We start from the raw sequence: 55,228 nt of genomic DNA, 5'->3' as shown, positions 1-55,228 counted from the left end.
CATTTATCGCCAGCGCGTAGAACAGAACCAGGCGCAACTTGCAGCTCGGCAGGCGGATCTTGCTAATTCCATACAAACCCTGGCGTCTAACCAGGCGACGCTGGCTTCACGCCGGGCAGAGCTGCTGTCGGCACAGGCTGAACTGGACCGGGCTCGTGCTGATGAGCGCCGTGTTAATGAGTTGGCTTCGCGGGGTTCGGTTTCGCTGCGAGAGCGTGACCAGACACGTGCCTCGGCACGCGCTGCTGCTGCTCAAGTCAAGCAGGCACAGGCTGCCATCAACATCGCAGAGGAAAATGTAAAGGCAACGCGTGTGTCGCGTGGCGGTCTTGAGGCTCAGGTTCAAATGGCAGAGGCAGCGCTGCATTTGGCCCAGATTGATCTCGACAATACGCTGATCAAGGCCCCGCAAGCAGGACAGCTCAGCGAGGTGTCCGTACGCCTTGGGCAGTACGTCACGGCGGGCTCACAATTGCTGTATCTGGTGCCAAATCTGGTCTGGGTTGTAGCCAACTACAAGGAAACGCAAACGCATAATATGGCTATAGGCCAACCGGTTCGCTTCAATGTAGATGCACTCGATGGTGCAGAGCTTACAGGGCATGTTGAGCGTATGGCGCCAGCAACCGGATCGGAGTTCAGCATTCTTCGCCCAGACAATGCGACCGGCAACTTTACCAAGGTGGTACAGCGCATTCCCGTACGGATCGCCATTGATCCTGATCAGCCGCTGATAGAGCGGCTACGACCGGGCATGTCTGTCATTACACACATTGATACCGATGTAGCGCCACGGAGCGCTGCGCCATGAGGAATGCTCGACGTTACCCGATGCTCTTGGCTATAGCCATAAGCCTTGCAGCGTGTATTCCCCAGAAAAAACCGTTGCCGCCCGAGGTCACCCTGCAGCCGCCTGAGCAATGGCGTGCCACGAGCGAGCCGGCCAGTTCTGTTCGGAGCGACTGGTGGCGCAACTTTAATGACCCACAGCTAACTCGCCTGGTAGAGACGGCACTTCAGCACAACACTGACGTGTTAGCCGCAATCTCACGTGTTGACGCAGCCCGTGAACAGATTGCCTTGGCGCGCTCGGCGCTCTTTCCCTCAGCAAATGCCTCGGTTGGAACACAGACCAGCCGAAGCCTCGGCACGCTGGGTATCGCCCACACCCGCTCGGTACAACCTGAGCTACAGGTTGCGTATGAGCTGGACGTCTGGGGACGTCTGCAAACACTTGAACAGGCTGCACGACTCCAGTATCAGGCCAGCCGGACTGACCGGGATGCGGTGCTGCTTACTGTTGCCAGTACCACGGCGCAGGCGTACATCACCCTTCTCTCACTGGATGCTCAGCTACAGGTCACGCGGGAAACAGCCGAGTCGCGACTCGGTGCGCTCAGGGTGGCAGAAGATCGCGCTGGTGAAGGTTACACCTCTGAATTGGAACTGACACAAGCGCAGTCCGAATATGAGGCCGCCATGCAAATGATCCCACAGCTTCAGCAGGCCATTCGCCGACAGGAAAATGCGATTCAGGTACTGACGGGTGCGTTGCCTGCCCAAGTGACACGCGGGCTGCAGTTTCAACAGCTACAACCTCCTCGCGTTCCTGGTGTGTTGCCATCAGAATTGCTGCGCAGGCGACCGGACGTTGCACGCGCTGAACAGCAGTTGGCTGCCAGCGACCTCACCCTGGACGCTCGGCGTGACGAGTTCCTGCCTCAGGTACAGTTATCGGGCAGTATCGGACGGCTCTACGTCAACTCGCTGAACTATGATCCAGTCAAGATCTGGAGTCTGGGCAGCAGCATTCTCGCTCCGATTTTTACAGCAGGTCGATTAGAGGCTCAGGTCAATATCGCCACAGCCCAGCGCGACCAAGCCGCTTATGCTTACCGAGCCGCAGCGCTAAATGCGTTTGCAGACGTAGAAAATGCATTATCGGGTGTCACACTATATGCAGAGCAGATTGAGCGTATCCGGGCGCGTCGACAGACCCTGGCACGCTCACTCGAGATTGCACGGGATCGCTACCGTAGTGGGTACTCATCCTACCTTGATGAGCTTGATGCTCAGCGCAACCTTTTCAATTTGGATCTGGCTGCCGTACAAGTACGCGAGAGTCAGCTGAACAACGTCATTTCGCTTTATCAGGCACTCGGCGGGGGCTGGGTACCTAAAGCAGAATGATCGTAGACAACACACAATTGATCATTTAACTCTTCTCAAGCCCGCGGCATGGACTAGAATTTGCGCCTTTACCCTCTTGAAGAGACAACTATGGGCGCCCAGTGGAAAGCCAAACATAAAGAAGCCGCAGCCAATGCCAAAGGCAAGATCTTTGGCAAACTGTCGAAAGAGATCATGATCGCTGCGCGCTCAGGCCCGGACCCGGACATGAATCCTCGTTTGCGTCTGGTCGTTGAGCAGGCCAAAAAAGCCTCTATGCCTCGCGAAACACTAGAGCGAGCGATCAAGAAAGGTGCAGGTCTACTAGGCGAGACAGTCAACTACGAGCGCACCACCTATGAAGGCTTTACCCCTCATCGTGTGCCGGTCATCGTGGAATGCCTGACAGACAACGTGAACCGTACCGTGGCCGAGATCCGTGTCCTGTTCCGCAAGGGCCAGCTTGGTGCGTCCGGCTCGGTGACCTGGGATTTCGATTACGTAGGCATGATTGAGGCAACGCCTGACACACCGGACGCCGATCCCGAGCTTGCCGCCATTGAGGCAGGTGCTCAGGATTTCGAAGCAGGTGAAGACAACGCCACCTTGTTCCTGAGTGACGCCACCGATATGGACGCGGTGTGCAAGGCACTGCCGCCTCTTGGCTTTACAGTGCAGTCAGCCAACCTGGGCTATCGCCCAAAGAATCCGGTCACAGGCCTGAGCGACGCTGAAATGGAAGAAGTCGAGGCTTTTCTGGAGGCCCTGGATGCCCATGATGACGTGCAGAATGTTTATGTAGGTCTGGCGGGCTAGGGCTTACGAAAAGGGCAAAAGACAGCCTCTGCCTTTTGCCCTTGAAAGAAGCGGACGTCAGGCCGCTTTCGGATGATCAAAACGTCTCTCTTTAACGGATAGATAACCGGCGGCAAGCCTACTTTTATTGCCTGTACGTCCTGCCTGGACGCCAAGCAGACTCAGTCGCTATTCAGCGAGGGGCCTACCAGGCCAGCAAGCTGCTCGTAGACACCGGGTGCCGCAACCAGAAGCGGATTACCACCCAGCAGACCCTCACCGCGAAAGAAGTCGCTCGCGTGGCCACCAGCCTCCTTGACCATAACCAGGCCTGCCAGACAATCCCAGCTGTTGATAAGCGTCTCGTAATAGCCAATCAACCGACCAGCTGCGACATAGGCCGTCATCAGGGCACCAGAGCCGTTACGAATAAACATGCCGCCCTCATCCAATAGCCCCATCAGGAAAGGTATGAAGTTTTCCTTACCACGACGGTGCGTTGTACCCACCCCTACGACTCCTTCACGCACATGCTGGGCAGCATGAGCCTTGAGCGGCGTGTCGTTGACGAATGCACCCCGGCCCAGGCATGCATGAAAGAGTTCATCGTGATTTGGATCAGCAATGGCGCCCAGGTAAGGCTCCCCGTCGATCATAAGACCGATGGATACACACCAGCTGTGCAAGCCATTTACAAAACAGCTCGTCCCGTCGATGGGGTCAATGATCCAGATGCAGCGAGCATCGAGTGCTGCTGTGCCGTTCTCCTCGCCGATAAAACCATCTTCCGGAAATCTTTCCGAAAGCTGTGCTCGGATGAAGTCCTCCAGGGTCTTGTCGGCCACACTAACGACATCCTGTAGGTTTCCACCTTTGTGCATTACCGTCAGGCTGGAACGACGCGCATAAAAATCCATGCCCAACTGCGCCGCTTCCTGCGCAATGGACTTGGCAGCCTCATAGCGCGAATGGATGTCGAGGTTATCTAGCACGGTAGTGCTGGTAACGATCGTGGTCATGACAAATCCTTCTTAAAACATAATGCAAGGCAGGAGCACATATCTAAACGCTCCTGTATGACAAATGCCGTACTGTACGGATAAAGCGATGAGCATAGAGGGTACAGCGGCAGTAGTTGCTTTGAATCTTTCCTAGCGAAAGCGGGCCTTTTCAGGCCCGTTTGTTTGAGACTTAACGCTTAGCCCTCACTATCGCCTTTCAGGCCACGGTTTATAAGCATCGGCTCGATATCCGGCTCATGACCGCGCCAATCCCGGTAGACTTTTTCCAGATCGGTACTGTTGCCGCGAGAAAGAACCATGTCGCGGAAACGCTGGCCGTTTTCGGGCGTAAGGCCGCCATGTTCCCTGAACCACTTGAAGCCGTCGTCAGCTAACATCTGTGTCCAGATATAGGCGTAATAGCCTGCCGCATAGCCATTACCCCAGATGTGCATGAAGTAACTGGAGCGGTACCGAGGGGGTACGTAGCTTAAGTTCACCCGGTCCTCCTCCAGCGCAGCTTTTTCAAACGCATCAACATCTTGTTCAGGCTCGTCAGCCTTGATCATGTGCCAGTGCATGTCGAGGAGCGCAGCAGCCAGCAGCTCGGTCATGTCGTAGCCCTTGTTGAAGCGAGAAGCCGTCTTGATTTTCTCGACCAGCTCGGCGGGCATAGGCTTGCCAGTGGCATAGTGCTTGGCGTAGTTGGCAAATACCTCAGGATCTTCCGCCCAATGCTCGTTGATCTGGGAGGGAAACTCGACGAAATCGCTCGGTGTATTGGCGCCTGAAATACTGCCGTACATCTGGTCGGCAAACATGCCATGAAGCGCATGGCCGAACTCATGGAACAAGGTTATGACATCGTCCCATGAAAGCAGCGCTGGTTGTCCAGAGGCGGGCCTGGTGAAATTGCAGACGTTGTAGACCACCGGTTTGGTACCCATCAGCCTGGACTGATCGACAAAGTTGCCCATCCAGGCACCGCCGCTCTTGTTATCCCGGGCGAAGAAATCGGTGTAGAACAGCGCCATTGAGGAGCCATCCTTGTCGAACACCTCATATACCTTTACGTCCGACTGGTAGACGGGAATGTCTGTGCGCTCCTTGAATGTAATGCCGTAGAGCGCTTGTGCCGCATAAAAAACGCCATTGTGGAGCACGTTGTTAAGTTCGAAATAAGGACGAATCTGCGACTCATCCAAGTCGTAACGTGCCTTGCGGACCTGCTCTGCGTAATAGGGCCAATCCCAGGCCTGCAACTTGAAGCCGCCACCCTGCTTGTCGATGACGGCCTGGATATCTGCGGCCTCACGCTTGGCTCGCGCTGTAGCCGCCGGCACGATATCGCGCATAAAGCCAAGCGCGGCCTCCGGCTTCTTGGCCATTTGGTCTTGTAGCTTCCAGGTAGCATAGTCTGGAAAGCCCAGCAGCCTGGCCTGCTCCGCCCTCACCTTTGCCAGGCGCGTAATAAGCTGACGGGTATCATTAGCATCGCCCTTCTCAGCCCGACTCCACGAGGCATCAAATAAAGCCTTTCGTGTATCACGATTGGAAAGAGACGCCAGCCAGGGTTGCTGCGTGGTGTTTTGAAGGGTGAGCAACCATTGCTGATCAAGATTACGGTCACGGGCAGCCTGCTCGGCCGCCTTGAGCTCAGGTTCGGAAAGCCCTGCAAGCTGCTCCTTACTGTTTATTTGCACGGCGCCATTCTTGGCAGCAGCCAATAGCCGGTTTACAAACTGCGTACCAAGCGTTGCGGCTTCCTGATTGAGTGATTTGAGCTGGGCCTTATCGGCATCAGACAACCGGGCGCCCGCCAATACGAAATGCTGGTGGGTGACCTCAATAAGGCGCTTATCTTCAGGCGTCAGGTCAAGCGTGTCGCGCTGGTCGTAAAGGGTTTGCAGCCGCTCGAACAGCTTGCTGTTCAACGTGATTGCATCACCTAGCGCAGCCAACTTGGGCGATTGCTCCTCGCTGATCCGCTGAAGCGTATCGGACGTATTGGCGCCTGTAAGCGCACCGAACACGCTCATCACGCGATCCAGCAAGGCCCCGGCTTTCTCCAGCGCTATATAAGTATTTTCAAAGGTAGGCGGCTCAGGGTTATTAGCAATCTGCTCGACCTCTGCAAGCTTTTGCCGGATACCTTCAGCAATAGCTGGCTCGAAATCAGACTCCTGGATCAGGTCGAACCGTGGCGCCTGAAATGGCAGTGTGCTCACCTGGAAGAAGGGATTCTCCTGAACGACCGACGTGTTCTTGTCTGCCATGTTTACCTCCTGGGTAGATGTTTCGGCTCTAGCAGCAGACTGGTTTTCGTTTGCGAGGGCATAGCTGCCAAGGGACGCACTGATAGCCAGAAACAGCAAAGATAGACGCATTAATGCTTACTCTCCCTATTGACTCTTGTTCCATACAACCGCGACGTATCCATTAGAAGGATTGCGTTATACCGAAGACAGCGTAGTTTCAAAATGGCAGGCGAGCATTGAAGATTCAGCTTGAGAAGATTAGCGCGGGCCATGCGGCCATTCAGTTATAAGTGTAAGAAAACCCGTCTGGATCGGGCCTTGCGATACTATAACCTGGCCAAAAAATGCACTAGGCTTGAATGAGGAAAAGGTACTGGCCCTGCTACAGGAGAGCCTGATGAACGTACGAGCAGCTACGCCGGGAGATGCCGCAGCGATTGCTACGATCCATGTCGAATCGTGGCGCACCGCTTACCGAGGCATCGTTCCGCAAGCGCTACTAGATAGCCTTCAACACGAACCCAGACGCGCTTACTGGCAGTCAAAATTAGAGGCAGATAACGCAGAGGTTTGGGTTGCTGAGCGCAATGGAGCAGCACTGGGCTGGATCGCCTGTGGTGAAGATCGTGATGTGCCTGAAAACGCCTCCAGGCGAGAGATCCACGCCATTTATGTAGCGCCCCAGCACTACCGTACCGGCGTTGGCACAGCATTGCTCAACCACTACTTTTCTACTTTGAGTCACCCCCCGGTGGCTCAAGTCTTCCTCTGGGTATTGCAGGACAATGTTGCTGCCCTGGCTTTTTATCAACAGCATGGTTTCGATGTAACAGATACCAAGAAAACGATTTCAAGAGCCGGAGCTGACTTGGTTGAAATCAAGCTGAGCAAACCGCTCGCCTGATTCTGTATCCAGAAACATCTGCTTTCATTTAAATCCTGCCGGTAATCCTGAGCCACGGTAGCGTACTCGTTTCGCTGAACCTCACGCTTTAAGGAAACGGCTCATGTTCAAAACGCTTTTTACAGCGTTGGTCACGGCTGGTTGCGTGTTCAACGTTTTATCCGCTCAGGCTGCAAGTAACCTGGTTTATTGTTCGGAAGGCAGTCCGGCAGGGTTCGACCCTGGCCTTTATACGGCAGGAACCGACCATGATGCGACGGCCAGTACGATCTTCAACAGGCTTGCCGAGTTCGAGCGAGGCGGCACCAAAGCCATTCCTGCGCTTGCAGAGCGTTGGGATATCAGCGAAGACGGCAAGACTTACACCTTCTTTCTACGGCAAGGTGTGAAATTCCATACGACGGACTATTTCAAGCCAACCCGTAACTTCAATGCCGACGATGTGGTATTCACCTTCCAGCGTATGTTGGACAAGGAGCACCCGTTCCGTAAGGCGTACCCCAGTGAATTCCCCTATTTTACGGGCATGAGCCTGGACAAGAATATTGCTCGGGTCGAAAAGGTGGACGAGCATACGGTTCGCTTCACACTGAACGAACGTGACGCTGCCTTCGTACAAAACTTGGCAATGCGTTTTGCGGGTATTCATTCGGCAGAATATGCCGACCAGTTGCTCAAGGCGGGCAAGGCTGAACAGATCAACCAAAAGCCCATTGGCACTGGCCCCTTTGTTTTTAGCCGTTACCAGAAAGACGCCATGATCCGCTTCAAGGGCAACAAGGACTATTGGCAACCGGGGCAGGTTAAACTCGACAACCTGATTTTCTCCATCAATACCGACTCGGCCGTACGCGCTCAAAAATTGCGAGCCGGTGAGTGCCATGTCAGTGTTTACCCTAACCCCGCAGATATTGCCTCGCTTGAGAAAGATAATAATCTGAGGGTCATGAGCAGCCCTGGTTATAACATCGGCTACCTCGGTTACAACGTTCAGCATCCGCCGCTGGACAAGCTGGAAGTGCGTCAGGCGCTCGACATGGCAATCAACAAGCAAAACATTATTGATGCTGTCTTTCAGGGTGCAGGGCAACTTGCAGTCAATGGAATGCCACCAAGTCAATGGTCCTATAACGAAACGATCAAGGATCTGCCGCGAGACCCGGTTAAGGCAAAGGAGCTTCTCAAGCAGGCTGGCGTTAAAGAAGGCACCAAAATCACCCTCTGGGCGATGCCGGTACAACGTCCCTATAACCCCAACGCCCGCTTGATGGCCCAAATGATCCAGAACGACTGGGCCAAGATCGGTATCAACGCCGAAATCGTGACATACGAATGGGGCGAGTACCTGAAGCGCGCGAAAAGCGGCGAACAGGACACCATCCTGGTCGGTTGGACAGGCGATAACGGTGACCCGGACAACTGGCTAGGCACGCTCTATGGCTGCGATGCCATTGGCAGCAACAACTACTCCATGTGGTGCGACAAAACTTACGATGATCTCGTAAAAGCTGGCAAGCGTATTTCTGAGCAAGCCGAGCGGACCGAGTTCTACCGTCAGGCGCAGGTACGCATGAAGGAGCAGGTGCCCAATACTCCGATCGCCCACTCCACGGCTTTTATGCCAATGCGCAAGAATGTGCAGGGCTATGTGATGAGCCCGCTAGGCCATAATGCGTTCCTTGGGGTAAGCATTGATTGATTGCTACACCGCCAGGGATTGATCGCGTCTAATCCGGTTAAGGTAGGCACCCAGTCGGTTCGGTTTTATCATGGTAGCTCTTTGCAAGAGGCCTCCCATGAGCCGAGCCGACTTTCATCAAGAACATGCCGCGCGTGCAACAGCTGAAGCACAGCGCCTGTATGCCAGACGAAATGAAATGGGTACACGCTGGCTACCCTGGGTAGCTACCGAGCTGTATAGCCTAAGCCCGACCGAATATGCAGCAATGGTAAGGCGTGCATTAGAGCAGTTGGCCAGCGAGTCACCTGAAACCTGAATGCGTCCTACCACTGAATAGCCATGAGCGAACTGCAGTACAAACTACTCTCTCCTGAACGTCGTCCACTTATCGATAAGTTTTACCGTGCTCACGGCAGCGCCATGCGCACCGCCAAGGGAGATGGCGTGCACTACTGGGTAGCCAGACGGCAGGAAATCCTGGGCGCCTTGAACCTTAGCCCTGTAGAGCACGGTTACTGGCTAACGGGACTCTTCGTAGCTCACCCGGAGCGCGGTCAGGGCATTGCAGGAAGACTGCTCAATCTTGCCGTTCACCATACGCAGTCTCCGGTGTGGCTATTCTGCCATCCCGAACTGATGCCCTTATACCAGGCCAGCGGCTTTCAAGCAGATCCTGCCCTACCGGAATCGCTCATCGATAAATTCCAGCGCTACCGGCAGAACAAGCCCCTAATTGCCTTGGAATACGTCCCGCTGTAATGACCGACCGATTCATGCTTCAGTCATATGATGCGGTTATGTTGAATATGCACAGTTCGGCTAGAGCAGCCGTCCTGCTATCCGTTTCGCGCCGCTGGAAATTTCTTTACTGGCCTTGAAGCAAAACGGTCCGTTTCAGGTCTTAAGACCATATAGTCCAGACGCGCGCCAGGAGGCCCCCATGACATCGCACCCTCAGCTCCACGGTACCGGTTTTCTCCTCTTGCTAAAGCGTCTGGTCTCCAAGCGCACCTTCGAAGACATCGATCGCCAGCTTGAACAATTGGGCACCGAATTTCCTTTGTTTGATCACCCGCCTCTCAACATTGATCAGGAAGGAGCAGAAAGTCTTGAAGCGCTTGGGATCCGGGCCTATCAGCTACAGGTCATGAGTTGCCACCAAGGCAAAATGGGGCTGGGGGCTTCGCTGATGAAACTGGGCTTTACGCCTGTGTCGAGCACGCCCGAGCAGACGCTTTACCGCAACGATGCAGGCGAGAAATTGATACTGCGCATGCAATGCGAGTTTGGCGGTGTACTGCTCAATCTGGTTACAGATTCGCCTGCCCTCCTAGCCTCGATCCATGCTCAGAAAATAGCACCTCCCGCCCCTTGGCAGGCGTTTCCATCGGTAGATGTAAGCTGCATGGAGACACTGCAAGGTGAGTTGGCATTTTGGTGGAGTCAGCACTGGACGCCGTATTGGAGCCGCTTGGATGAAAGCGAGCGCCTTCAGTATCTGCAACTCAATAATGTTCCTTCTGCCTGGAAAGACTTTCTCTCGCTACACGCTTAAATATCCCGCCTCGCTGCTTGTTGGGAGGTCTAGCCCTCGAGCAGCGCATACCCTTTCTCCAAGCAACCACACGGCAGATTGACGCCTTCTCTTGAAACGTCTACAAACAACCAAGTTGTATGACGACTCACGAATCAATAATTTTTCCGTAGCCGCCTGTGCAACTGTCTTGACCCCGCATCGCTTACAACAACAAGGAAATGCTCATGCGAAAAACCAAACTGATCGCTGGCGTGCTGTGCCTTTTCACTGGCTATGCTATGGCCGCTACGTCCTCAGATGAAAATGCTGTAGCCGAGGCCGTAGACAAGCTTACTCAAGCCATGTGGCACAAAGATATTGCCAGCTTGAACGCTCTGACGGCAGAGAACCTCACATACGGTCACTCCAGTGGCAATATCCAGGACAAGAAGGCTTTCATTTCAGATATTGAGACAGGGAAAAGCGCTTTCAAAGAGCTGAAGATGCTTAACCAGAAGATCACCCTGTCTGGAGACGTGGCATTGGTGCGTAATCATTTTTCTGCGCAAGCCATCAATAGCGGCAAGCTCACCCCGACCGAAATTGAAAACTTCCAGATCTGGCAAAAACAGGACGAGAAATGGCTGCTGATTGGTCGTCAGGCCTTTCGCTTCTAATAGGTATTGCCGCTCTGCTTCATGCAGAGCGGCAGGATCGATCAACTGATTCACCAGTCAAATACAGATCAGACACTACAGGTTGATGCTGTTCTTGAATGCATTTTCGTATATTGGCTGTGCCGGCTGGAGCCTGCCACGTTCTCAGTGGCCCGAATTTCCTGTAGATGGAACACATTTACAGCGTTATGCAGGTCGCTTTAACGCCGTCGAAATCAATTCGTCGTTTTATCGCTCTCACCAACCTGCTACCTACGCAAAATGGGCCGAATCGACCCCAGAAGATTTTCGCTTCGCCGTTAAAATACCCAGGCAGATCACTCATATTCAACGCCTCGCTCAATGCGGCGGGCTCTTGAACGGCTTCTTGTCAGAATGTGGGCACCTTGGCGAAAAGCTAGGCTGTCTGCTGATTCAGCTTCCTCCTTCCCTGGCCTTTAACGCCGAAGTTGCCGATGCGTTTCTAGACGACTTCAGAGCGCGTTATAACGGGCCAGCCGTCCTAGAACCACGTCATCCCAGCTGGCTGCAAGACGAAGCGCAAGCCATATTGATCACACATCAAATCGGCCAGGTAGCGGCTGATCCCTCACCGCTGGCAGGCGGCGATAAGCCAAGTGCCTGGCCTGGCATTGCCTACTATCGTCTGCATGGCTCGCCAACGATCTATCACTCCTCGTATGCCCATGACGCACTTGAGACAATGGCCCAAGCCCTCACTAACCATCAGCAAAAAGGCGTCTCCACGTGGTGTATTTTCGACAATACAGCCAGTGGCGCAGCCGTACCGAACGCACTTGCCCTGCAACACCTGATTGAAAAGTGACTAGTTGGCCGCCCTCTGCCGACCACCGGCCCTTGCCAATGCGAACCCACAGCAAGGAATTTCCCTCTAAATCACAGGAATAGTGAACTGCCCAAGGGAATCGTCATGCCGTTGCAGGTCTGCCATGAAAATTCGATTCATTTCCAGCAATACACGCAAGATTGAGGAGGTCTCCAGCCTGCTCGCCAGCACACGCATCGAAATTATTCCCTATCAGATCAAAATCGATGAGCTACAAACCGAAGACGTGTGCCAACTGGTTAGTGACAAACTGCTCAAAGCTTTTCGGCTGGTCGGCAAACCGGTTTTCGTGGAACATACCGGGCTCTACATCAAAAGCCTGAATAATTTTCCAGCGGGCCTTACACAGCTCTTCTGGGACAAACTACTGGCGGAGCGTTTCTCCTCCATCATAGGCCATCTCGACGATCCTTCAGCCGTGGCCAAGACGCTGATTGGCTACTGCGATGGTCGTAAGAAGTACTTTTTTGAAGGTGCGGTCCCTGGGCGAATTACTGAGCAGCCAGCAGGCGATAGCAGTTTTGAATGGGATTGCGTATTTATGCCCAATGGGCTTGATCAAACCTTTGCCCAACTAGGTCCGCGTAAGCATGAGTATTCCATGCGAAGACAGGCACTAGAGAAGTTTGTCAGCTTTATCGAGGGGCATTGAAATGGAAACCCTTAGGGATGCCTATCGTAACAACCGGCTGATCCTGTTCGTGGGCGCTGGCGTATCGGCCAATCTCGGGTTACCGCCCTGGAAACAGTTGATTGACGAGATTGCTGTTCAGCTCGACTATGACCCTGACGTCTTTGACACCTACGGCAACTTTCTTGCTCTGGCTGAGTATTACCGCATCAAGAAAGGCAATATCGGTGCGCTCAGAAGCTGGATGGATCGAGAGTGGCACCAGAACATTGATATCACTACCTCGCAAATACACCGCCTGATCGTACAAGGTAAATTTTCTGCAATTTACACCACTAACTACGACCGCTGGCTGGAGTATGCCCATGACGCCTACCAGAGAGAGTACGTCAAGATTGCCAATGCCAGTGATTTAGCAAAGGCACAGGACAATATCCGACAGATCATCAAATTCCACGGTGACTTTGACGACGACTCCTCAATCGTCCTGGCTGAAACCAGTTACTACGAACGGCTCCAGTTCGAGACGCCGCTGGACATCAAGTTAAGAGCCGACACCTTGAGCAAGGCCGTCCTGTTCATCGGCTACAGCCTTTCGGATACCAATATCCGATTGCTCTTCCACAAGCTTTCAAAAATGTGGAGCAAGTATGAGCCCTCCGGCGTTAGACCCATCTCCTATGTGTTCTCCCATATGCCCAACCCGGTACAGGAAGAAATTCTAAGCCAATGGGGCATTCGTATGATTTCGTCAGACCATGACGATCCAGGCCATGCATTGACCTGTTTTCTAAAAGAGCTGGTAGATTCCTGAATCAGGCGTCCATGCCTTCTCTATGTGTTACAGCGCCCGAGCATATTGGCCACGACCGAACATGCGATCGTAGTCATCTGGTGTAGCCTCTGAGCGGGATGCAGCCCCTTCCGCTTGGATCTCTTTAGTCATTTCGACCAGACGAATCGCGGCGGGTCGCTTTGAAATATCGCCTAACCAGCGCGTCAAATGGGTATAGCGCTCGTGAGGCAAGCCCAGAAATTCCAGGATTGCCATCCAGGGATACGTTGCGATATCAGCAATTGAATATGTGTCCCCTCCTAGATAAGCATGAGTAGCCAGGCGCTGGTCGACCAATTCAACCAGACGCAATACTTCGGTGGTGTACCGCGAGCGGGCGTAGGCGGAGACCTCAGGCTCGAAGCGCGTAAAGTGGACATACTGACCAAACATGGGTCCGATTCCGGTCAACTGGATCATCAGCCACTGCATGACGTCGTAACGTTCCGTGCCATTTGCAGGAAGGAACTTGCCACTCTTCTCGGCCAGGTACTGCAGAATCGCACCTGACTCGAATACACGATAAGGCTCCCCGCTTGGCCCATCAGGATCGATCAACACAGGGACTTTGCTGTTCGGATTAAGGGCCTTGAAGGAATCCGTAAACTGTTCGCCCTTCCAGACGTGTATATGCTTGAAGCGGTAAGCCAGTTGCAGCTCTTCCAGCATCAACACAACTTTCAGGACATTGGGGCTGCCCATACCATATAACTCGATCATCACCTTTGCTCCTTAACAGGTTTAGCCAATGCAGCCTTAAACACGGCTGCCTGTCAGTCAGAGAGCGATTGCCATAGGGTAGTTCTCCTACTCCATCAGAAGAGCACAAAACGCCTCTTGTCGCTCAACCAGAACGTTAGCCATTTAACAAACCTCTGAATAAGCGGCTGGATCTTAAGCACACAACTTACAGAATCCTTTTGTTCTATCTGCTGGAGAAGTCTCGATGGTTGATGTCGAAAAAATCCCTGTTCAAGCCGATGTCCTAGGCTCCGATGGTGAGCATGTTGGCAAGGTCTACGACATTGTAGATCGCAACAAGCTTAAGCTGGAACGAAGTGATCCAGATGCTCAAGGGCAATATCACCTGATTCCACTGGAATGGGTAGAAAGCGTGGAAGGCGCTACTGTCCGTTTGGCCAGAACTTGCGAGGAAGCACAGCGGGACTGGCAAACTGGATGAGTTAAGGCCTACACAGCAAAGCGGTGGGTTTAAACCCACCGCTTAATGGCTTTGCTGCACGTCAAATAGCCTAAGAGGCCTTGTTCTGGTGTAACAGCACGTTGAGCTCGTCGACAATCGGCTCCCACTCAGCATCATTCATGATTTCCTCTTTTAGGAAGGCCGCCTGGCTGGGTGTCCAGAAAGGAGCTTCGGAAATCTTGACGTCATCGGGAAGCGGATAGTGCTTTGCAACGAAGGCATCAATACTAGCCTGATCTGAATCCAGACCCAGCTGATCGAATAAGGTTGTGAGGTCTTTTACAGGGAGTTCCATAGTCATCTCTCCAGGCTTTAGAACCGATCTGTAGTGAGGCAGGAAAGTGACACATCGTGGTCACGCTGCTACACAGACAGAGCATTTATCAATAGAGAGGCACCTACCGGTATCGGTTCAATCACAAGCCGTCCGCAAATGTATTTGACCTAGAAGTCAGCAAGTGAGTGAGCAAGATCACAAAAAAGCAGTCATACCCTTATAGGAATTCAGATAGGGGCCTGCATATGCGCTATCAAAAACAAGCCGTTGCGCTCGTGGTGGCTTGGTTCATGGTCGGAGGCTTCGCCCATCTATTCATGGCCAGCTTTTTCGTGAAACTTGTCCCTATCGACGTACCCTATCGCTTTGCCGTTGTCTGCTTTGGCGGCATTCTGGAAATGATGGTAGCCGTGGCGGTACTGTTCAAGGAATTGCGCCGCTATGCAGGTAGCGTTCTTTTCGTATGTACCCTTCTTATGCTACCTGTCCACTTCTACACATGGCAGCATGCAGGCCTGTTCCCAGCCTTACCCGAATGGGCTCTGGCAGCCCGCCTAGTGCTACATGCCCTCTTTCCAGTCGTCATCTGGTACGGCTGTATCCATTACACGCCTCTTGCCCAGGTGATTGACAGACAAGAAAGCTCTAACCGCAACCTTCGTGATCAGGTTCAGTCGGGCATGACTTCACAAACAGGCCAGCCCATTATGAGTACTGTAGGCGTAACGCCAGCCTCCAATACTACTCATTGGAGCGAGCAGAAGCGTTCCCCGACTCCCTGAGCATGGACGCAAGATTTTTCTCGATGTTCGCGCAGAGGTCAGTCATCTGTATCTGGTGCTGGCTTTCAGAAAATGGGCTTTGAAGATCAGTCCCGATTTTCTCGAGGGCTAGCAGCATAAAGCCAACCACGCTTGAGGCCAAAGGCGTGAACCAGCCTAATGACTCAACGAGCCCTATCGGTACGATAAGGCAGAACAGCGTTATGAACAGCCTCGGGAAATACACGTAGGGATATGGCAACGGCGTATTGGCAATGCGCTCCATACCACCTTGCCAGTTGGAAATATCCACCATCGTCGACTCAAGGCGCGCCAAGCGTATGCTGTCCAGACGCCCCGCCTTATATTCCTGGGCAATCAGCGCCGCCGAGCCACTCAAAATATCATTAGGAAAATTATTGGTATCGCTGCTTCGAGCAACTTCTTCATCAGGCAGCAGCTCCTGGAGACGATCTGAAACCGGCGTCTTCTTAAGGTGGGTTACCAAAGCATTCACATAGGCCACATGACGCCGAAACAGCACCTCTTTGATAGGGTTGAAGGCATCACCAGGATCATCAATCAGAATGAGGACCTGTCGGGCAAAATTGCGTGAGCTATTAACCATGCCGCCCCATAGCGTACGAGCCTCCCACCAACGATTGTAGGCACTGGTATTTCGTATACTCACTAACATTGCCAAGGCAGAGCCCAGCAGCGTTAAGGGCATTGTAGGAAGGCTCATTCGATCATCGACGAACAGCATAAAATCGACAGTGACAACAATGTCCCAGATAAGCAGCCAAAACAAAGACCAACCCGTATAGGAAAGGGTTTTATGCAGGAATCGGTACTTACGGCGAATAAGGGTTGGCAATGCAGTGCTACTCCAAACAGTGAAAGTCTATGAGCGTTATGACCACCCTGTTCTAGCTCCGGCTCACGGTTACGCTGCCAAGAAGTTGATTCAAGATTCTTCTAAGCGCTTAAGCACATTGATAGTCCACGAACAAGGAAGGCCAATAACCTCAGCTTTCCATGGAGACACCTCGACTCTCTCTAGCGGCTATCAGAAAAATCTGACTGTGCGTAATAATTCAAACTACCTCTCAGTTTCGCCTTTGCACAAATCCACAAAACACCTTTGCCTAACTTGAATCTGCGCAGAGCGTGACAGACGGTATAAGATTGTTTTTATAAGAATTCCAACATCCTTTCCCGTGCAACTCCCGGACAGCCCTAATGGTCAAGTCCGGTGAATCCTATTTTAAGAATCTGGTATTGCCCTCATGAACGAAACGAGTGGACCGTTTGCAAAAACGCGTCTTTTTTCTACGTTAGTTGGTATCGTCCTTGCGCTGATCGGCCTCGCCATGCTCGTTGGTGGCGTTAAACTGATTACCGTAGGAGGATCTTTCTATTACGCCCTCGCGGGTGCCGGTGTTTTTATCACTGGTATTCTTCTGGTGCTTGCCCGTCGGGCGGCACTTCCACTGTTTGCTTTCATTCTGTTCGCCTCAACCCTTTGGGCGCTCTATGAAGTTGGCCTGGATTGGTGGCAGCTCGTTCCACGCCTGTCGCTATGGTTCGTCGTAGGCATTGTTCTACTCCTGCCCTGGATACGTCGCCCCATGGCTCGCAAAGCTGGGCTCAGCTCAGTAGGCGCCATGCCACTGACCGGTGCGGTTGTTCTGGCTGGTGCAGCTGCAGTGGCCAGCCAATTCACCAACCCACATAACATCGAGGGTAGCCTGGATCGTGCCAGCGCAGGTACTGTGAATGCAGCTCCTTCCATGCCTGATGGCGATTGGCAGTCCTATGGCCGCACTTCATTTGGAGACAAGTACTCTCCGCTGAATCAGATCACACCCGAGAACGTGAATCAGCTGGAAGTAGCCTGGACCTATCGTACCGGTGATATCCCAGGGCCGAACGACCCGCAGGAAACGACAGCCGAGAACACTCCACTCAAGGTCAATGGAAAGCTCTACGTCTGCACACCCCACAGCCAAGTCATTGCCCTGGACCCTGACTCCGGCAAAGAGCTGTGGCGCTTTGACCCCAAGCTGAGCACTCAGAGTGCTGATAGCTTCAAGGGCTGGGCACATATGACCTGCCGTGGCGTGGCCTATCATGATGATGCCATCTATGCTCAGGCCGACGCTCAAGGCACCACGCAAGCGGCTCCTGCACCTGCAGACGCTACGGCACCGGCCAGCAATTCCTGCCCTCGCCGTCTGTTCCTGCCTACTGCGGACACTCGCTTGATCGCACTGAATGCCGACACGGGCAAAATGTGTGAAGACTTCGGTGATAAAGGCTCCATCAACCTGGGCGCAAACATCGGCGGCTTCACTGCAGGTGGCTACTACTCCACCTCGCCGCCGTCGGTTACCCGTGACTTGGTCATTATTGGCGGCCATGTAACGGATAACGCTTCAACTGACGAGCCTTCTGGCGTTATTCGCGCCTATGACGTGCACGATGGCCACCTCGTCTGGAATTGGGACAGTGGTAACCCTGAGGCTACCGATCCCATCCAGCCTGGCCAAACCTATACCCGCAACTCTGCGAACGTATGGTCGGTCATGTCCGTGGACGAGAAGCTTGGACTGATCTATTTGCCAATGGGCAACCAAACGCCCGACCAATACGGTGGCATGCGTACGCCAGAGGCTGAAAAATACAGCGCTGGTGTCGTTGCGCTAGACGTCAATACCGGCAAAGTACGCTGGAACTACCAGTTCACTCACCACGACCTGTGGGACATGGACATAGGTGGCCAGCCGACGCTGATGGATATCAAGACTGCTGACGGCATTAAGCCGGGCCTGATTGCATCCACCAAGCAAGGCAGCCTCTATGTGCTGGATCGCACCAACGGTCAGCCCATCGTTCCCATTCACGAAACTCCCGTTCCGCAGGGTGCGGTGGAAGGCGATCATACTTCCCCCACGCAGCCAATGTCCGAACTCAACATGATGCCGCAGACACTCAAGGAAGCGGACATGTGGGGCGTGACACCTCTGGATCAGATGCTTTGCCGTATCACGTTCAAATCGCATCGCTATGAAGGCATCTACACGCCGCCTTCGCTGCAGGGTTCGATCGTTTATCCGGGCAACTTCGGTGTATTCGACTGGGGTGGCGTCGCCGTGGATCCTATCCGTCAGGTGATGTTTCTTTCGCCCAGCTACATGGCGTTTACGTCCAAGCTCGTGGCACGTGAAGACGTGGAAGGCGGCCCGGCTCGCAAGAGTGAGACAGAGGGCGTTCAGCCCAACAAAGGCGCACCGTACGGTGTGATCATGGGTGCCTTGCTGTCTCCCATGGGCCTGCCCTGCCAGTCACCGCCATGGGGTTATGTGGCTGCTGTTGACATGACCACCAACCAGGTCATCTGGAAGCACAAGAACGGCACTGTACGTGACAGCTCGCCTGTTCCAATGCCGCTTCCCATGGGTGTTCCGGCACTGGGTGGGGCTTTCATGACATCCAGTGGCCTGGCCTTCCTGAGCGGTACGCTGGACCAGTATCTGCGCGCCTATGATGTTCGTAACGGCAAGCAACTGTGGGAAGGTCGTCTGCCAGCAGGCGGCCAGACTACACCGATGACTTATACCGGCAAGGATGGACGTCAGTACATCCTTGTTTATGCCGGTGGTCATGGCTCTCTGGGTACTCGCCAAGGCGACTATGTAGTTGCCTTTGCGTTGCCTCAGAAGTAACCCCTGATACTGATAGCAGGCAAGGCCTCTAACCTGGCCTTGCCTGCCTCAGTTTCCAACTCAACGCCCCTCTCAGTCGCCCTGCTCCATCTTTTTTCGCTTCAAGCAGTCTTTTTTATCTGCCAAATGCCGAGTTTTCAAAAAATAAAGATCCTTGTACTTTTCTTTGAATTTATGGCCAGTTCAAGGAAGTAAAAGTGTTTTTTCAGTGGTCCATATAGCTGACCGGACAGCCTGCAATCATGGGTTTGATCATTAGATGAACTTTTGGTCTTTTCAAATGATCACATATGGTCGTAATATGATCCTGCTGTGCCCGTGCATTACTGTGAATCGCAACATGGTGTTTAGATACAGATCCAACATCGTTACGACTCCGTTACACTCAGTGCTCAGTCTCGGTCAAGACTTCCCTTAACCGAAACTTAATTTTTGAAAAGGTAAAAAACACCATGGCTAATCGCGAAAACGGTACTGTTAAGTGGTTCAACGATGAGAAAGGTTTTGGCTTCATCACCCCGTCCTCCGGTGGTGCTGATCTGTTCGTTCACTTCCGTCAGATCAAGGCTGCTGGCTTCAAGAGCCTGAAAGAAGGTCAGGCTGTATCTTTCGTGGCCGCCAAAGGCCAGAAAGGTATGGAAGCACAAGAGGTTGAAGTGGTTTAATCCACTCCCTCTAAAAAAGCCCCGTCATGACGGGGCTTTTTTATATGCGCTCAAAAACTTCAGGGCTCGTCGAATAGGGGTTTGCTGTCGGCGGTAATACCTGTCATTTTTTGCAGGACTTCATCTGCCGCGCGCTCTGCCTCCATCAGGTCCGTAAAGGTACGGTCTGTCGCTACTCGATGGAGAGCCTCATCCTCTTTCCCCTGCCCTTGAATCGCAATAAAGGCCTCAATGCCTTTCTCGCTTTCTACTGCACTTGCCCAGGCGCGGTGATCGCCAAAGATTCGTAATCCCATCGATCTCTCCTTTTGGTCTATGTCTATACGATAGACTCAAGCGGAAGCCATCCTATCCGCTGTAGCGACAGATTCATTTAACGCGGGTACAGCAGGTCAACGCCAATTGAAGAATGAGCGCTGACCTGCCTGCAAAGCGTCAGCCGCAACGAGCCGTCTTGATAACCAGAGCCTCGTCAGTTGTGACAGTCAGGCGCTCCGAGTTGAAGTCCATGGTCATGGCATCATCCGGACGAACAAGACGGGTCATTTTGGCACCGGAGCGCTCCTCAAGCTGCTTGAAGAGTTCAGGTGTCGCTGTCTTACCTACCGCATATTGTGCAGCATCTGAATTACAACCACTGCCAAGCGTGGCCGATGGCGCCGTAGCGCCACTGGCACGCTCGTTACTGCCTGACTCTGGAGAGCTGCTACAGGCACTTACAAGAACCAAGGAAGAAATCAACGCTGCCAGAGAACCCAACTTCCAAGTCATTACACTGCCTTATCATTTACATAAAGCTCTACCATACGGACTCAAAGCGCTTTGCAACAAGAGCTACTTTGTAAATATGGCTTACCGTACATCAAGAGAGGGGATGAGTACTCCACCGTATAACGAAGAAGCTGACCAGCAACAAGAACCCAATAGCCAGAGCATTCAGGTCGAACAGACGCTGTATGCCCAGACGGGAAGCAATGCGGCGAGCGACGAAATAGCGCCATGTCACTTGAGGACCAAACATGGCCATCAACAGACAGACAAAAAGAATTCCTTGAACTACCCATCGGCATGTATACAACAGCATTAAACCCTCCCTAAAGCGTGGCAGGATTTTCAATGCGCCTATGAGTGCTCGACAATTCACATCACTCTAAAGTGTGATGTATGTACCTTAGCGAACGAGCAAAGAGCGCCCCTAAGTATCTGAAATCTGCTCGTTGGACTTTGAAAGGAATGAATTTGATATTCGCTCGTCAAAAGAAGCAGCTTCGTCGAATACACCACCAAGGGAGTAAAAGCATGAGCAACGCAGGCAACCTGGTTATTACTTACGAAGAGGCAGGAGAACCAAGAGAACTGGCCATCCCCAATGCACCGGCCAATATCGATGAAGGCACTGCCCTTCTATACGTACTGCAGCAACATGGCGGGGAGCATGTGGAGTTGGATTTCCCACCCCACAGTGATGAGCTCAATAAGCGTCGTCTCCGGGCTCAAAAACTCAACTTGTTGAATATTGACTGGACCTATCGCTAATTATCAATCTGGGCTTAAGGCGAGTCTTACTACCGTCAATAGTTGTTATCGCCCAGGACCAAAAGCAGCACGACTCATTTATAGAAGCAATAACATTATAAATGAGTCGACAGTGCTTACTTACTGGCTTTCTGCCTCTTCGTCAGACTCCAGAGGAACAGGGGCCTCCTTGGGATCAGGCTGAATCTCGGGATCAAGATCGATTTGGTCAGGATTGATTTTATCAGTTTCAGGCATGCTGCTATCTCCTAGGGAATAACCGTTAATGGGTTGGGCACCCTTACCCTGGATTGGTTCTTGCCTTTCTCTCCCTCCAAGAGGGTTATAATGAGGCTAGAGGCTAAACCGATACGTAGCAGGTAGCACCTTCCGCATCGCAGATAGCCTGATTGGCGTCCATTATTGTTTTACCGAGAGAGTCTTCATGTTACGCACAGTATTATTTTTGGCGCTCACTGCGTTTATCGCTTGCGCCTTCGGCATGTTACTTCTGGGCAATGCCTACTGGTTCACGACTGGAGGCTGCCCTGCCCATGGCGCTGTCGCTGAAGTGTGCGACCAAAGCAAAGCCAAAATCCAGTTAGGCTTTGGTATTGCTACGATGATTATTGGCACCATCGCCATGATTGTCTGCATGGTCAGAGATAGAAAAAAATAGAAATCATCGGTATCCCTCACCTGCAAAATAGACATCTTTAACAATTAAAGGATCAAACAAGCTCGTCTACCGAACTACTGTATAAACTTAGTGTCAGTGTGCCATCTCAAACAGTCGTTCTAAGCATACTGACATGCAACCCTCACGCTACGATGCTGCCCGCTCCAGAATACAAGCTGCCCTGGCACCTTTGGAGTGCCAATTCACTAGCCGTGACTCTCGCGGCACTTTTGCCTTTAAGGCTATAGATCTCCAAGGAAATACCCACTTCGAGTCTGGGCGTATCCGCACCGCTATTTATTGCAATCCGACGTCCCTACACCACCTATTGGCGGCCGCCCGCAAAAAGCTGCTTGCTCAGAATATCGAGCTAGGCGCTTGGAATGAGCGTCTTACTCTTGAGATGATTGGCCAGTGGGAGAAAGCTGCCAAGCGCTCACGCCGATAACGCTTAATCGCTAGCGACTCGTCAGGCCTCGAGCAGCTAGCGATCACTTATCCGCCAGATAACTGTCTATCCATACAGTGAACTGCTTCTCATTTTAGCCCTACTAACCCCCGCAAGAGCTAAATTGCCCGTTACCATCCGCGCCGATTTACTTATCGAGCCCGGCCATGTTTCGTATTTTTTCTCTCCTTTCCCTTTTCTTTTTTATCATCCCAGCTTATGCAGAAGCTCCCCGCACGTTTCGTGAAGCCAAGCTAATAGGCGCTAAAGTCTACAAACAGCAACCGGTAGACTTTTATTGCGGCTGCCATTACACCGGCAAGACTGTAGACCTGAAAAGCTGTGGCTACGTACCCCGCAAAAATGCGACCAGAGCCTCTCGAATCGAGTGGGAGCACATCGTACCTGCCTGGGTTATTGGTCATCAGCGTCAATGCTGGCAAAAAGGCGGACGGAAGAATTGCACATCAAACGACCCGGTTTATCAGAAGGCAGAAGCTGATCTCTTTAACCTTGTACCGGTCATCGGCGAGGTTAATGGCGACCGCAGTAATTTTTCGTTTGGCTGGCTGCCTCAGAAACCGACCCAGTACGGGGCCTGCCAGATGGTTGTAGATTTTAAAGCCAAGAAAGCCATGCCCCGCCCTGAAATTCGCGGCATGGTTGCCCGCACCTACCTGTATATGAGTGAACGGTACAATCTTCGCCTATCAAAGCAGGACCAGCAGCTGTATTCGGCTTGGAACAAACAGTATCCGGCCGAGCGCTGGGAACGGCAAAGAAATCAGCGCTTAGCGTGCATTATGGGGCACGGCAATAAATACGTTGGAAATGTTGACCTTAAGGCTTGCCGCAGTTAACGGATCTTACTGATCTTGCAAGGGTTGGTTGCTAACCAGCGCTTGCAAGATCGCCACTTAAAACGGCTTAAGCAGGAGGGGATGAGGAAAGAATCTGAATGGTCATTGCGACCAGAAGCGTTACAAGACCAAACAGAAGCAGTACGACTCGTCCCCACCATGTTTGGCTATTTTTAACACCCACTACCAATGCTATTCCTAAGAGGGCCAACGTAGCCGGCAGGTAGCGAACCGCCCAAAGCATTATCCAAAAAATCTTTTCCCACACGTGGATCAACACGTCCTGCATTCCCACTCCCTACGAAGCGCCGTCATTAGACCTTTATTCTACCGATCAGAAACCGTTGTACCTAGCCACCACACAGACGGCATGACCGCTTATCCCTCACTACGACCATTATTTCCTGCTGGCTTCAAGTTTCGCCTGTTAAGCCGATATGTCATTTAGCCTGGGCATACTGCCGGGCCTCATACCATACGAACCATACAGCGAACTTATACAGGTAGTAACGAGTAATGATCAGCAAAAGACCCCTCACGCCCGCCGAAAAGCTCCTGTTCGTTTTCGTCCCGGTGGTTTGGGTCGTTCTGTTTGGTGCACTGTTCTCGTATATCTGAATACCGCTCAGCGTGCTCTCAAAACTGCTTGAAGTGCACGCCTCACTAGCCATCCTAGTCGATGCAGTGTTTGACCGCCTCTCGGACATCACTAGGCCGCAAAGGATTATTAGCCATACGCTCATGCAGCGTAATGTGGCTACCACGAGAGCTCTCATCTACATGGATAACAGCGGCCGGAATAGAAGACACCTTGGACGGTACAATGATCTTCTGCTCGTCAGGGCTTCCTATCAATGTCGCCGGTGAGCGGCTCTTGGCCAATCGGTCAACCAGACATTGAGTGTAAGCTTGAACATCCTTACCAGACCTGACATCCATTGAAGGCGGACTTTGCTCCAGATCCTTTACGCTTGCACACCCGGCGAGTAGAAGCGCAGCTCCTACACAAAACCATTTCATTACCCACTCCTGACACACGTGACTCGCCAGTTAAAAGCCCTGACGTTATACGAAAATTGGACGCATCATTGAGCTGTGTTTGAGGCGAAACATTTTAACGACCCAAACAAAAAAGCCGACCCTTTCGGATCGGCTTCTTGCCCCGCCAGCAGTGCGGGAATGTTTGGTAGGCACGATTGGACTCGAACCAACGACCCCCACCATGTCAAGGTGGTGCTCTAACCAGCTGAGCTACGTGCCTGCTGTGGGTGCGCATTTTACGGAATCAGACTGAGTCGTCAAGCCCTTTTTTCTTCTAAATAACTGAAAAGACGAAAATTTATTGGAAGAGCCTGAAGTCAGGTGGCTCCCCAGTGAGCAAACTGACCCTTAAAGGGCTTGGCGACCGGATAGGCCAGATCTCCTACCTTGCTTGTCGACAACCGCAGCTCAAGCAGCGCCTCGGCCAACTTGACGGCTGCGGTAACGCCCTCGACCACGGGGAGCCCTATTGCCTCGGTCAATGGGCTGCGCAGATCTGCCATTCCTCCACAGCCCAAGACGATAGCACCTGCCCCCTCGCGAGCCGCCTTGCGCCCTTCTTCAGCGATTCGCTCAATCAATTGCGGATTTGTATCCTCCAACGCCAGTACCGGTTCATCTATGCACCTAACCGACGTGCATAGATTAGCCATGCCGTATCGCTCAAGAAGATGCTCAGCAATGATACGGGTTCGGATTAGCGTCGTTACTACGGCGAAACGTGTCGAGATCAGGCTCGCCATATGAAAAGCGGCCTCAGCAATTCCAATAACCGGCCCAGTCGCCAGTTCTCTGGCCGCCAGAAGCCCCGGATCGCCAAAGCAGGCGATGACGTGAGCGTCATATCCTTGCTGCATACCCTTTCTGATCTCATTGAGCAGACCTACCGTCGCGATGGCTTCGTCAAAGTGCCCCTCAATGGAAACAGGACCGTCCTCTGGGCAAGAGGCCACGATATGCGTTCCCGGGCGAGCAATCGCCTGCGCAGCCTGCTCGATTTTTGCTGTCATCAGAGCACTGGTATTAGGATTGATAACCTGAATCTTCATAGGATGCACTCCCGCGGCAATAGCGCTGTGGTTATGTTGATAGCGGTCGGTTGAAAATGGCATGAAAATCAGGCTCAGGTAGCTTTTGCTCTTCCATGAAGAGACTTGAGCGAATCCTGCCCAAATGCTGGTGCATCCAGACCTGTGCCTGCTTGCCGTCCCGCTCTTCGAGCACGTCAAGCAGTTCACCATGGTCACCACAGTCACATCCCACACTGTGACGAGAGCCGTATACAGCGATGATCAGTGATGAACGTGTTATCAGCTGAACCAACTGCTCCGTCAGCACGGCATTACCTGCCAACGCGATCAACTGGACATGAAAACGAGCCGACAATTGAATGGCCTGGCTTTGTAGCCCCTTGGCCTGCGCTTGCCGCTCCTGCTCTATCAGTTTTCGCAGGGGCTTTAGAGCAGCTTGATCCATCCGCTCCGCCACAAAAGGCATAAGTGCGGGTTCAATGAGTTGTCGCGCGCCCAAGATATCCTGCGCTTCTTTGGGTGTAGGCTGCGTTACGTGCGCCCCTCGATTCGGACGTATCGTAACCAAATGCTCAAGCGCCAGCCTTTGAAGCACCTTGCGAATCCCCGTGCGGCTTATACCAAACACTTCTGCCAGAGCGTCCTCAGGCAAACGCGTCCCAGGTACTAGCCGATGCTCAACGATGGCATCAAGCATGTCTCGGTAGATTCGCTCATCGTTTTCTTTTGCACTGCCAGTTTTGTTACCCAACAACCAATGAACTGATGAGGTCACGCTGAATACTCCAAAGGGCTCACAGGGTTGTATACAAAATTCGAGCCGCTCTTTAAGGCCCTTCAACACCCAACATTACCCATTTGACTGCCACATAGGTGTGCAAGACGCACCATTATTGAGCGGTAAGGCATGACAGGTCTTAATTAAGACTTAGTAAATCATTTGATTCCTAAGGAAAAATCAGAGCTGGCACAGTTGGCGCATACGAGATTGTATACAACCGAGACCACCCTTAGCGCCTCGGATATACAAGGGAGATGGCACATGTCAGATAAACGCCCTGCAGGCTATAGCGACAAGTTGTATAACGAAGACCTAGGACCTACCCCACAAACGTGGACGTGGTACAACATCTTTGCCTTCTGGATGAGTGATGTGCATAGCGTGGGTGGCTATGTCTTTGCTGCCAGCCTGTTTGCACTGGGTTTGGCCAGCTGGCAAGTACTTGTAGCTTTGCTGGTAGGAATCTGCATCGTTCAGTTGATTGCTAATCTTGTGGCCAAACCCAGTCAACAAGCCGGTGTGCCCTACCCCGTCATTTGCCGGCTCGCCTTTGGCGTATTTGGCGCAAATATTCCTGCTGTCATTCGTGGCCTGATTGCGGTTGCCTGGTATGGCATTCAGACCTACCTTGCCTCAAGCGCTCTGATTATTGTGGTGCTCCGATTTTTCCCTGACATGGCGATCTATCACGACCAGAGCTTCATGGGCCTTTCTTATCTGGGTTGGCTCGGGTTTCTTGCCTTGTGGACAGTCCAGGCACTGGTGTTCTGGTGGGGCATGGAGGCAATCCGCCGCTTTATCGATTGGGCCGGACCTGCTGTTTACGCAGTCATGTTCCTGCTTGCCGCCTGGATAGTCTGGGAGGCAGGCTGGGAAAATATCAGTTTTACCCTAGAAGAGAAGGCATTGTCGGGCTGGTCTGCCGTTTGGCAGGTCATCGTTGCCATTGCATTGGTCGTCTCATACTTCTCCGGCCCTACCCTGAACTTTGGTGACTTCAGCCGTTACTGCCGTAGCATGAGTGATGTCCGCCGCGGTAACTTCTGGGGCCTACCCATCAACTTTCTGGCATTTTCACTGGTTACGGTCGTTATCGTTTCAGGGACGCTGCCCATCTTTGGAGAAATGCTTCACGACCCGATTGCCACTGTTGCACGCATCGATAATACGGTTGCGGTACTGCTCGGCGCCTTTACGTTCGTTACTGCCACGATTGGTATCAACATCGTAGCCAACTTCGTATCGCCTGCTTTCGATTTTGCCAATGTGGCACCGAGCAAGATCAGCTGGCGGGCAGGAGGGATGATAGCGGCTGTAGCATCTATTTTCATTACACCGTGGAATCTGTTCAATAACCCAGCAGTTATTCACTACACGCTGGATGTACTGGCGGCCTTTATCGGGCCCTTGTTCGGCATCCTGCTGGTCGACTTTTACCTCATCAAAAAGCAGAAGATTGATGTGGACGCGCTATTCAACGACACGCCTCAGGGCCGGTACTGGTACAGCAATGGTGTCAACTGGATTGCGGTAAAAGCCTTGGTCCCTGCAACCTTGGTCGGCGTTGCATTTACGTTCATTCCATGGTTTTCACCAATTGCTAACTTCGCCTGGTTCACAGGGTGTGCGCTGGGAGGACTATTCTATGGCGTATTGGCCTCTCTTCCCCAAACCACTGCCCGGTTAGAGACAGCTGTCAGCACTGCAAGCTGAGCGACACAAAAAAGGCCGGAATTTTCCGGCCTTTCAATTTAAACGAGACGTCGGGCTGGCCTGCGTCGAGGCATGATAAGCACTGCCAACGCCAGGGCGATGGCCTCAATAATCCAGGACAGTAAAAAGGCACAGGCCAGGCCCCACCCCATGCACTCGGGCGTTAGAACAACCTGATAGCGGTAGCCCTGCCACGTCTCGTCAAGTATTTGCGGGTTGGCCTTGGTAAACACATGCCAGGCGCGCTCATACCAACGGCCCTGCAATGCCTGCCATTGAGCATCAAGCATCTTTTCGCGACGCATCAGCATGCCCAGGCTATCCGCATCGCTTTGGAACACTGGATCATCACTCGCGCGGTAATGGGCTACCAGACGATCCATATCACCACCAAAGAACTCACCTGCCGTCTTGCGATACCCTTCCAAGGCCTGATGTGCCTCAAGGCGATGTGCCTCAATGCGCTGGCTGTAATCGCTCATGAATCCTGGTACCTGTACTCCAACCAAGAGACCCAGAGCGAACAGGATGAGTCGGATATAACTACGCAGCATCGGAACTCCTTGCGTTTCGAATGGCAGGCTTGGCGCTACCAGTTAGACCCGTCCCTGGGTAACGATTTCGCCATCCCACCATAATTTCCACTCGCCAGGCTGATGAAGCGTCCAAGTCTCATTAGCTGTCAGCGGCTCCGTTGCAATCACTGTAACAACATCATCCGGCGTTGTTTCAGCCTTGAAATCCACGGCCAGGTCGGCATCTTTCAAATGGGCCGGCCCAAAGGGGGCGCGCCGCGTGATGTGAGCCAGCTTGGTCGAGCAAAATGTAAAGAGCCAATCACCGTCACTCAACAGACAATTGAAAACACCGAAGCGACGGAAGTGATCACAGGTTCCAACCAGCACGGGCAAGAGCATCTCGACCGGAACCGGATCGGGAAAACGCCGCCTGACCTCGTTGAGCAAATAACAGAATGCCGCCTCACTGTCGGTCTCACCCACTGGCCGGAACAGGCCAGCTTCCGGTGCAAACTCATTAAGCTGGCCATTATGGGCAAAACACCAGTAACGCCCTCCCATTTCCCGAACAAAAGGATGCGTGTTAGCAAGACTCACCGAGCCGACATTGGCATGGCGGATATGAGCAATAACTGTACGACTCTTGAGCGGATAGCCCTGGATCATGCGAGCCACTTCAGAATCAGCCCCTGGCATGGAATCCTTGAACATGTGCAATCCGTGACCTTCATACAGCGCCACGCCCCAACCATCGCGATGAGGACCCGTACGCCCTCCTCTTTGCATCAAGCCCGTCAGGCTGAAGGTAATGTCGGTAGGAACATTGGCACTCATGCCCAACAATTCACACATATTCAAACCTCATTCGATACGGCATGGGAGGTGCTCTAGCATCAGGCCCTCATACCAGACAACGAGTATGTCCAAGAAACACGTTTGAATCAGCTGTTTAGCGACGATACGGCAGCAAAATAATCACCTGTCGGCATTACGCCGGTGCAACCTCTACCCTATGCCTGCTCATGGACATATATAGGGATGGACCTAGCCAGACGGAGAACATTCGCCCCTTTCTGCAAAGAGACAGGGGCATGCAGTCGCTATAGACGCGGCTCGATGCGTGTACGGCGCTCTGGAAGCCGCGGTGTTGGCGATGAGGGCGGCGAATTATCCGTTGCGGGCGGGACTGGCTGATCAGCCGGAGGGGGCGCTTGGTCAGCAGCCTGATCGTTACGCCGAGAGCGCTGGAATAACCAGCGAATCAAAACGAATACGAGGTAGGCGACGAACGCGATACACCCATAAAGCGCCATTTCTGCCACAGCGCGCCAAGCACTGTTACCTATATGGAACCCCAGATCCATCACAACGATGGCGCTGGAGGGCGCGTAAAAGCTGTGCTCGGGGTCTGCTATCGTTGGAGAAAACAGTATCAGGGCAATAATCAAGCGGATGGGCTCACGCAACCAGCGCCACATCCAGCCGGTCGCTTTGAAAGACACCCACAGACAGCCTAGTGCGGCAACACCATAGACAGCCCAGGCAATCAGGTAATCGTGCTCAGTCATTTTGATACATGGCGGGTCTATAAAAAGGATGCCTATGATAGCGGCTTTTGCACAGTTGGGCGCCCTACTCGTGTACAGCCTGTGCAGGCAACTCAAAACTGGTTTATCGACACTTAAGGAGTCACCCATGACACAAGCCCCTCTCGCTCAACGTACGCAAGGTGCTGATCCCTACGTTTGGCTGGAGAAACGCGATGATCCTGAAGTGCTGGCCTATCTGAAGGCCGAAAACGCCTATCTGGAGGAGGTATTAGAGCCAGAAGCAGCGTTGCGCGAGACACTTTTTCAAGAGATCAAGGGGCGCATCCGGGAGACAGACCTGTCGTTGCCGGTGCCGTACAAGGATTACCTTTATTACCATCGTACCCGCGCCGGTGATGAGTATGCTCGCCATTACCGCTGCCCTCGCCCCCAGGACGGCTCGCTAACTATTGATGAGTCCAGAGAGGAGCTGCTGCTGGATGCCAATGAACTGGCTGGCGGTGGATTCCTTTCAATTGGCCGTTTCACGCTTAGCCCTGACCAGACCAAGCTGGGTTACAGCCTGGATCAGACAGGTGATGAAACGTACCGCCTGTACATAAAAGACTTGATGTCAGGTGACGTGACTGAGCTTCCATTCAAGGATTGCGACGGCAGCATGACCTGGGCCGGCGATAGCCAAACTCTGTTTTTCGGTGAGCGTGACGATGCCCATCGCCCACACAAACTGTACCGCTACCATTTGGGTGATGCAGAAGCTCAGATGGTCTTTCACGAAACCGATGGTCGTTTCTTCATTGGCTGCTATCGCTCAAGCTCTGAACGCAAGCTGATTTTGCTGTCCCATAGCAAGACTACCAGCGAAGCCTGGGTCATGGACGCAGAACGCCCAAACGAGGCGTTCATTTGCGTGGCACCTCGCCAGGAAGGCCATGAGTATTTCCCAGACCATGGCGCTGATGGCTGGATGATTCGTAGCAACCAGGCAGGTATCAATTACGCCCTGTATCAGGCGCCAGATGCCCTGCCGAGTCGTGAGCATTGGGAGCTGCTGGTTCCGCATGATCCTGAGCGCATGCTTGAAGAAGTAAACCTTAATGCCAACGGTTATATCCTGAATCTACGCGAGTCAGGCCTGCCGGTGCTGGAGGTACGTCCTAAAGGCGCCCGTTCCTATCGGGTACAATTACCGGACGAGATCTACAACCTGGGCATGATCGACGTACTGGAATTTGATAGCCCTGTAATGCGACTGCGTTATGAGTCGCTCAATCGTCCCGCCCAGGTCCGCCAGCTGGACCTTGCCACTGGCGAGCAACAGGTATTGAAGGAAGTGCCGGTAGAAGGACCGTTCAATGCTGATGACTACGTGAGTCGGCGCCTATGGGCTACCGCGCCAGACGGCACACAAATCCCGATCAGCCTGGTCATGCGTAAGGACCGGGTAGGTCAACCCACCCCCACGTATCTGTATGGTTATGGCGCGTATGGTCACAGCCTCGATCCATGGTTTTCCCATGCACGCCTGAGCCTGTTGGACCGTGGCTTTACCTTTGCCATCGCGCATGTAAGAGGGGGCGGCGAACTGGGCGAAGCCTGGTATCAGGCGGGCAAGCTGGAAAACAAGCAGAACACGTTCGATGACTTTATTGCCTGCGCCGAGCACCTGATCGACCAGGGACACACCACGTCATCCCAGCTGTGTATCAGTGGAGGCAGTGCAGGCGGCCTGCTCATTGGCGCCGTACTCAATCAGCGCCCTGATCTGTTTGCTGCAGCTATTGCAGAAGTACCATTCGTGGATGTGCTCAATACGATGCTCAAACCAGACCTGCCCTTGACCGTTACCGAATATGACGAATGGGGTAACCCGGGTGAGGCCGATGTATACGCTCGTATTGCTGCTTATGCTCCTTATGAAAATGTAAAGGCGCAAGCCTATCCGGCATTGCTGGCAGTAGCGGGCTATCACGATACGCGTGTGCAGTACTGGGAGGCCGCCAAGTGGGTGGCTAAGCTCAGAGCCACCCGCACGAATGACGCCTTGCTCTTGCTCAAGACAGAGTTTGGCGCAGGCCATGGCGGCATGAGTGGGCGGTATCAGGCACTCCGTGATGTGGCGCTCGAGTATGCCTTCCTGTTTAAGGTGCTCGGCCTGGCTCAGTGACACGTGTTCAGCAGGCAGGCTATGAAGCCTGCCTGCTGAACACAATCCAATTTGTTGACCAGCTATCGAACCAACCGGAACAGCTTTGCCTTGACGCGGTCTTTTTGTAATTGACTGCCATAAAGGAGCTTGCCATGCTGGGCCGCCGTACCACTCGCAACAGTCATCTTTCAGACCGCGTACAAAATGTAGGGGGACTTGAGCGTATCGCCTCCTTGACGGGGGGTGGCCTGCTGTTGATGAAGGGGCTACGACAGGGTGGCCTGCTCGGGGTTGCCAGAATGGCAATCGGTGCTATGGCACTCTATCGGGGCTATTCAGGGCACTGTGCAGCCAAACAAGCCCTGAGCCATAGTGAGTTCGAACGTCAGCTGATGCGTGACCATCACTGGAAGAATGCCAAGACAGAATCCTGCTGCGTAGTCATCAACCGTCCTAAGGATGAGCTCTATCGCTTTTGGCGAGACTTCAAGAACCTGCCTGCCTTTATGGAGCTTATCCAACGCATCGACATCATTGATGACACTCGCTCCCACTGGGTTATTCAAGGCCCTACCGGCCCATTGGAATGGGACTCAGTCATTACCGAAGACGAGCCAGGCGAGTTGATTGGCTGGCGTTCTGTAGCCGGTGGCGATCTGAATACGATGGGCTGGGTTGCCTTCAATGAACGCCCTGATGGCAGTACGGAAGTCGAAACGCTTATTGCCTACGATCCGCCAGGTGGCGTGTTAGGACATAGCCTGGCCAAGATCATGAAACGCGACCCTGCCTCACAGGCTTCCCGAGACCTAACACATCTGAAGCGTTTGATGGAAAGCGCAATCAGCGCTACGCAGACAGCAACCGTTACAGGAAACGCATCACTCGCCGACCCGTCTCCAATGGGCTAGGAATTCTTAGCCCGCACGGAAGATCATATAATCTTCCCAGTCGTCTTCCGCTACCTGAGTTTCACTAAGCATGCGGCCCGACTGGGAGATTCTGGCATCATGAACGGCGCCCTCATCGCCTGACACCAGGGGATGCCAGATGGGCAGATCCTTGCCTTCAGACACTAAACGATAGCCACAGGTAGGCGGCAGCCATTTGAATTCATCCGCCTGCCCTGGGGTTAGCTGGATGCAATCGGCTACGAACTGTTTGCGCTCGGCATAGCGGGTGCATTTGCACGTCTTCAAGTCCAATAACTGGCAGGCGATGCGGGTGTAATACACACTACCGTCCTCTTCGTCCTCGAGTTTTTGCAGGCAGCACAGGCCGCAGCCGTCACACAGGGACTCCCACTCCCCCTGGTCGAGCTGGTCCAAGGTCTTGCGTTTCCAGAAAGGTCGGGTGATATCAGCCATGAACGTAGTCGGTCTAGAAAAGCGCGCAGTCTAGTCTTCATGTATGAATCGGCCAAGCACCGCTCGTGCAGCTTGTCGCCGAAGCCTCTCTAAGGTTAACGTTATCGGGCTTTTCCATATGCGTAGCTCATGGGCCTGCCTGAGCGCCAAATGTGACGAAACCCTACGCAGACGAAACAGCATCCATGACCTGTCACGATTTGAAGTCAGGATGGCTTCTGCGCGGTACGCTTCAGATCATTTACCTCAGGCCGAGCCAGGGCATCGCGTAACGCTTTTTACTTGCATAGGAAGCCACATGACAGTCAGCACCCGTGTTCCGCAGTACGACGTCGACCCGCAGTTCGTCCAACGCTGGTCTCCGCGTGCCTTTAGCGACGCTACCATTGAAGAAAACCAGCTGATGAGCATCTTCGAAGCCGCTCGCTGGGCACCCTCTGCGTACAATGCGCAACCTTGGCGCTTCTTATATGCTCGCCGTGGCTCCGCCCACTGGGACACTTTTCTCAAGCTGATCAGTGAGTACAACCGCAGTTGGGCGCAACATGCCTCCGCCTTGGTTATCGTTTTGTCCAAAACCACATTCGTTCCGCCCGGCGGCAGCGATGAGGTTCCATTGGGTAGCCATAGCTTTGATACTGGCGCAGCCTGGGGCTTCATGACGTTGCAGGCTGGTAAGTTGGGCTACCATACCCATGGGATGGCAGGTATCGAGTACGATTTGATTCGCCAGGAACTCAAAGTACCCACGGACTTCAAGATTGAAATGGCCATTGCCATCGGCAAGCTGGGTGAAAAGTCATCCCTGCCTGAAAAGCTGCAAGCGCGGGAGCTGCCCAGTCCACGTCGCCCTGTGGAAGAGCTGGCGGCTGAAGGCCCTTACACCCTGGGCTGATTGCCAACCTCTTTAACCGACCTCTGCAAGAGGTCGGTTTTGCAAACTTATTAGTACCCCTGCTTGAAATCCACCTGCCCCTTTAACGTCTGCCCTTTACGGTAACGGCTCAGGTTTTCAATAAACAGTCGGGCAATATGGACTGGTGACGATACTGCTGCCGTATGACTGGTCATTATCAAGCCAGGTACTGACCAGAACGGATGCTCCGCAGGCAGTGGCTCTTCTCGGAAAACATCGAGCACTGCGCCCGCAATACACTTTTGCTCTAGAGCAGCAACCAGATCGGTGTCCACTACAGCAGTGCCACGCCCTGCATTAATGAACAGCGCTGAAGGCTTCATCTGCCTGAAAAGATCGAGTGTATACAGATCACGGGTATGGGATGTATCAGGCAGAAGGTTAATGAGGTAATCGGCCATTGAAGCTTGCCGGTTAAGGTCTGCAAGGCCATGCACCTCAAGGAAATCAGGCAAGGCGCGAGGACTTCTGGCAACACCATGGAGCTCTACACCAAAAGGTGCCAGAAAATGGGCTACATCCTGGCCAATATCACCGGCCCCTACGATCAGAACACGCCGCCCTAATAGTGAGCCAGGCGTACGCGTGTCCCATTGCCGGTCGGCTTGCTTTTGAGCACGTTCAAAAAGCTGCCTTTCGTGAGCGAGTAGATAGCCAAGCATATACTCGCTCATCAATTGCCCGAACACGCCTACTGCTCGTGTAAGCAGATAGTCTTGCGGCAACTCGGTTGCCAGCAGTGGACGTATGCCCGCCCAGGTAGACTGGACCCACAAAGGCTTGAGTCCCTGGCCAAGAAGCCTTGCAATCAGGTCTGGCTGACCCAGCCACACTGGACATTGAGCCGCCACAGTTACGAGTTGCTCGGGGTCATCGGCTCCCGTTATATCAAAAGAAGTATCCAATCCTTCCAAGGCGCGAAGGTAATCCTGATAACTGTCTTCCAATAACAAAAGACGCATAGCTGGGTCCTTTCCTGATAATCGATGGCGGCAGTTGTAGCTTTACAGGGGGTCGTTCATACGTAGCAGTTGCTCAGGCAGGTGTTCAATGTATTCATCCTGCGGCGGAGGCATCTGCAGGTGATAGCCCTGCTTCTCAAGGTTTTCCAAAACCTTTGCGGTGTCTTCGCGCTCCAGGCGTCGCTCCGACGTAAGGACGAATTCGAACGTAAGCTGAGGTGTACCAAAGGCTGCAATCAGCGCTTCGGGCACTCGAGTAAGCCCATCACGCTTATCAACGTACAGATACATCTCGTTTTTGCGCGGACTTCTATAAATGGAACAGATTCGTTTCATGGATACTCCGGGTAACATCAGGTTCGCAAGGCAGCTAGACGATCCAGCAACGCCTGCCCCATTAACTCGCGGCGCCATCCGCGCAACGTGTCGGGTAATACATATTGGCCATCCGGCCAACCGCTTTTGATCAAGGCTTCGAGCACCTTTTTACGCAGCATGAGTTCGGGTGCCATTGTCAGACGCTCAGCCTCATGCTGACCGATGAGGCGAAGGTCTTTCAGAATTGGCGAAATTTCGGGAGGCAGTGGCTCAGACATGAGCTCAGGCCATTGATCTGGAGGCGTCTTGGCTGCTTCACTGATAAGCTCGATCAGATGATCGCCATACTGACGTACCGTACGAGGATGCATGTCGTCGATACGGGCAAGCGCCACCTTATCTTTGGGCTGGAGCCGCGCCAGAGGCCACAGGGAACGTTCACGTACAATACGATTACGAGGCTGGTTACACAGCCGCGCCTCCTGCTCGCGCCACGCGCAGATAGCCCTTAGAACCGCCAACTGCTGCCGTGAAAGGCGCCACCCCAGCTTTACATCTTTATACGCTTGATAGGGATCGGACTCCTGCTTGAGGTTGGCTACCAGCTCACGGCCGTCTTCCAGGAGCCAGCCCCGCTTGGTCTGATCCAGGCGCTCGGACAAAGCCATATACAACTCCGCCAGATGCTCCACATCTGCTGCTGCATAGCGCTCCTGTAGCTCTGTCAAGGGCCGTTGAAGCCAGTCCGAACGTGTCTCGTCCTTAGGCAAGGCAATACCTAGCAGTTCATGTACGAGACGTGAATACCCCATCGAATGACCAATCCCGAGGTACGCAGCTGCCAACTGCGTATCAAACAGTGGCTCAGGAAGGCTTCCGATGAGCTTCAGAAGTACCTCTAGATCCTCGCTGCAAGCATGAAGAACCTTTACGACCTGCTTGTCTTCCAACAACTCGGCCAGGGGTGTCCAGTCATTGATCGTCAATGGGTCGATCAGGAAAGCACCCTGTCCATCACCTACCTGTAATAAGCCTGCAATGGGATAGAAGGTATCGACCCGCATGAACTCGGTATCGAGCACGATAAAGGGCAAGGTGCGCCAGAACGCGCATTGTCGAGCAAGGCTGGCATTGTCTTTGAGCCATTGGATAGCAAGAGCCACGTAAATCCTCCAGTACTGTTACCGGAAGTATATCCATCCTGAGGCATTCAGGCAGACCCAAGGCCCAGATTAAGAAGGTAAAACACGCCAAGTGCTCTGGTTTGCCACATTTGAAGCGCTTCGTTGTCTCAAAATTAAGGGCCGGTTGTTATGAGCGTTCAAAAATGCTCTGGCTGCCCAGGCGCCTACCAAATGAATAGCGCGGCATAAACCCAACGTGACTAAGCGGAATATAGACAGGGATGAAAACTTCAAAATCGTCTAAGAGCCAAGGGTTACGTGCGAAACTTAAAGCTAAGCTTGAAGTTCAAGGCCTAACGTCAAGAGAAGTCGGGGCTACACGAAAACAATATCAACCGACCAGGCATTCGACTCGAGCAGGTCATTGCCTTAGTGATGAGGTAGCCATGGGAATCGCTGCATGCGAATTGAGTCAGTATGTTATTCGTCCCACGCTAGTCTATCTAGACCGCTACTCCCTGGCCGCCGAGGCCATGCTATTGGCCACTGCTGCCACGCAGTCTGCGCTAGGCGCCACGCTTGAAACACAGCAATACCACGGCATTTATCGAATTTCCGCCGAACGGCATGCTGCGCTTTGGGATTATTACCTGGCGCGCGACCCGGAGTTGGCCAGCCTTGTCCGGGGCCTCGCCAGCCAACATGCTTTTTTTAGGGCGCCTCATTTGGAGCTGACCGTCAACCTTCGCTATGCCACAGCAATTGCCTGGCTGATGATTGAAGAGTCCGGCCTGACGTTGCCGGAGCCGGACGACCAACAAGGACAGGCGCGGTTATGGCGCAAGGTATTCAACCCCAGAGGACGCCTTCAACACTTTCATATGGCTTGGCAGCAGTGCAGCGAGACGTGGAACCAGGTAGCCTGAGCGTGACTTAGTAGTCTTTTTTGAATAACGACCAAGAGCCTGTTAAAACCTTTTTTAAGCGATACGCTCGCTGTGGCTGTTGGTAAAAGGTCACCGTTCTGATAGTTTCCGCCCGCGTCATCTTCTGGAGTTGCGCTAACAATGAAAACAACAGGGTTGAAAACAGCAATTGCACTGGCTGTCGCCAGTTTTTCCAGCCTTAGCCTTGCCAACGGCCTTGCCATCAATGAGCAAAGCGCCAGCGGTATGGGGACATCCTTTGCCGGCCGTTCGTCTTCTGCATTGGATGCCTCGACCGTTTTTGGTAACCCGGCAGGCATGTCCAAGCTCAAGCGTACTGAAATCAGCGGCGGAGCGGCCGTAATCAGTGCCAGCACAGACTATAGCCGAGTACGTTCCGCGGCATCTGGCACCAATGATGGGGATATGGTGCCCACCTCTGCCGTTCCGTTCGGCTACGTTGTGACCCCTTTAAATGATGACTGGCACTTTGGCTTGGGCATCTATGTACCTTATGCCTTGATTAGCGATTACGAAAGGAGCTTTCAGGGTCGTTATCACGGATCGTATAGCAAGGTTGAAGTCATTACAGTTCAACCTACCTTAAGCTATAAGATCAATGACCGTGTTTCTGTTGGTTTTGGCCCGACCTTTAACCGGATCGAAGGCAAGCTAAACAACAATCTGTCCCTTTCTGCGTTGGGCGGTGGCGATGCCGAACTCAAGATCAAAGGCGACGACACGGCTATAGGCTATAACATTGGTGTGCTAGCCGATGTAACGGATAACCTGGCGATAGGGGTAACCTATCACTCGAAAGTCAAATACAAGCTGGAAGGCCACACCAAGGCCAGAGGATTCTCCAGTCTGTCACCTGCCGTCAATGGCCTCATCGGTCCATTGAATGGCAAGTACGATGCCGAGCTGGATATCACATTGCCTGAGTCGGTGGATACGTCTTTCACCTACAAGCTGGATGATCGCTGGACGTTATATGGTGGTGCCACCTGGACCCGCTGGAGCCGTCTGGAGAAGCTTGAGGTACAAAACCAGGGTACGCCTACCGTTCCACGCCTGGGTAACCTGCTTGGTACCGTAGATGAAGAGCTCAAATGGCATGACACGTGGTCCTATGCCATTGGTGCATCTTATCAGTTGAACCCACAATGGGTACTGCGTACCGGTTTTGCCATTGACCCGTCCCCAACCGACAACGAATACCGCAATGTGCGCATTCCGGTGGGCAACCGCAAGACTGTCTCGATTGGTGCAGGCTGGTCTCCTTCGCCTGACCTGACCGTTGACGTCGCGTATGCCTACCTGTGGGAAGACAAGGCATCCATCAACCGTGAAGCGACTGCCCTTCAACCGGCCTATAGTGCCAAAGTTGAAAACAGCGCCCATGGCTTGGCAGCTCAAGTCAGCTATCGTTTCTGATAGAGACGTGCAGAAAACGCCGCCCTTGAGGCGGCGTTTTTATTCAGGCACTTGTCAGGGCTAGTACCACCAAAACACCGCACTCCAACAGCTCAACCAATGCGCCCGCAGTATCACCGGTGGTGCCTCCCAAACGCTTCATGAACTCATGCCGGAGCCACATGAAGAGCAAGGTCGCAGTCAGCAAAGCCACAAAACTCTCACGTATCACAAGCAGCATGATGATGACATGGGCCGCTAGCACAAGGCGCAGCAATCGCCTCGGCATATGATCTACCAGAACCTGACCCAAGCCTCCGGGCCTGGCGTAAGGGGTCATGAGCAGCAGAGCAGGCAGAGCCGCACGCGCAAGCCAAGGCACCAGCAGAATTGCATCGAGCTGATGCCGTTCAAGCAATACGTAAAGTGCCGCGAATTTAAGCAGAAGGATGACAACCAATGCTACGACCGCTATCGGGCCGGAGCGAGGGTCCTTCATGATTGATAGGGTGCGCTCACGATCACCAAAGCCACCCACCCAGGCATCTGCCGTATCCGCCAGACCGTCCAGATGCAGTGCTCCTGTTAAGGCTACCCATAGAGCTAGAATAATAGCGGCCTGCAGTATAGGGGCTGCCTGTCCAAGCAGGTTAGCGATCAGCCATAAAAGCGTACCAATTAACACGCCTACCATGGGGTACCAAAGCAGTGACTCTCCGTTTTTTTCCGGCGCAGGCATACCGGGCAAACGTACCGGCAGGCGAGTCAGAAACTGCAGGGCAATCAGGAAGGACATGGCTGATACGCACCACCTAAGACGGATACATCGAAGGCATGAAGACTGGAATACGGTACTTCTACCTGCAGCAAATCCTTGCGAGCAAGTCCTTGCTGTCGCGCCAGTAACAATCGGATCACACCGCCGTGAGTTACCACCAGCGTGCGTGCCTCGGCTGCATGAAATGTTATACGCTGCATCGCCTCCAGTACGCGCTGCTCGAACTGTGCAACAGGCTCTCCGTTAGGCGGCGTGTAGCCATAGGGATCAGCCCAGAACAGGCCCAAGGCGTCAGCCTGATCCTGCATCAGCTCCGCCGCGGTACGCCCCTCCCAGTCACCGAAATCCAGCTCACGCAGGCCAGCCTCAACTTCGCACCTCACACCCTGCATTTGGGCAAGCCATTCAGCAAATGCCCGGCATCGCTCAAGCGGTGAGCTGACGATCAGATCCCATGGCGGCAAGGCCGAAACGGTAGCCCGCATACTAGACCAGCCCTGCTCCGAAAGCGGATGATCCAGACGTCCACGAAAACCGCCCGGCCCCAGTGTTTCACCATGCCTTAGCAGAAACACGCTCATGCCGGGCGATCCGATACACTGGCCTCGGCAAACGTTGCCATCTCGCCATGCAGGCGGCACGCCAGTTGAAGTAAGGGAACAGCCAAGGCTGCGCCACTGCCTTCGCCCAGGCGCAGGCCTAACTCGATTAGTGGCTGCGCATTAAGAGACTCAAGCACAAGCGCGTGGCCTGGTTCGGCGCCACTGTGGGCAAACAACAGCCATTCACGTCCGGTGGGGCTCATGCGCACTGCACATAAAGCAGCAACAGAACTGATAAAACCATCAACAAGCGCTGGAACCCCTTCCTGCATACAGGCAAGGTAAGCGCCTACCAAAGCAGCAATCTCAAAGCCGCCCAAGCGGCGCAACACTTTGAGCGGATTGCTCAGGGATTCGGCATGACGTAGCAGACCCCGCTGAATAACGGCGACCTTCAGGGCGATACCGTCCGCATTAAGCCCTGTGCCTGGCCCCGTCATGGCAATAGGCGAAGCCTCCAGCAGTGCGCAGGCCATTGCGCTGGCAGCCGTGGTGTTACCAATGCCCATCTCACCTCCGATGAACAGCTGAACACCATTGGCCTTGGCGTTAAGAACGCTGTCTCGCCCGGCTTGCAAGGCTGCTTCGCATTGAGCAACGGTCATGGCTGGCTCACGGGTAAAATTGGCAGTGCCTGGGCCGAGCGGCAGACTGACTACTCCCGGAAGTACCTCCATTGGTTCAGCAGTCCCCAGATTGATGACCTCCAGCGGAGCCTTGAGCGCGCGAGCCAGGATACTGATAGCAGCGCCGCCGCCAACAAAGTTGCGCAACATCTCACCTGTGACCGCCTGAGGATAGGCGGATACACCCTCCTCTACGACACCGTGATCCCCTGCAAACACACTGATTGCCACACGCTCGATAATAGGCCGCTCACAACCCTGCATGGCTGCCAGATCGATCGCAACCTGCTCCAAAAGGCCAAGCGCTCCGCGAGGTTTGGTCAGCTGCGCCTGTCGGGCCGTTGCCATCTGGCGTGCATGCTCATCCAATGGCTGACAGGGCGTCTGCCACCAGTACTGCGTCATAGAGGGGCTCCTTTGAGCGTCATGGGCAAACCTGCCACAGTAAACACAACACGATCGCACTGCTGGGCCAAAGCCTGATGTAGCCAGCCTGCCTCATCGACATAGCGCCGAGTCAACTCACCCAGCGGCACTACGCCCATGCCTGTCTCGTTACTAACCAAGATAATACGGCCAGGCAACTCAGGTAACGTTTGCAGCAAAGCCGCCCGCTCACGGGCGAGCTTTTCGGCATCATCCGCCATCAGGAGATTTGTCAGCCAGAGGGTCAGGCAATCTACCAGCAGGCAGCGGTCAGGCGATGCGTGGGCACCAAGTACGGAAGCCAGCTGAAGGGGCTCTTCCACTAACCCCCATTCAACGGGTCGGCGGTCAGCATGTTGCGTAATGCGAGAGCGCATTTCGCCATCCCATGCCTGGGCAGTAGCGATATAGGTTACATCCAGGCCCGAGTTAGCCGCCAAGCCCTCTGCAAGACGGCTCTTGCCGGAACGCGCGCCTCCTAGGATCAGTTCCTTCATTTGTTAAATCCACACAAGGCTCGCAACGCTACGGTGTCGAGGTGCTTATCGATCAGGTCCGCCAACCGCTCAAGATCACGCTCTCGCAACGCATGGTAGTCGACCCGTTCGGGCTCGCTCAGGCCAGCCCAACGTAATAAGGTTGTGCAGGCTTCAGGTGACTCGAATAACCCATGCAGATAGGTCCCCATGATTAGCCCATCCTCACTGAGTGCTCCGTCACAGCGTCCGCCCTCCAGCATAATGGCAGGCCGCTCCAGGGCTGCACCCTCGGTCACGCCGGCATGAATTTCATACCCTGTCACAGCAGATCTGGTCATGGTCAAATGCCCTGAAACATTCCTGAGCTGCTTTTCAGCTGCCAACTCAGTGCGCATATCGAGCATATCAAGGCCTGCACTATCACCCGGCTCACCTTCCAACCCAAGCGGATCGCTTACGGTACGGCCCAGCATCTGGTAGCCGCCACAGATGCCCAGCACACGTCCACCGTAACGGAGATGCCGCTGGATAGCAGCGTCCCAGCCCTGCTTGCGCATAAAGGCCAGATCACCCCGCACACTTTTCGAGCCTGGGAGAATGACCAGATCGCAAGGAGGTAACGATTGGCCTTGCCGCACGAACGCGATTTCGACCTGAGGATGCAGCCGTAGCGGATCAAAGTCAGTGTGATTGCTGATGCGTGGAAAGACCGGCACCACTACACGAACAACCTCGTCTCGCTTACTGACCTGCCGCGTATCGACGGCATCTTCGGCTTCCAGGTGCAAGTCGTGTAAATAAGGCAAGACGCCCAATACCGGCTTTCCAGTACGCGCCTCAAGCCAGTCCAGACCTGGCTTGAGCAACGCAATATCGCCGCGGAAACGGTTGATCACGAATCCCGCCACACGCTGCTGCTCAGACTCGCTCAGGAGCGCCAGCGTACCTACAAGATGAGCAAAAACACCGCCCCGGTCGATATCGGCAACCAGGATAACCGGGCAATCTACGCTTTCGGCAAAGCCCATATTGGCAATGTCGCCTTCGCGTAGATTAATTTCCGCCGGCGAACCTGCGCCCTCCACCATGACTACGTCGTAACGACCTGCCAGACGCGCATGGGACTCCAGCACAGCCTCGCGAGCGATACGCTTGTAGCCGTGATAAGCCTTGGCATCCATGGTAGCCACTGCACGGCCATGAATGATGACTTGAGCGCCAACGTCCGTATTGGGCTTTAGCAGCACCGGATTCATATCGGTATGGGGCGCGACTCCACACGCTTGAGCCTGCACAGCTTGGGCGCGCCCTATTTCACCATTGTCAGCCGTGACTGCGCTGTTAAGCGCCATGTTTTGCGGCTTGAATGGTACGACGGCAACCCCCTGCCGTTTTAACCAACGACATAAGCCCGCCACCAGCGTGCTCTTGCCTGCATCAGAGGTGGTGCCTTGCACCATCACGGTAGTCATAAGGAATCCTTGTATTCCTGCAGGGCCTGGGCAAGCCGTTCCCACTCCGCCTCGTCACCGGAAAGGCCAAAGCGAATACCGGGTATGGCCGGAAAAAACCGCGTAAGGATTGCACGTCTTGCCAGGAACTCATGAATAGCCCCCGCGTCCGCGCGAGCCAGCCACTGAAACAGGCCGCAGCCGCCATTCGGTGCTAAACCGTGGGCTGTGAGTAGATCTGCCAGGCGCAATCCGGCGGCTGTAAGCGCGGTGCGCTGCCGCTCATGCCCGCTCACATCAAGCAGGATGCCACGTGCGACAGCCCGGGCTGGGCCGCTTACCGCCCAGGGCCCAAGAATATCCTCTAACTGATCAAGCAGTTTTTTCTCCGCCGCCGCAAAGCCCAGACGAATCCCGGCAAGGCCGAAAAATTTCCCGAATGATCTCAGTACAATCAAGCCCGGCAGCCTTGTCTCAGGTGCCAGACTGTAGGCAGGAAAGAGGTCCATGAACGCTTCATCCACTACGAGCCAGCCCCCTCGACGGGCTAGGCTGGCATGCCAGCGAAGCAACTGTTCAGGCTTAAAGAGGTGCCCGGTCGGATTGTTCGGGTTGACCAACACCAGAACGTCAAGCGTATCCAGCGCTGCGTCTACATCGTCGAGCCGCATGGGAGTAACACTATGCCCGGCTCGCGTCCAGGCACGCTCATGTTCGGCGTAGCAAGGTGACAACACCCCAACCCGGCCGGTGGGCCGCAGAGTGGGCAGCGCCTGTATAACGGCCTGGGAACCCGCCACAGGCAATACATTTGGAGCGCCGTAGTAGTGAGCAGCAGCCTGTTCCAGACCATCGTTTGTCTCAGGTAGACGCGCCCATGCCGAGAGCGGCACGTGGGGTATTGCCCAGGGTGTAGGCGCAAGCCCGGTCGACAGATCAAGCCAGTCCTCTAGCGGGATGCCATAGCGCTGCGCTGCATTGCGCAAACGACCGCCATGCTCAAGCACTGATCAAGCCCCCTATTATGATAAGGCCGACCCACAGCATGACGCCCCGGCGAACCAACAGTAGCGCCATATCGACGCTATGCGCTGTGGGTGCGGGGCCGAGCCCTAGAACGGGGCGATCATGCAGCTCCCCGTGATAGCGTGCCGCGCCTCCCAGGGCCACACCCAGCGCACCGGCACCTGCTGCCATGACCGGCCCTGCGTTAGGGCTGTCCCAACGGGGCGCCTGTGTGCGCCAGCAATGCAGAGCAGAGCCAAAATTACCCAACAAGGCGTACGTTAGCGCAACCAGCCGGGCTGGCACATAATTAAGCACATCATCAATACGCGCAGCAGCCCAGCCAAAGCGCTCAAAGCGGGCATTACGGTACCCCCACATAGCATCCAGCGTATTGGCCAGTCGGTATAAAACTACGCCAGGAGCACCTAGGAGAACAAACCAGAATAATGCTGCAAATACCGCGTCGCTTCCGTTTTCCAATACAGACTCCGTACCGGCCCGCGCCACGGCCTCCTCATCAAGCTCAGAGGTCTCGCGACTGACTACATACCCGACACGGCGACGCGCCTCTTCCAGATTATTGCGCCGTAGGGCAAGGGCAATCGGCTTGGCATGCTCGCCCAGGCTTTTGAGGCCCAGCGCAAAATACAAGGCCAGCGCCTCGACCAGCCAGCCTAGGTAAGGAATCTGATCAAGCAAGGTAACCAGAATGATCCACGGCAGTACTGCTATACACCAAGCCGTCAGGCCGTGGCTACGCCAACCTCCTCCGCCCGGATTGAAACGACGCTCCAGCGCGCTGGCCCAACGGCCAAATCCTACCAAGGGGTGCCAGCGTCGTGGCTCGCCCAGCACTGTATCCAGCAACACACCTAAAAAGGTGGTCAGGGCCAGAATCATGTCTTTTCACTCTCCTTGGCAAAACCCCAGCGGTTTTCGAATACAAGCTCATCGAGCGGGCGCGGCGTTCGCCAGCCTTCCTCAACCAGCATAGGTTGGTTATAAAACGCCTCTACAGGCCCCAGGCACAAGATAGCCAGTGGCTTACTGCCCTCTGGCATGCCCAGCAACTCAGCCACGGCAATAGGATCGAAAAGTGAAACCCACCCCATCCCAAGCCCCTCGGCACGCGCTGCCAGCCATAGGTTTTGAATGGCGCAGGACAACGAGGCCACATCCATTTCCGGCATGGTACGCCGTCCAAAGACATGGACTTCACGGCCGTCCATGAGGGCTGCGACCAAAAGCTCGGCACACTCCTTTATGCCTTCCACTTTTAAGCGCATGAATTCATCACTGCGCTCGCCCAGTGCCTCAGCCGTACAGATACGCTCGGAATCGACTAATCGGTACAGCTCAGTACGCAGCGCCATGTCAGTGATCCGCATAAAGCGCCAAGGCTGCATGAGGCCCACACTAGGGGCCTGGTGAGCAGCGCTTAACAACCGGCGCAGCTGGTCTTCCGGTATATGACCGCCGCTGAAATGGCGCATGTCCCGGCGCTCGGCAATGGCGCGATAGACGCCCTTCTGCTCGGCTGAAGTAAAGGCGTGAGGATTCATGGCTTTAGCAAGGCAGCGGCCGCTTCAGGTGCGGATGGCATATAGAAGTGGATGTAGCTGGCTGTCAGACGCCCCTGCTGGAATACTGACTCTGCCGTTGCCTTGCCATTGGGGCAGACACCACGCAATGTTGGCACCAGCGAAGACTCCAGTGAGGAATGATGATAGGTATGCCCCCGTAACGTACCGCTATCAAAGGCAACGCTTTGCAGGGCCAGTGCCGTTAGGCGTGGTTGCAATGTAGCCTCTCCTTGCAGAAGGCCGACCATCTCGCCTTGCTCGCCCGTCTTGTCGGCCAGGCGCTCCAGGAGATAAAGCATTCCGCCGCATTCTGCCAGAATGGGCTTTCCAGCAGCATGATGCGCTCGGATAGCAGCCTGCATCGCAACATTTCCAGACAGCGTCTGGATATGTAATTCAGGATAACCACCAGGTAGATAAAGGCTGTCAACCTCCGGTAACTGCTGATCCTGCAACACTGAGAAATACCGAATCTCAGCACCCATGGCGCTCAGGAGTTCAAGGTTCGCTTGATAGAGAAAGGATAAGGCAGCGTCTCGCGCAACCCCAATGCGTACGTCGGCCAACAATGGTTCGACCTTGGCTTGCATAGGCGCGTGGAATAACACAGGCGCGGGCAACGATGTATCAGCACTGGCTGCAATGGCGTCTGCTGCAGCGTCCAGACGCGCATCTAGGTCCGTCAGTTCATCTGCCTGGATTAACCCAAGGTGCCGGCTCGGCAATTCAATACCTGAGTTACGCGGCAAGGCACCAAACCAACGCATATTGTTTGGGAGACTAGCCTTGAGCAACTCGGTCTGTCGTGCACTGGAGCCCCGATTAGCCAACACACCCGCAAAAGGCAGGTCCGCCTGATAATGCGCCAATCCATAAGCCAGGGCGCCAAATGTCTGCGCCATGCCTGTCGCTTCAATGACACCCAGCACTGGCACATTGAAGCGGCGTGCCAGATCGGCACTGGAGGGCGTACCATCGAACAGCCCCATGACGCCTTCGATAAGGATCAAGTCAGCCTCGCCCGCCGCCTCCCATAGCAGTCGACGGCTCTGTTCTTCGCCTACCATCCACAGATCGAGCTGATAAACCGGCGCACCGCTTGCGCGAGCCAGAATCATCGGATCGAGAAAGTCCGGGCCGCATTTGAATACGCGAACCTTGCGGCCCTGCCTGACATGCAGGCGTGCCAAAGCTGCCGTCACGCTGGTCTTGCCCTGGCCAGAAGCTGGCGCGGCGATCAGAAGCGCCGGGCACTGACGATTTTCATACACACTCAAAATTCGATTCCTTTCTGGGCGCGAATGCCACTTTGGAAGGCATGCTTGACCAAGCCCATCTCGCTCACGGTATCCGCCGCATCAATCAGTGCCTGTGGAGCACCACGGCCTGTCACCACAACATGCTGGGATACAGGGCGAGCCTTGATGTCTGCCAGCACTTTTTCAACACTCAAGTAGCCATGCTTGAACGCAATGTTCAGCTCATCAAGCACTACAAGTGCTATTTCAGGATCATTCAAGAGTTCAATAGCCACTTCCCAAGCCTTGGCAGCACGTTCTATATCCTGCTGGCGATCCTGTGTTTCCCATGTAAATCCCTGGCCCATCACGTGATAACGGACCTCTTCCGGGAAACGTTGGAAGAACAGCTGCTCGCCTGTACTGACGCGCCCCTTGATGAACTGTACAACGCCTACCTTTAGTCCATGACCCAACGCGCGGGCAACCATGCCAAAGGCAGAGCTGCTTTTGCCCTTGCCGATACCGGTATGCACCAGCAACAAACCACGCTCATCCTGGGCATTAGCAATGCGCTCATCCATGACAGCTTTTTTGCGCACCATACGCTCACGGTGGCGCTCATCGCGCGCCTCATCAGACGGCAAAGAATTTGGGAGTTCAGGGGTATCACTCATGACGCTCTCCTTCAGGCAAGGGCTGAGGCGAACGGAAAGATCTGATCCGCAAGGATACAGACGAGGCAACGACGCACCACGCCATTAGCGGTGTGCGACGATCAATGCCCTCCGCATTGCCGTGTAACGCCTGAGGCCGGTCTCCGGGCTTGTGAGCGGAAAACTCCTCCGTCGCGCCTTCCCAGACGGCTGTCCAGTGGCCTGTGCGACGTTCAACTCACCTACCGTTGCGGGGGCAGCGCCGGCTTATTACCGGCTTCCCTGTTTCACCTCGTCGACCCACGTCACGAGGCACCTCAAGCAGACGCGCAGGTTACGGGCAAGCCCTGGGAGCGTCAACGAAAGTCATGGCAAATAGGATAAATCTTTATCCTGAAATACCTGCCGGAACGACGAATTCATTTCTCCTTCTCGTCACCGGACTATCATATTCGATAGCCATGCTGGCCTAAGGTGGTGATAATGCGCCGCTTTCCATCCAGTCATTTACTTTGGCTGGCCATGAAGTTATCGAGCTACAGGTCTCTCTATGTCTGAATCCACTGCCAACGATCCCCGTCTCAGCCGCATGAAGCGCCGTATCCGCAAAAAGCTTTACCTGGGCGAATTCCAGGAGCTAGCGTTTGAACTCAAGGCTGATTTCAAAGAATCCCTTGAAGAAGAAGCGCTTGAAGCGCTGCTGAGCGATTTCGTTGATTACGTCGAGTCTCTCAACCTGGACTACATGGGCGGCTTCGGCGAAACGTGGATCGAAGGCACCATCATGGCGAACAAGCGTTACGGCTCGCCCACTGAAGAAGATCGCCAAGCCCTGACTGACTGGCTCAAGGCACGCAAGGAAGTGGCAACCGCCTCTGCCAGCGAACTCTATGATGCCTGGCACTTTGAAGATTAATAGGTCATTGTGAAAAAGCCCCGGCTAAATGCTGGGGCTTTTTTATTTTCGCCTTAGTCAGGATGCTGGCCAGTAGATCCGCGTCAGTGGGATCATTGACTTCAGCTCCAGATCCAGGGATTCATAGTGCACCAGCAGTATATCGACGAGCTGGTCCATATCCATCAATGCCACTAAATGATCGGCACGCTCAGCTTCATAGGTAGCCTCCTGATTGAAGCCGCATGTGCTGACAAAGATACCCTTGTCGCCGGCCTTCAGGCAGTCCAGGAGTTCGCGCAATACCTCACCATTTACCACACCTTGGCGATGCTCAACCCGGACCTTTACATGGGGTGGGTGCAGTCCCAAACCATCTAGAGAGGCCTCGACAGCCAAACCGCTATTGGACGGATGAGGCTGTTTCGTGACAAACCCCATGGCGCGCACCAGACCGGCTACCAGCTGAATGATCTGCGCCTCAGAGAGGCAGTCGATTCGGTCAGCGATCAATTCGCGGGCCTGCGTCTCCATATCCTGACGGGCACTCAAGATACTTTGCGCCTCTTGCTCGCCAGGCTGAAAGTCGCCTCGGCTAAGCGAATCAAGTTGCTGCCAGATTTCCTGGCGTAGCTGACAACTCTGCACCGCACCCAATGCATTACGTGCCTTGACGCTGAGCTGCGAACGGGGAATCTGTGCATACCATTGGACTTGTCTCAGGTTAGGCCATTCCTCACATTCAAGCGGATCATAGCTATATCCACCCGTGACGTGTCCCAACCAGTATTGACGCGTCTTGTGGTCATACACCACTACAGCATCGCCTACCTTGATGTCATGGGTCAGTGTTTTGAGAGCAGATGCCCATGTGTCCAGCATCGACTCTTTATGCTGAGGCGTATATTCGGAAAGTTTGATCTTGATTGCTTTTTCATCGGGATAAGCACGTAGATCGCCTAGCTTGGGCCAACCCAATGCAATGACACCACGGCGCAAGGCCTCATACAGCGCGCGCGCCTCTACTTCGATCTTCCACGCTTGGTTCATAGCAGTGCGCTTCCGTTAACCTGCAGACGCCTCGCTTTAAGAAGCAACTGCACATTCTGGTGAAAAATCAGTAATCAAGTTTGTAACCAGACCAAAATCCGGGAAGCGATGACGTCCAAAACGCCCGTGATATGTTACAAGTCGGAAATTATGAAGTAGTGCCAATCCTGAATGACGGCAAGCGTTGGAGATGGATTTCTACTCAACGATGAGAAATCTTTAGCATTTTCTTAGATAAAAGCATCACATATTTTTTCCTGATACATATGAGCGGACATCAGATGTCGCTTTTCATCGATAATGCAGTTGATACGGTTTATCGAAAAAACCTGGCACTTAAAGCATTGATGCAGCCAGGTTATCCCAACGCGTATCACCCCCTTAACCGTTATCAGGCCGAACAATCGAATTCTCGTCGCACATTAGCGTCGTAACTTCACACTGACAGTACGCATTTCTCATGACAACTATCCTGCAAATCTCCGATACCCACTTCGGCACCGAGCAACAATCCGTACTCGACGCTCTGGAAGATCATGTGCGCGAACATGGCGCTGACTTGCTCATTCTTTCCGGAGATATCACACAGCGAGCACGAGATAAGCAATTCGAAGCCGGGCAAGCCTATGTGCAGCGTCTTGAGAAATACGGCATCCCCGCCACGCTAGTGATACCGGGGAATCACGACATCCCGCTCTATAACATCTTTGCCCGCTTCCTCTCGCCCTATGCCAACTACAAGCGTCATTTCGGGAATGATCTTGAGCCGGTGTACGAAGATGAGAATTTGCTGGTCATTGGGTTGAATACCACGCATCCCAAACGGCGTAAGGATGGTGCCGTTACCGCTGAGCAAGTTCAACGGGTCGTCCAGCGTCTAGGCAAGAGCTCAAAAGACAAATTGCGCATCGTCGTGGCGCACCAACCTTTCGGCGCCATGGTTCAGAGTGACTTGAGCAACCTACAGGGCGGCGCAGAAGATGCACTTAGTGCCTGGGCCGATGCCGGGCTGGACCTGGTTATGGGAGGACATATCCACCTGCCCTATGTGCTTCCACTAACTGATCAGTATCCTGACTTATCCCGTGAGATCTGGATCGTACAGGCAGGCACAACGCTCTCCTCTCGTGTGCGTGGCAGTGCACCTAATTCATTCAATCGGCTGATCGTGGGCGAAGGTGAGGCTAAATGCGTTGAGGTAGAACGGTGGGACTTTATAGACGGCCGCTTTACCGTTGCCGAGCGCTTTAACCTCACCTGGAAAGCTGAAGAGCAAGCGCTGGAAACTGACCGCCACGAGGTTCTGGTTCCAGGCGGTCAGCAGTAATAAAAATCACGTCTGCATGGCTTCGGTTAAACGCTCCCTCGTTAGAGGCACCTGGCGCAACCGTAGCCCTGTTGCATCGAATACAGCATTGGCAATAGCAGCAGGCACTGCCGCAGAAGTCGCCTCGCCCGCTCCAACGGAGGGCTGGTCTGGCTGATCAATCAACACGATGTCGATTTCCGGCAACTCATGGAAAGCCAATACAGGATAAGCCCCCCATTCCAGACTGGTCACCCCGGTAGGATTGAAGGTTACCTCCTGCTTGAGCGTTCGCGCTGTAGCCTGGATAACGTTCCCTTCAATCTGATTCCTTACACCGTCTGGATTGACGATGAGCCCGCAATCATGGGCAACCGTAATACGGTTGATCCTTACTCCGGCCAGGCTAACCGCGACATCGGCAACCACAGCAACATAAGCATTTTCGTTCTCATACTGAACGTAACTGACTCCCCTTCCCTGCGCGAGCTCCCCTGTCCAGCGGCGGCGACTCATGCTTCGAGGTGTCCAGCGAGCCTGCTGGACTACAGTTTCAAGTACCACACGCCCGCGTGGGTCTTGTAGATAGCGCAGTCGAAACGCCAAGGGATCAACCGAGGCCGCCCATGCCAGCTCGTCCATGAAAGACTCGTTCGCAAAGGTATTTGCCACTGCCCCCAAACCACGCAGCGCCGAGGGCCTTAAAGGCGAGTCCAGCGGATCGATCCAGTGAGTTTCAACACGACAATTCACCAAGGTATAGTTCACTACGGCATTGCGATCCCCACCGGCATTAGGGCCTTGAACCACGAGTCCTTGCGAGAGTTGTCCGGCCAGCAAGGAGGCCGCGCCGGCCTTTGCATTGGGCCGGGTAACGTGAGTAGGCGTCCAGTTCTGAAAATGCCATGCAATCAGATCGCCTGAGGCATTCATCCCTCCCTGCAGCTGCATCAGCATTGCAGGCCCCTTGGGATTCCAACCGTGTTCGTCAGCCCTTGACCATTGCACCCGTACGGGGCGGCCACAGTATTTGGACAACAATGCAGCATCACCTGCTGCATCATCCGCTCCGTTATGCCCGTAGCATCCTGAGGCTTGGCTATAGATAACATGTACGGCCTCTCTATCCAGTCGCAGCAAGTCGGCCAATGCGGACCGTAAGGGATAAACGCCCTGAGTGCCCGACCAGATAGTGGCCGAGTCCGCTCTCACATCTGCAATAGCACACGATGGACCAATTGAGTCATGGTTTTGAAACGGCCAGCGATACTCCGCCGAGATAACATGGGCGGCTTGTCCCATATGCTCGCTGACATCACCGTACTCGATTAACACTTCAGGCTTACCGGCTACATGACGCAGACGGTCATACAAATCACCAGGGTTGGGCAAGGTGGAGGTATAACTCCAGGTCACCTTGAGCGCACGAGCAGCCTGCATGGCTACCCACTCCTGCTCCGCAACTACACCTACGAAGTTGCCTTCATAAATGAGTCGAGCGCCCGCCGGCAGTTCACTGGCATCAAGGTTTTCAATTTTTAATCCATCAAGGCGGCTGGCACCTGTGATCGGAGGACGAATCACTCGGCCATGCACCATGCCTGGAACACTTAAATCATGAACGTAGCGGAACTGGCCGAATACCTTGGCGGGAATGTCTACCCGTGGGACAGACTGACCTACAATTCGATAGTTTTTTGATTCTCGAATACTAAAGCTTTCACCTACCGGACTATCAAAGGCTCCACCGGTCAACAGGTCGGTATAGCGAACATAACGGCCCGAGGGATCGCCCCGGTAGATGACACATCCCTCTATAGTATCGAGCATCGATTTATCGAGCCCCATGCGGCGTGCGCCTTCATCAAGAAGATACTGCCGCGCAGAAGCGGCTGCACGACGTAACTGAGCACCACCCACCTGAATCGTTTTGCTACCTGCCGTAATGCCTTGATCGGGCGTCAATTGTGTATCACCCTGGATCAAAACCGTCGACTCGAACAGGACGCATAGCTCTTCCGCAACAATCTGGCGCAGCGCTGTCTCAACGCCAGTGCCTAGCTCTACCTTTCCACTATAAACAATGACCTGCCCATCCTGACGAATGGCCAGCCAGGCATCCAGCTGTCGGACATCAAGACTTTTCTGCATTTGTTCGACTGAACGATCCGGTGTTAATAGCTCGGTAGCCAGAGCGCCGTCGAAACGGAACCCCACCACTAAAGCAGATAGCCCTTGCAGGAAACTCCGGCGTGAAATGCAAAAGGTCATGGACGTCCCTCTTCCCTGCGCATAATCCCAGCAGCACGCTGAATCGCCTTGACGATACGGATATGTGTTCCGCAGCCACACAGATTGCCAGCAAGAGCCTGCCTGACCTGCTCGTCAGTGGGAGAACTGTTTTGTGCAAGCAAAGCCTGTGCACTCATCAGCATGCCTGGAATGCAATACCCGCATTGGGCGGCCTGCTCGTCGATAAAGGCCTGCTGCAGAGGATGTGGGCGCTCAGGCGTCCCCAGACCTTCAACCGTCACTATCTTCTGGCTCGCCAATGATCCGACCGGCACACAGCAGGCGCGTACAGGGCGGCCATCTGCCAGGACAGTGCAGGCCCCACATTCACTCAGGCCACACCCGAACTTGGGACTGATAATGCCTAAGTCGTTGCGCAGTACATATAACAGCGGCGTTCGAGGATCGACGTCTATTTCATAAGTCGTATCATTGACAATCAATACATGCATGCTCATTGCCCGGCTCCTGCTGTACGTTGACGAGCTACATCCTGAGCGGAAAAAACCCGGGCGTGACCACCAAACTGGTGGCCAATATACGTGGCCAGCCTTGCAATCTGGTCGTCACTCAAAAGCGCACGATAGCCAGGCATAAAGGCCTCATCCTGTATCCCCCTTCGCTCAATGCCTTCAAGTATTACGCGAACAAGGTTCGTCCCGTCCGGGTCACGCACAGCGGAGTAGTTTGGAAATGAGCGCGGATAAGGTCCTCCCAAACCTTTTCCGTCAGGGTGATGACAGCTTTCACATAACGACACGAAAAGCGCTTCGGTATCTGTATCGTCAGGCTTTACAGCCATGGTGCTGATTTCGGTACGCGCCGGTACAGCGCCCGGTTTCTCCGGCACACTACGCAGGTAAGCCACCATAGCGTTGAGGTCGTCATCGGTCAGGAAACGCAGGCTGTCGCTAACAACTTGCGCCATAGGCCCACCGGCTACAGCCTCGCCTCGCTGATGGCCATTGCGCAGATAACTCATCAGCTTTTCATTACTCCAGCCACCTATGCCTCGAGGGTCCGCCGTAATATTCCAGGCCGTCCAACCCTGCTGTTGAGCACCGGCATAATGCTGTGAGCGGTCCAGCCCCTGACTCCAGGTACGCGGCGTGTGGCATTCACCACAGTGTCCCAATGCCTCGCTCAAATAGGCCCCACGACTGATCTGCTCGTTTGCAGATACTTCGTTGAAGCGTCCCTCGCGAAAGTTGAGCAGCTTCCAGCCCTTGACTATCCAACGCTGATTAAAAGGAAACCGTAATTCATTTCCAGGAGGCGTATAGACAACACTTGGCCGGGATCTCAGATAAGCCAGAATGGACAGGACATCGTTACGGGACAACCACGTATAGGCCGTATACGGAAAGGCTGGGTACAAGTGGGTACCATCAGGCCGGATACCTTTATGCATCGCATCGAGAAACTGCTCATCACTCCAGGCACCGATGCCTGTTGTGTTCTCAGGTGTGATATTGGTCGAATACAGCGTGCCGAATGGGGTGAGAAACGGAACACCACCAGCAAAGGGCAAGCCGTCCTTACGGGTATGACAGCTTTGGCAATTACCAAGCCGGG

The 55,228-nt window shown here is 54.0% G+C and carries 61 protein-coding genes, 1 tRNA gene and 1 riboswitch (2 of these 63 only partly in view); of the genes, 28 read left to right on the top strand and 34 right to left on the bottom strand.

The annotated features are described in order from the left end of the window. The 3 genes from IEX86_RS18730 to IEX86_RS18720 all read left to right on the top strand — a co-directional run. Positions 1–811, top strand: the 3' portion of a protein-coding gene (locus IEX86_RS18730; RefSeq protein WP_229685412.1) for an HlyD family secretion protein. 374 nt of this gene lie to the left of the window's left edge; only the last 811 of its 1,185 coding nucleotides appear in the window; the start codon falls outside the window, past its left edge; its stop codon occupies positions 809–811. After that, positions 808–2,190: an efflux transporter outer membrane subunit gene (locus tag IEX86_RS18725; protein WP_188867667.1), complete on the top strand. Its 1,383-nt coding sequence runs from the start codon at positions 808–810 to the stop codon at positions 2,188–2,190. Before IEX86_RS18730 ends, IEX86_RS18725 begins: the two co-directional genes overlap by 4 nt. Positions 2,191–2,280: 90 nt before the next feature. After that, the gene (locus tag IEX86_RS18720; RefSeq protein WP_188867744.1) at positions 2,281–2,985 is read left to right on the top strand and encodes a YebC/PmpR family DNA-binding transcriptional regulator; all 705 of its coding nucleotides are present in this window, start codon (positions 2,281–2,283) and stop codon (positions 2,983–2,985) included. A gap of 161 nt (positions 2,986–3,146) precedes the next feature. Here IEX86_RS18720 and IEX86_RS18715 read toward each other — a convergent pair whose 3' ends face one another. Together IEX86_RS18715 and dcp are read right to left on the bottom strand one after the other, a co-directional pair. Then, positions 3,147–3,983 carry an inositol monophosphatase family protein gene (locus IEX86_RS18715; RefSeq protein WP_188867666.1) on the bottom strand — a complete coding sequence of 279 codons (837 nt, stop codon included), beginning with the start codon at positions 3,981–3,983 and terminating at the stop codon, positions 3,147–3,149. 179 nt (positions 3,984–4,162) lie between these two features. Then, positions 4,163–6,352, bottom strand: a complete 2,190-nt coding sequence (gene dcp / locus IEX86_RS18710) for a peptidyl-dipeptidase Dcp (protein ID WP_188867665.1) — start codon at positions 6,350–6,352, stop codon at positions 4,163–4,165. A gap of 268 nt (positions 6,353–6,620) precedes the next feature. Here dcp and IEX86_RS18705 point away from each other — a divergent pair, with 268 nt between their 5' ends. The 9 genes from IEX86_RS18705 to IEX86_RS18665 all read left to right on the top strand — a co-directional run bounded on the left by IEX86_RS18705 (position 6,621) and on the right by IEX86_RS18665 (position 13,293). Next, positions 6,621–7,127: a GNAT family N-acetyltransferase gene (locus IEX86_RS18705; protein ID WP_188867664.1), complete on the top strand. Its 507-nt coding sequence runs from the start codon at positions 6,621–6,623 to the stop codon at positions 7,125–7,127. 103 nt (positions 7,128–7,230) lie between these two features. Further along, positions 7,231–8,826, top strand: coding sequence for an ABC transporter substrate-binding protein (locus IEX86_RS18700; RefSeq protein ID WP_188867663.1), 1,596 nt, complete (start codon positions 7,231–7,233; stop codon positions 8,824–8,826). 97 nt (positions 8,827–8,923) lie between these two features. Next, complete coding sequence (locus tag IEX86_RS18695) at positions 8,924–9,124, top strand: hypothetical protein (RefSeq protein WP_188867662.1); 201 nt, start codon at positions 8,924–8,926, stop codon at positions 9,122–9,124. A 23-nt stretch (positions 9,125–9,147) separates the two neighbouring features. Continuing rightward, positions 9,148–9,567 (top strand): GNAT family N-acetyltransferase, encoded by a 420-nt coding sequence (locus tag IEX86_RS18690; protein WP_188867661.1) that lies wholly within the window; start codon positions 9,148–9,150, stop codon positions 9,565–9,567. A 181-nt stretch (positions 9,568–9,748) separates the two neighbouring features. Then, complete coding sequence (locus IEX86_RS18685) at positions 9,749–10,363, top strand: hypothetical protein (protein WP_188867660.1); 615 nt, start codon at positions 9,749–9,751, stop codon at positions 10,361–10,363. A 206-nt stretch (positions 10,364–10,569) separates the two neighbouring features. Next, positions 10,570–11,001: a nuclear transport factor 2 family protein gene (locus IEX86_RS18680; protein WP_188867659.1), complete on the top strand. Its 432-nt coding sequence runs from the start codon at positions 10,570–10,572 to the stop codon at positions 10,999–11,001. A gap of 85 nt (positions 11,002–11,086) precedes the next feature. Then, on the top strand, positions 11,087–11,827 hold the full coding sequence (locus IEX86_RS18675) for a DUF72 domain-containing protein (protein WP_188867658.1): 741 nt from the start codon (positions 11,087–11,089) through the stop codon (positions 11,825–11,827). Positions 11,828–11,951: 124 nt separating this feature from the next. After that, positions 11,952–12,500, top strand: coding sequence for a non-canonical purine NTP pyrophosphatase (locus IEX86_RS18670; RefSeq protein WP_188867657.1), 549 nt, complete (start codon positions 11,952–11,954; stop codon positions 12,498–12,500). 1 nt (position 12,501) lies between these two features. Beyond that, positions 12,502–13,293 (top strand): SIR2 family protein, encoded by a 792-nt coding sequence (locus tag IEX86_RS18665; RefSeq protein WP_188867656.1) that lies wholly within the window; start codon positions 12,502–12,504, stop codon positions 13,291–13,293. 27 nt (positions 13,294–13,320) lie between these two features. On the opposite strand, the gene IEX86_RS18660 is transcribed toward IEX86_RS18665, so the two are convergent. Beyond that, positions 13,321–14,034: a glutathione S-transferase N-terminal domain-containing protein gene (locus IEX86_RS18660; protein WP_188867655.1), complete on the bottom strand. Its 714-nt coding sequence runs from the start codon at positions 14,032–14,034 to the stop codon at positions 13,321–13,323. 226 nt (positions 14,035–14,260) lie between these two features. Between IEX86_RS18660 and IEX86_RS18655 the strand changes: the two genes are divergently transcribed. Continuing rightward, positions 14,261–14,497 (top strand): DUF2171 domain-containing protein, encoded by a 237-nt coding sequence (locus IEX86_RS18655; RefSeq protein ID WP_188867654.1) that lies wholly within the window; start codon positions 14,261–14,263, stop codon positions 14,495–14,497. A gap of 70 nt (positions 14,498–14,567) precedes the next feature. Here IEX86_RS18655 and IEX86_RS18650 read toward each other — a convergent pair whose 3' ends face one another. Further along, the gene (locus IEX86_RS18650; protein WP_188867653.1) at positions 14,568–14,813 is read right to left on the bottom strand and encodes a DUF2789 domain-containing protein; all 246 of its coding nucleotides are present in this window, start codon (positions 14,811–14,813) and stop codon (positions 14,568–14,570) included. A gap of 227 nt (positions 14,814–15,040) precedes the next feature. Between IEX86_RS18650 and IEX86_RS18645 the strand changes: the two genes are divergently transcribed. Beyond that, positions 15,041–15,577: a DoxX-related protein gene (locus IEX86_RS18645; protein ID WP_188867652.1), complete on the top strand. Its 537-nt coding sequence runs from the start codon at positions 15,041–15,043 to the stop codon at positions 15,575–15,577. Here IEX86_RS18645 and IEX86_RS18640 read toward each other — a convergent pair. Further along, positions 15,537–16,433, bottom strand: coding sequence for a bestrophin family protein (locus IEX86_RS18640; RefSeq protein ID WP_188867651.1), 897 nt, complete (start codon positions 16,431–16,433; stop codon positions 15,537–15,539). The genes IEX86_RS18645 and IEX86_RS18640 overlap by 41 nt on opposite strands. A gap of 412 nt (positions 16,434–16,845) precedes the next feature. Between IEX86_RS18640 and IEX86_RS18635 the strand changes: the two genes are divergently transcribed. Both IEX86_RS18635 and IEX86_RS18630 read left to right on the top strand, forming a co-directional pair. Next, the gene (locus tag IEX86_RS18635) at positions 16,846–19,284 is read left to right on the top strand and encodes a membrane-bound PQQ-dependent dehydrogenase, glucose/quinate/shikimate family (RefSeq protein WP_188867650.1); all 2,439 of its coding nucleotides are present in this window, start codon (positions 16,846–16,848) and stop codon (positions 19,282–19,284) included. A 452-nt stretch (positions 19,285–19,736) separates the two neighbouring features. After that, entirely contained in the window at positions 19,737–19,949 is a 213-nt protein-coding gene (locus IEX86_RS18630) for a cold-shock protein (RefSeq protein WP_188867649.1), read from the top strand. A 59-nt stretch (positions 19,950–20,008) separates the two neighbouring features. On the opposite strand, the gene IEX86_RS18625 is transcribed toward IEX86_RS18630, so the two are convergent. From IEX86_RS18625 to IEX86_RS18615, 3 genes are all read right to left on the bottom strand, one after another. Next, positions 20,009–20,245, bottom strand: a complete 237-nt coding sequence (locus tag IEX86_RS18625; RefSeq protein WP_188867648.1) for a hypothetical protein — start codon at positions 20,243–20,245, stop codon at positions 20,009–20,011. 139 nt (positions 20,246–20,384) lie between these two features. After that, positions 20,385–20,720 (bottom strand): I78 family peptidase inhibitor, encoded by a 336-nt coding sequence (locus IEX86_RS18620; RefSeq protein ID WP_188867647.1) that lies wholly within the window; start codon positions 20,718–20,720, stop codon positions 20,385–20,387. Between the two features lie 91 nt (positions 20,721–20,811). Further along, positions 20,812–21,033: a hypothetical protein gene (locus IEX86_RS18615; RefSeq protein ID WP_188867646.1), complete on the bottom strand. Its 222-nt coding sequence runs from the start codon at positions 21,031–21,033 to the stop codon at positions 20,812–20,814. Positions 21,034–21,248: 215 nt separating this feature from the next. On the opposite strand from IEX86_RS18615, the gene IEX86_RS18610 reads away from it, so the two are divergent. The 4 genes from IEX86_RS18610 to IEX86_RS18595 all read left to right on the top strand — a co-directional run bounded on the left by IEX86_RS18610 (position 21,249) and on the right by IEX86_RS18595 (position 23,451). Continuing rightward, the gene (locus tag IEX86_RS18610) at positions 21,249–21,485 is read left to right on the top strand and encodes a hypothetical protein (protein WP_188867645.1); all 237 of its coding nucleotides are present in this window, start codon (positions 21,249–21,251) and stop codon (positions 21,483–21,485) included. Positions 21,486–21,909: 424 nt separating this feature from the next. Then, on the top strand, positions 21,910–22,143 hold the full coding sequence (locus IEX86_RS18605) for a hypothetical protein (RefSeq protein WP_188867644.1): 234 nt from the start codon (positions 21,910–21,912) through the stop codon (positions 22,141–22,143). 133 nt (positions 22,144–22,276) lie between these two features. Beyond that, the gene (locus IEX86_RS18600) at positions 22,277–22,591 is read left to right on the top strand and encodes a hypothetical protein (protein ID WP_188867643.1); all 315 of its coding nucleotides are present in this window, start codon (positions 22,277–22,279) and stop codon (positions 22,589–22,591) included. Between the two features lie 167 nt (positions 22,592–22,758). Then, complete coding sequence (locus IEX86_RS18595; protein ID WP_188867642.1) at positions 22,759–23,451, top strand: endonuclease; 693 nt, start codon at positions 22,759–22,761, stop codon at positions 23,449–23,451. A gap of 67 nt (positions 23,452–23,518) precedes the next feature. Here the strand turns inward: IEX86_RS18595 and IEX86_RS18590 are convergent, their stop codons facing one another. The 5 genes from IEX86_RS18590 to IEX86_RS18570 form a co-directional block, all read right to left on the bottom strand. Continuing rightward, positions 23,519–23,740: a hypothetical protein gene (locus IEX86_RS18590; protein WP_188867641.1), complete on the bottom strand. Its 222-nt coding sequence runs from the start codon at positions 23,738–23,740 to the stop codon at positions 23,519–23,521. Between the two features lie 383 nt (positions 23,741–24,123). Then, positions 24,124–24,471 (bottom strand): hypothetical protein, encoded by a 348-nt coding sequence (locus tag IEX86_RS18585; protein ID WP_188867640.1) that lies wholly within the window; start codon positions 24,469–24,471, stop codon positions 24,124–24,126. Between the two features lie 164 nt (positions 24,472–24,635). Beyond that, a tRNA-Val gene (locus IEX86_RS18580) sits at positions 24,636–24,712 on the bottom strand. A 97-nt stretch (positions 24,713–24,809) separates the two neighbouring features. Beyond that, a complete protein-coding gene (locus IEX86_RS18575) occupies positions 24,810–25,541 on the bottom strand; it encodes an aspartate/glutamate racemase family protein (protein ID WP_188867639.1) in 732 nt (243 codons plus the stop codon). Positions 25,542–25,572: 31 nt separating this feature from the next. Beyond that, positions 25,573–26,298: a GntR family transcriptional regulator gene (locus tag IEX86_RS18570; RefSeq protein WP_268239875.1), complete on the bottom strand. Its 726-nt coding sequence runs from the start codon at positions 26,296–26,298 to the stop codon at positions 25,573–25,575. 267 nt (positions 26,299–26,565) lie between these two features. Between IEX86_RS18570 and IEX86_RS18565 the strand changes: the two genes are divergently transcribed. Then, positions 26,566–28,017: an NCS1 family nucleobase:cation symporter-1 gene (locus IEX86_RS18565; protein ID WP_188867638.1), complete on the top strand. Its 1,452-nt coding sequence runs from the start codon at positions 26,566–26,568 to the stop codon at positions 28,015–28,017. Positions 28,018–28,055: 38 nt separating this feature from the next. Here IEX86_RS18565 and IEX86_RS18560 read toward each other — a convergent pair whose 3' ends face one another. From IEX86_RS18560 to IEX86_RS18550, 3 genes are all read right to left on the bottom strand, one after another. Next, positions 28,056–28,571, bottom strand: a complete 516-nt coding sequence (locus tag IEX86_RS18560) for a DUF2937 family protein (RefSeq protein ID WP_188867637.1) — start codon at positions 28,569–28,571, stop codon at positions 28,056–28,058. 42 nt (positions 28,572–28,613) lie between these two features. After that, entirely contained in the window at positions 28,614–29,387 is a 774-nt protein-coding gene (locus tag IEX86_RS18555; protein WP_188867636.1) for a class II glutamine amidotransferase, read from the bottom strand. Positions 29,388–29,635: 248 nt separating this feature from the next. Next, positions 29,636–30,103: an MFS transporter gene (locus tag IEX86_RS18550; RefSeq protein WP_229685411.1), complete on the bottom strand. Its 468-nt coding sequence runs from the start codon at positions 30,101–30,103 to the stop codon at positions 29,636–29,638. Between the two features lie 127 nt (positions 30,104–30,230). Here IEX86_RS18550 and IEX86_RS18545 point away from each other — a divergent pair, with 127 nt between their 5' ends. Both IEX86_RS18545 and IEX86_RS18540 read left to right on the top strand, forming a co-directional pair. Next, positions 30,231–32,252 carry a S9 family peptidase gene (locus IEX86_RS18545; protein WP_188867634.1) on the top strand — a complete coding sequence of 674 codons (2,022 nt, stop codon included), beginning with the start codon at positions 30,231–30,233 and terminating at the stop codon, positions 32,250–32,252. Positions 32,253–32,386: 134 nt separating this feature from the next. After that, the gene (locus tag IEX86_RS18540) at positions 32,387–33,145 is read left to right on the top strand and encodes an SRPBCC family protein (RefSeq protein WP_188867633.1); all 759 of its coding nucleotides are present in this window, start codon (positions 32,387–32,389) and stop codon (positions 33,143–33,145) included. A 6-nt stretch (positions 33,146–33,151) separates the two neighbouring features. Here IEX86_RS18540 and IEX86_RS18535 read toward each other — a convergent pair whose 3' ends face one another. After that, positions 33,152–33,601 (bottom strand): YcgN family cysteine cluster protein, encoded by a 450-nt coding sequence (locus tag IEX86_RS18535; RefSeq protein WP_188867632.1) that lies wholly within the window; start codon positions 33,599–33,601, stop codon positions 33,152–33,154. Between the two features lie 298 nt (positions 33,602–33,899). Here IEX86_RS18535 and IEX86_RS18530 point away from each other — a divergent pair, with 298 nt between their 5' ends. Next, positions 33,900–34,496: a nitroreductase family protein gene (locus tag IEX86_RS18530; RefSeq protein ID WP_188867631.1), complete on the top strand. Its 597-nt coding sequence runs from the start codon at positions 33,900–33,902 to the stop codon at positions 34,494–34,496. Positions 34,497–34,546: 50 nt separating this feature from the next. Here IEX86_RS18530 and IEX86_RS18525 read toward each other — a convergent pair whose 3' ends face one another. The 3 genes from IEX86_RS18525 to rnd are packed head-to-tail and all read right to left on the bottom strand — an operon-like array spanning position 34,547 to position 36,960. Next, positions 34,547–35,479, bottom strand: coding sequence for a D-2-hydroxyacid dehydrogenase (locus tag IEX86_RS18525; protein WP_188867630.1), 933 nt, complete (start codon positions 35,477–35,479; stop codon positions 34,547–34,549). A gap of 42 nt (positions 35,480–35,521) precedes the next feature. Then, entirely contained in the window at positions 35,522–35,815 is a 294-nt protein-coding gene (locus tag IEX86_RS18520; protein WP_188867629.1) for a YcgL domain-containing protein, read from the bottom strand. Between the two features lie 17 nt (positions 35,816–35,832). Next, positions 35,833–36,960, bottom strand: a complete 1,128-nt coding sequence (gene rnd, locus IEX86_RS18515; protein WP_188867628.1) for a ribonuclease D — start codon at positions 36,958–36,960, stop codon at positions 35,833–35,835. A 407-nt stretch (positions 36,961–37,367) separates the two neighbouring features. On the opposite strand from rnd, the gene IEX86_RS18510 reads away from it, so the two are divergent. After that, entirely contained in the window at positions 37,368–37,847 is a 480-nt protein-coding gene (locus tag IEX86_RS18510) for a hypothetical protein (protein WP_188867627.1), read from the top strand. A gap of 141 nt (positions 37,848–37,988) precedes the next feature. Further along, positions 37,989–39,284: an outer membrane protein transport protein gene (locus IEX86_RS18505; RefSeq protein ID WP_188867626.1), complete on the top strand. Its 1,296-nt coding sequence runs from the start codon at positions 37,989–37,991 to the stop codon at positions 39,282–39,284. A gap of 43 nt (positions 39,285–39,327) precedes the next feature. Here the strand turns inward: IEX86_RS18505 and IEX86_RS18500 are convergent, their stop codons facing one another. From IEX86_RS18500 to cobO, 10 genes are read right to left on the bottom strand one after another with little or no spacing between them, the layout of a single operon-like run. Next, entirely contained in the window at positions 39,328–40,059 is a 732-nt protein-coding gene (locus tag IEX86_RS18500; protein WP_188867625.1) for an adenosylcobinamide-GDP ribazoletransferase, read from the bottom strand. Next, on the bottom strand, positions 40,047–40,622 hold the full coding sequence (cobC, locus tag IEX86_RS18495) for an alpha-ribazole phosphatase family protein (RefSeq protein WP_188867624.1): 576 nt from the start codon (positions 40,620–40,622) through the stop codon (positions 40,047–40,049). The genes IEX86_RS18500 and cobC overlap by 13 nt, the downstream gene beginning before the upstream one ends. Continuing rightward, on the bottom strand, positions 40,619–41,674 hold the full coding sequence (cobT, locus tag IEX86_RS18490; protein WP_188867623.1) for a nicotinate-nucleotide--dimethylbenzimidazole phosphoribosyltransferase: 1,056 nt from the start codon (positions 41,672–41,674) through the stop codon (positions 40,619–40,621). The genes cobC and cobT overlap by 4 nt, the downstream gene beginning before the upstream one ends. Then, entirely contained in the window at positions 41,671–42,192 is a 522-nt protein-coding gene (gene cobU, locus IEX86_RS18485) for a bifunctional adenosylcobinamide kinase/adenosylcobinamide-phosphate guanylyltransferase (protein ID WP_188867622.1), read from the bottom strand. Before cobU ends, cobT begins: the two co-directional genes overlap by 4 nt. Further along, positions 42,189–43,646, bottom strand: a complete 1,458-nt coding sequence (locus IEX86_RS18480) for a cobyric acid synthase (protein WP_188867621.1) — start codon at positions 43,644–43,646, stop codon at positions 42,189–42,191. Before IEX86_RS18480 ends, cobU begins: the two co-directional genes overlap by 4 nt. Then, entirely contained in the window at positions 43,643–44,632 is a 990-nt protein-coding gene (gene cobD, locus IEX86_RS18475; protein ID WP_188867620.1) for a threonine-phosphate decarboxylase CobD, read from the bottom strand. The genes IEX86_RS18480 and cobD overlap by 4 nt, the downstream gene beginning before the upstream one ends. Beyond that, entirely contained in the window at positions 44,625–45,533 is a 909-nt protein-coding gene (gene cbiB, locus IEX86_RS18470) for an adenosylcobinamide-phosphate synthase CbiB (protein WP_188867619.1), read from the bottom strand. Before cbiB ends, cobD begins: the two co-directional genes overlap by 8 nt. Next, on the bottom strand, positions 45,530–46,195 hold the full coding sequence (gene bluB / locus IEX86_RS18465; RefSeq protein WP_188867618.1) for a 5,6-dimethylbenzimidazole synthase: 666 nt from the start codon (positions 46,193–46,195) through the stop codon (positions 45,530–45,532). Before bluB ends, cbiB begins: the two co-directional genes overlap by 4 nt. After that, on the bottom strand, positions 46,192–47,493 hold the full coding sequence (locus tag IEX86_RS18460; protein ID WP_188867617.1) for a cobyrinic acid a,c-diamide synthase CobB: 1,302 nt from the start codon (positions 47,491–47,493) through the stop codon (positions 46,192–46,194). Before IEX86_RS18460 ends, bluB begins: the two co-directional genes overlap by 4 nt. Then, positions 47,490–48,131, bottom strand: a complete 642-nt coding sequence (gene cobO, locus IEX86_RS18455) for a cob(I)yrinic acid a,c-diamide adenosyltransferase (protein WP_188867616.1) — start codon at positions 48,129–48,131, stop codon at positions 47,490–47,492. The genes IEX86_RS18460 and cobO overlap by 4 nt, the downstream gene beginning before the upstream one ends. Before the next feature lie 117 nt (positions 48,132–48,248). Continuing rightward, positions 48,249–48,445: riboswitch (cobalamin riboswitch) on the bottom strand. A gap of 215 nt (positions 48,446–48,660) precedes the next feature. Between cobO and IEX86_RS18450 the strand changes: the two genes are divergently transcribed. Further along, positions 48,661–49,026 (top strand): 50S ribosome-binding protein YggL, encoded by a 366-nt coding sequence (locus IEX86_RS18450; protein ID WP_188867615.1) that lies wholly within the window; start codon positions 48,661–48,663, stop codon positions 49,024–49,026. A 57-nt stretch (positions 49,027–49,083) separates the two neighbouring features. Here IEX86_RS18450 and IEX86_RS18445 read toward each other — a convergent pair whose 3' ends face one another. After that, entirely contained in the window at positions 49,084–50,055 is a 972-nt protein-coding gene (locus tag IEX86_RS18445) for a DUF8426 domain-containing protein (protein ID WP_188867614.1), read from the bottom strand. A gap of 460 nt (positions 50,056–50,515) precedes the next feature. Here IEX86_RS18445 and IEX86_RS18440 point away from each other — a divergent pair, with 460 nt between their 5' ends. Continuing rightward, positions 50,516–51,382 (top strand): metallophosphoesterase family protein, encoded by an 867-nt coding sequence (locus IEX86_RS18440; RefSeq protein ID WP_188867613.1) that lies wholly within the window; start codon positions 50,516–50,518, stop codon positions 51,380–51,382. Between the two features lie 6 nt (positions 51,383–51,388). On the opposite strand, the gene IEX86_RS18435 is transcribed toward IEX86_RS18440, so the two are convergent. The 3 genes in view from IEX86_RS18435 to IEX86_RS18425 are tightly spaced (each overlapping or abutting the next) and all read right to left on the bottom strand, a layout consistent with a single transcriptional unit that may run on beyond the window. Then, complete coding sequence (locus tag IEX86_RS18435; RefSeq protein ID WP_188867612.1) at positions 51,389–53,632, bottom strand: xanthine dehydrogenase family protein molybdopterin-binding subunit; 2,244 nt, start codon at positions 53,630–53,632, stop codon at positions 51,389–51,391. After that, positions 53,629–54,111, bottom strand: a complete 483-nt coding sequence (locus IEX86_RS18430; RefSeq protein WP_188867611.1) for a (2Fe-2S)-binding protein — start codon at positions 54,109–54,111, stop codon at positions 53,629–53,631. Before IEX86_RS18430 ends, IEX86_RS18435 begins: the two co-directional genes overlap by 4 nt. Continuing rightward, positions 54,108–55,228 carry the 3' portion of a c-type cytochrome gene (locus tag IEX86_RS18425; RefSeq protein WP_229685410.1) on the bottom strand. 67 nt of this gene lie beyond the right edge of the window, so the window shows 1,121 of its 1,188 coding nt (coding positions 68–1,188); the start codon falls outside the window, past its right edge; its stop codon occupies positions 54,108–54,110. Before IEX86_RS18425 ends, IEX86_RS18430 begins: the two co-directional genes overlap by 4 nt.

Source organism: Pseudomonas asuensis, from assembly GCF_014646755.1.
Taxonomy (GTDB): Bacteria; Pseudomonadota; Gammaproteobacteria; order Pseudomonadales; family Pseudomonadaceae; genus Chryseomonas; species Chryseomonas asuensis.
Note: the sequence above shows the minus strand (reverse complement) of the source record. Positions and strands in the feature narration are given on the sequence as shown.

What these genes read in the sequence shown, in the direction of transcription:
- IEX86_RS18725 (WP_188867667.1), top strand. Translation starts at nt 808, where the DNA reads ATGAGGAATGCTCGACGTTACCCGATGCTCTTGGCTATAGCCATAAGC.
- IEX86_RS18720 (WP_188867744.1), top strand. Translation starts at nt 2,281, where the DNA reads ATGGGCGCCCAGTGGAAAGCCAAACATAAAGAAGCCGCAGCCAATGCC.
- IEX86_RS18715 (WP_188867666.1), bottom strand. Translation starts at nt 3,983, where the DNA reads ATGACCACGATCGTTACCAGCACTACCGTGCTAGATAACCTCGACATC.
- dcp (WP_188867665.1), bottom strand. Translation starts at nt 6,352, where the DNA reads ATGCGTCTATCTTTGCTGTTTCTGGCTATCAGTGCGTCCCTTGGCAGC.
- IEX86_RS18705 (WP_188867664.1), top strand. Translation starts at nt 6,621, where the DNA reads ATGAACGTACGAGCAGCTACGCCGGGAGATGCCGCAGCGATTGCTACG.
- IEX86_RS18700 (WP_188867663.1), top strand. Translation starts at nt 7,231, where the DNA reads ATGTTCAAAACGCTTTTTACAGCGTTGGTCACGGCTGGTTGCGTGTTC.
- IEX86_RS18695 (WP_188867662.1), top strand. Translation starts at nt 8,924, where the DNA reads ATGAGCCGAGCCGACTTTCATCAAGAACATGCCGCGCGTGCAACAGCT.
- IEX86_RS18690 (WP_188867661.1), top strand. Translation starts at nt 9,148, where the DNA reads ATGAGCGAACTGCAGTACAAACTACTCTCTCCTGAACGTCGTCCACTT.
- IEX86_RS18685 (WP_188867660.1), top strand. Translation starts at nt 9,749, where the DNA reads ATGACATCGCACCCTCAGCTCCACGGTACCGGTTTTCTCCTCTTGCTA.
- IEX86_RS18680 (WP_188867659.1), top strand. Translation starts at nt 10,570, where the DNA reads ATGCGAAAAACCAAACTGATCGCTGGCGTGCTGTGCCTTTTCACTGGC.
- IEX86_RS18675 (WP_188867658.1), top strand. Translation starts at nt 11,087, where the DNA reads ATGCTGTTCTTGAATGCATTTTCGTATATTGGCTGTGCCGGCTGGAGC.
- IEX86_RS18670 (WP_188867657.1), top strand. Translation starts at nt 11,952, where the DNA reads ATGAAAATTCGATTCATTTCCAGCAATACACGCAAGATTGAGGAGGTC.
- IEX86_RS18665 (WP_188867656.1), top strand. Translation starts at nt 12,502, where the DNA reads ATGGAAACCCTTAGGGATGCCTATCGTAACAACCGGCTGATCCTGTTC.
- IEX86_RS18660 (WP_188867655.1), bottom strand. Translation starts at nt 14,034, where the DNA reads ATGATCGAGTTATATGGTATGGGCAGCCCCAATGTCCTGAAAGTTGTG.
- IEX86_RS18655 (WP_188867654.1), top strand. Translation starts at nt 14,261, where the DNA reads ATGGTTGATGTCGAAAAAATCCCTGTTCAAGCCGATGTCCTAGGCTCC.
- IEX86_RS18650 (WP_188867653.1), bottom strand. Translation starts at nt 14,813, where the DNA reads ATGGAACTCCCTGTAAAAGACCTCACAACCTTATTCGATCAGCTGGGT.
- IEX86_RS18645 (WP_188867652.1), top strand. Translation starts at nt 15,041, where the DNA reads ATGCGCTATCAAAAACAAGCCGTTGCGCTCGTGGTGGCTTGGTTCATG.
- IEX86_RS18635 (WP_188867650.1), top strand. Translation starts at nt 16,846, where the DNA reads ATGAACGAAACGAGTGGACCGTTTGCAAAAACGCGTCTTTTTTCTACG.
- IEX86_RS18630 (WP_188867649.1), top strand. Translation starts at nt 19,737, where the DNA reads ATGGCTAATCGCGAAAACGGTACTGTTAAGTGGTTCAACGATGAGAAA.
- IEX86_RS18625 (WP_188867648.1), bottom strand. Translation starts at nt 20,245, where the DNA reads ATGGGATTACGAATCTTTGGCGATCACCGCGCCTGGGCAAGTGCAGTA.
- IEX86_RS18620 (WP_188867647.1), bottom strand. Translation starts at nt 20,720, where the DNA reads ATGACTTGGAAGTTGGGTTCTCTGGCAGCGTTGATTTCTTCCTTGGTT.
- IEX86_RS18615 (WP_188867646.1), bottom strand. Translation starts at nt 21,033, where the DNA reads ATGCTGTTGTATACATGCCGATGGGTAGTTCAAGGAATTCTTTTTGTC.
- IEX86_RS18610 (WP_188867645.1), top strand. Translation starts at nt 21,249, where the DNA reads ATGAGCAACGCAGGCAACCTGGTTATTACTTACGAAGAGGCAGGAGAA.
- IEX86_RS18605 (WP_188867644.1), top strand. Translation starts at nt 21,910, where the DNA reads ATGTTACGCACAGTATTATTTTTGGCGCTCACTGCGTTTATCGCTTGC.
- IEX86_RS18600 (WP_188867643.1), top strand. Translation starts at nt 22,277, where the DNA reads ATGCAACCCTCACGCTACGATGCTGCCCGCTCCAGAATACAAGCTGCC.
- IEX86_RS18595 (WP_188867642.1), top strand. Translation starts at nt 22,759, where the DNA reads ATGTTTCGTATTTTTTCTCTCCTTTCCCTTTTCTTTTTTATCATCCCA.
- IEX86_RS18590 (WP_188867641.1), bottom strand. Translation starts at nt 23,740, where the DNA reads ATGCAGGACGTGTTGATCCACGTGTGGGAAAAGATTTTTTGGATAATG.
- IEX86_RS18585 (WP_188867640.1), bottom strand. Translation starts at nt 24,471, where the DNA reads ATGAAATGGTTTTGTGTAGGAGCTGCGCTTCTACTCGCCGGGTGTGCA.
- IEX86_RS18575 (WP_188867639.1), bottom strand. Translation starts at nt 25,541, where the DNA reads ATGAAGATTCAGGTTATCAATCCTAATACCAGTGCTCTGATGACAGCA.
- IEX86_RS18565 (WP_188867638.1), top strand. Translation starts at nt 26,566, where the DNA reads ATGTCAGATAAACGCCCTGCAGGCTATAGCGACAAGTTGTATAACGAA.
- IEX86_RS18560 (WP_188867637.1), bottom strand. Translation starts at nt 28,571, where the DNA reads ATGCTGCGTAGTTATATCCGACTCATCCTGTTCGCTCTGGGTCTCTTG.
- IEX86_RS18555 (WP_188867636.1), bottom strand. Translation starts at nt 29,387, where the DNA reads ATGTGTGAATTGTTGGGCATGAGTGCCAATGTTCCTACCGACATTACC.
- IEX86_RS18550 (WP_229685411.1), bottom strand. Translation starts at nt 30,103, where the DNA reads ATGACTGAGCACGATTACCTGATTGCCTGGGCTGTCTATGGTGTTGCC.
- IEX86_RS18545 (WP_188867634.1), top strand. Translation starts at nt 30,231, where the DNA reads ATGACACAAGCCCCTCTCGCTCAACGTACGCAAGGTGCTGATCCCTAC.
- IEX86_RS18540 (WP_188867633.1), top strand. Translation starts at nt 32,387, where the DNA reads ATGCTGGGCCGCCGTACCACTCGCAACAGTCATCTTTCAGACCGCGTA.
- IEX86_RS18535 (WP_188867632.1), bottom strand. Translation starts at nt 33,601, where the DNA reads ATGGCTGATATCACCCGACCTTTCTGGAAACGCAAGACCTTGGACCAG.
- IEX86_RS18530 (WP_188867631.1), top strand. Translation starts at nt 33,900, where the DNA reads ATGACAGTCAGCACCCGTGTTCCGCAGTACGACGTCGACCCGCAGTTC.
- IEX86_RS18525 (WP_188867630.1), bottom strand. Translation starts at nt 35,479, where the DNA reads ATGCGTCTTTTGTTATTGGAAGACAGTTATCAGGATTACCTTCGCGCC.
- IEX86_RS18520 (WP_188867629.1), bottom strand. Translation starts at nt 35,815, where the DNA reads ATGAAACGAATCTGTTCCATTTATAGAAGTCCGCGCAAAAACGAGATG.
- IEX86_RS18510 (WP_188867627.1), top strand. Translation starts at nt 37,368, where the DNA reads ATGGGAATCGCTGCATGCGAATTGAGTCAGTATGTTATTCGTCCCACG.
- IEX86_RS18505 (WP_188867626.1), top strand. Translation starts at nt 37,989, where the DNA reads ATGAAAACAACAGGGTTGAAAACAGCAATTGCACTGGCTGTCGCCAGT.
- IEX86_RS18500 (WP_188867625.1), bottom strand. Translation starts at nt 40,059, where the DNA reads ATGTCCTTCCTGATTGCCCTGCAGTTTCTGACTCGCCTGCCGGTACGT.
- cobC (WP_188867624.1), bottom strand. Translation starts at nt 40,622, where the DNA reads ATGAGCGTGTTTCTGCTAAGGCATGGTGAAACACTGGGGCCGGGCGGT.
- cobT (WP_188867623.1), bottom strand. Translation starts at nt 41,674, where the DNA reads ATGACGCAGTACTGGTGGCAGACGCCCTGTCAGCCATTGGATGAGCAT.
- cobU (WP_188867622.1), bottom strand. Translation starts at nt 42,192, where the DNA reads ATGAAGGAACTGATCCTAGGAGGCGCGCGTTCCGGCAAGAGCCGTCTT.
- IEX86_RS18480 (WP_188867621.1), bottom strand. Translation starts at nt 43,646, where the DNA reads ATGACTACCGTGATGGTGCAAGGCACCACCTCTGATGCAGGCAAGAGC.
- cbiB (WP_188867619.1), bottom strand. Translation starts at nt 45,533, where the DNA reads ATGATTCTGGCCCTGACCACCTTTTTAGGTGTGTTGCTGGATACAGTG.
- bluB (WP_188867618.1), bottom strand. Translation starts at nt 46,195, where the DNA reads ATGAATCCTCACGCCTTTACTTCAGCCGAGCAGAAGGGCGTCTATCGC.
- cobO (WP_188867616.1), bottom strand. Translation starts at nt 48,131, where the DNA reads ATGAGTGATACCCCTGAACTCCCAAATTCTTTGCCGTCTGATGAGGCG.
- IEX86_RS18450 (WP_188867615.1), top strand. Translation starts at nt 48,661, where the DNA reads ATGTCTGAATCCACTGCCAACGATCCCCGTCTCAGCCGCATGAAGCGC.
- IEX86_RS18445 (WP_188867614.1), bottom strand. Translation starts at nt 50,055, where the DNA reads ATGAACCAAGCGTGGAAGATCGAAGTAGAGGCGCGCGCGCTGTATGAG.
- IEX86_RS18440 (WP_188867613.1), top strand. Translation starts at nt 50,516, where the DNA reads ATGACAACTATCCTGCAAATCTCCGATACCCACTTCGGCACCGAGCAA.
- IEX86_RS18435 (WP_188867612.1), bottom strand. Translation starts at nt 53,632, where the DNA reads ATGACCTTTTGCATTTCACGCCGGAGTTTCCTGCAAGGGCTATCTGCT.
- IEX86_RS18430 (WP_188867611.1), bottom strand. Translation starts at nt 54,111, where the DNA reads ATGAGCATGCATGTATTGATTGTCAATGATACGACTTATGAAATAGAC.